Source organism: Methylocella silvestris (assembly GCF_002891535.1).
GTDB lineage: Bacteria > Pseudomonadota > Alphaproteobacteria > Rhizobiales > Beijerinckiaceae > Methylocapsa > Methylocapsa silvestris_A.
This window is the reverse complement of the sequence record NZ_PDZR01000030.1, coordinates 1-43,153: the sequence shown is the minus strand read 5'-3', so window position 1 is coordinate 43,153 and position 43,153 is coordinate 1. Positions and strand designations below refer to the sequence as shown.

At 62.7% G+C, this 43,153-nt stretch carries 40 protein-coding genes, 2 tRNA genes and 2 pseudogenes; 27 read left to right on the top strand and 17 right to left on the bottom strand.

Features of this window, described 5'->3' with window-relative positions; translation table 11 throughout:
• A pseudogene (locus tag CR492_RS18400) lies at positions 1–128 on the top strand (IS5 family transposase); the annotation flags it as partial.
• Here the strand turns inward: CR492_RS18400 and CR492_RS20590 are convergent.
• Entirely contained in the window at positions 115–585 is a 471-nt protein-coding gene (locus CR492_RS20590; RefSeq protein WP_146030324.1) for a hypothetical protein, read from the bottom strand. The pseudogene CR492_RS18400 and the gene CR492_RS20590 sit on opposite strands and share 14 nt — an antisense overlap.
• 229 nt (positions 586–814) lie before the next feature.
• On the opposite strand from CR492_RS20590, the gene CR492_RS18395 reads away from it, so the two are divergent.
• Positions 815–1,387: a recombinase family protein gene (locus CR492_RS18395; RefSeq protein ID WP_102845185.1), complete on the top strand. Its 573-nt coding sequence runs from the start codon at positions 815–817 to the stop codon at positions 1,385–1,387.
• Here CR492_RS18395 and CR492_RS18390 read toward each other — a convergent pair.
• Complete coding sequence (locus tag CR492_RS18390; RefSeq protein ID WP_180982614.1) at positions 1,384–1,896, bottom strand: hypothetical protein; 513 nt, start codon at positions 1,894–1,896, stop codon at positions 1,384–1,386. The genes CR492_RS18395 and CR492_RS18390 overlap by 4 nt on opposite strands.
• Before the next feature lie 1,358 nt (positions 1,897–3,254).
• On the opposite strand from CR492_RS18390, the gene CR492_RS18380 reads away from it, so the two are divergent.
• From CR492_RS18380 to CR492_RS18370, 3 genes are all read left to right on the top strand, one after another.
• Positions 3,255–3,788, top strand: coding sequence for a hypothetical protein (locus CR492_RS18380; protein ID WP_146030323.1), 534 nt, complete (start codon positions 3,255–3,257; stop codon positions 3,786–3,788).
• A gap of 239 nt (positions 3,789–4,027) precedes the next feature.
• Positions 4,028–4,969: a hypothetical protein gene (locus CR492_RS18375; RefSeq protein WP_102845181.1), complete on the top strand. Its 942-nt coding sequence runs from the start codon at positions 4,028–4,030 to the stop codon at positions 4,967–4,969.
• Between the two features lie 256 nt (positions 4,970–5,225).
• The gene (locus CR492_RS18370) at positions 5,226–6,389 is read left to right on the top strand and encodes a hypothetical protein (protein WP_146030322.1); all 1,164 of its coding nucleotides are present in this window, start codon (positions 5,226–5,228) and stop codon (positions 6,387–6,389) included.
• A gap of 412 nt (positions 6,390–6,801) precedes the next feature.
• Here CR492_RS18370 and CR492_RS18365 read toward each other — a convergent pair whose 3' ends face one another.
• Positions 6,802–8,190: an OmpA family protein gene (locus CR492_RS18365; protein ID WP_180982613.1), complete on the bottom strand. Its 1,389-nt coding sequence runs from the start codon at positions 8,188–8,190 to the stop codon at positions 6,802–6,804.
• Between the two features lie 422 nt (positions 8,191–8,612).
• On the opposite strand from CR492_RS18365, the gene CR492_RS18360 reads away from it, so the two are divergent.
• Positions 8,613–10,109: a YaaC family protein gene (locus CR492_RS18360; protein WP_102845178.1), complete on the top strand. Its 1,497-nt coding sequence runs from the start codon at positions 8,613–8,615 to the stop codon at positions 10,107–10,109.
• 4 nt (positions 10,110–10,113) lie between these two features.
• Here the strand turns inward: CR492_RS18360 and CR492_RS18355 are convergent, their stop codons facing one another.
• Both CR492_RS18355 and CR492_RS18350 read right to left on the bottom strand, forming a co-directional pair.
• A complete protein-coding gene (locus CR492_RS18355; RefSeq protein WP_146030321.1) occupies positions 10,114–11,697 on the bottom strand; it encodes a site-specific integrase in 1,584 nt (527 codons plus the stop codon).
• A gap of 269 nt (positions 11,698–11,966) precedes the next feature.
• Positions 11,967–12,056 (bottom strand) — tRNA-Ser (locus CR492_RS18350).
• 379 nt (positions 12,057–12,435) lie between these two features.
• Here CR492_RS18350 and CR492_RS18340 point away from each other — a divergent pair.
• The 4 genes from CR492_RS18340 to rimO all read left to right on the top strand — a co-directional run bounded on the left by CR492_RS18340 (position 12,436) and on the right by rimO (position 16,672).
• The gene (locus CR492_RS18340) at positions 12,436–13,155 is read left to right on the top strand and encodes an outer membrane protein (protein ID WP_102845175.1); all 720 of its coding nucleotides are present in this window, start codon (positions 12,436–12,438) and stop codon (positions 13,153–13,155) included.
• A gap of 221 nt (positions 13,156–13,376) precedes the next feature.
• Positions 13,377–14,138 carry an outer membrane protein gene (locus tag CR492_RS18335; protein ID WP_180982612.1) on the top strand — a complete coding sequence of 254 codons (762 nt, stop codon included), beginning with the start codon at positions 13,377–13,379 and terminating at the stop codon, positions 14,136–14,138.
• Between the two features lie 254 nt (positions 14,139–14,392).
• Positions 14,393–15,160, top strand: coding sequence for an outer membrane protein (locus CR492_RS18330; protein ID WP_102845174.1), 768 nt, complete (start codon positions 14,393–14,395; stop codon positions 15,158–15,160).
• Between the two features lie 156 nt (positions 15,161–15,316).
• Complete coding sequence (gene rimO / locus CR492_RS18325) at positions 15,317–16,672, top strand: 30S ribosomal protein S12 methylthiotransferase RimO (RefSeq protein ID WP_102845188.1); 1,356 nt, start codon at positions 15,317–15,319, stop codon at positions 16,670–16,672.
• Positions 16,673–16,817: 145 nt separating this feature from the next.
• On the opposite strand, the gene mltG is transcribed toward rimO, so the two are convergent.
• From mltG to fabD, 5 genes are all read right to left on the bottom strand, one after another.
• Entirely contained in the window at positions 16,818–18,557 is a 1,740-nt protein-coding gene (mltG, locus tag CR492_RS18320; RefSeq protein ID WP_102845173.1) for an endolytic transglycosylase MltG, read from the bottom strand.
• A 235-nt stretch (positions 18,558–18,792) separates the two neighbouring features.
• Entirely contained in the window at positions 18,793–20,052 is a 1,260-nt protein-coding gene (fabF, locus tag CR492_RS18315) for a beta-ketoacyl-ACP synthase II (RefSeq protein WP_102845172.1), read from the bottom strand.
• A gap of 356 nt (positions 20,053–20,408) precedes the next feature.
• Complete coding sequence (locus CR492_RS18310; RefSeq protein ID WP_012589934.1) at positions 20,409–20,648, bottom strand: acyl carrier protein; 240 nt, start codon at positions 20,646–20,648, stop codon at positions 20,409–20,411.
• Positions 20,649–20,932: 284 nt separating this feature from the next.
• Entirely contained in the window at positions 20,933–21,670 is a 738-nt protein-coding gene (gene fabG / locus CR492_RS18305) for a 3-oxoacyl-[acyl-carrier-protein] reductase (protein ID WP_102845171.1), read from the bottom strand.
• Positions 21,671–21,694: 24 nt separating this feature from the next.
• Positions 21,695–22,648: an ACP S-malonyltransferase gene (fabD, locus tag CR492_RS18300; RefSeq protein ID WP_102845170.1), complete on the bottom strand. Its 954-nt coding sequence runs from the start codon at positions 22,646–22,648 to the stop codon at positions 21,695–21,697.
• Between the two features lie 250 nt (positions 22,649–22,898).
• Between fabD and CR492_RS18295 the strand changes: the two genes are divergently transcribed.
• The 5 genes from CR492_RS18295 to rplI all read left to right on the top strand — a co-directional run bounded on the left by CR492_RS18295 (position 22,899) and on the right by rplI (position 26,097).
• Complete coding sequence (locus CR492_RS18295) at positions 22,899–23,315, top strand: YkgJ family cysteine cluster protein (protein WP_102845169.1); 417 nt, start codon at positions 22,899–22,901, stop codon at positions 23,313–23,315.
• A 300-nt stretch (positions 23,316–23,615) separates the two neighbouring features.
• Complete coding sequence (gene rpsF, locus CR492_RS18290) at positions 23,616–24,056, top strand: 30S ribosomal protein S6 (RefSeq protein WP_102845168.1); 441 nt, start codon at positions 23,616–23,618, stop codon at positions 24,054–24,056.
• Positions 24,056–24,298 carry a 30S ribosomal protein S18 gene (gene rpsR / locus CR492_RS18285; protein WP_012589939.1) on the top strand — a complete coding sequence of 81 codons (243 nt, stop codon included), beginning with the start codon at positions 24,056–24,058 and terminating at the stop codon, positions 24,296–24,298. The genes rpsF and rpsR overlap by 1 nt, the downstream gene beginning before the upstream one ends.
• 148 nt (positions 24,299–24,446) lie before the next feature.
• Positions 24,447–25,499, top strand: coding sequence for a hypothetical protein (locus CR492_RS18280; RefSeq protein WP_102845167.1), 1,053 nt, complete (start codon positions 24,447–24,449; stop codon positions 25,497–25,499).
• A gap of 28 nt (positions 25,500–25,527) precedes the next feature.
• Positions 25,528–26,097 (top strand): 50S ribosomal protein L9, encoded by a 570-nt coding sequence (gene rplI / locus CR492_RS18275; protein ID WP_102845166.1) that lies wholly within the window; start codon positions 25,528–25,530, stop codon positions 26,095–26,097.
• A gap of 331 nt (positions 26,098–26,428) precedes the next feature.
• Here rplI and CR492_RS18270 read toward each other — a convergent pair whose 3' ends face one another.
• The 3 genes from CR492_RS18270 to CR492_RS18260 all read right to left on the bottom strand — a co-directional run bounded on the left by CR492_RS18270 (position 26,429) and on the right by CR492_RS18260 (position 29,459).
• On the bottom strand, positions 26,429–26,893 hold the full coding sequence (locus CR492_RS18270; RefSeq protein WP_102845165.1) for a DUF6163 family protein: 465 nt from the start codon (positions 26,891–26,893) through the stop codon (positions 26,429–26,431).
• Positions 26,890–27,945 carry an enoyl-CoA hydratase/isomerase family protein gene (locus CR492_RS18265; RefSeq protein WP_102845164.1) on the bottom strand — a complete coding sequence of 352 codons (1,056 nt, stop codon included), beginning with the start codon at positions 27,943–27,945 and terminating at the stop codon, positions 26,890–26,892. The genes CR492_RS18270 and CR492_RS18265 overlap by 4 nt, the downstream gene beginning before the upstream one ends.
• A gap of 137 nt (positions 27,946–28,082) precedes the next feature.
• Positions 28,083–29,459 carry a carbohydrate porin gene (locus tag CR492_RS18260; RefSeq protein ID WP_180982611.1) on the bottom strand — a complete coding sequence of 459 codons (1,377 nt, stop codon included), beginning with the start codon at positions 29,457–29,459 and terminating at the stop codon, positions 28,083–28,085.
• 418 nt (positions 29,460–29,877) lie between these two features.
• On the opposite strand from CR492_RS18260, the gene CR492_RS21225 reads away from it, so the two are divergent.
• Together CR492_RS21225 and CR492_RS18255 are read left to right on the top strand one after the other, a co-directional pair.
• Entirely contained in the window at positions 29,878–30,057 is a 180-nt protein-coding gene (locus CR492_RS21225; RefSeq protein WP_245412163.1) for a hypothetical protein, read from the top strand.
• Positions 30,054–30,845 (top strand): hypothetical protein, encoded by a 792-nt coding sequence (locus tag CR492_RS18255; RefSeq protein WP_245412162.1) that lies wholly within the window; start codon positions 30,054–30,056, stop codon positions 30,843–30,845. Before CR492_RS21225 ends, CR492_RS18255 begins: the two co-directional genes overlap by 4 nt.
• Before the next feature lie 66 nt (positions 30,846–30,911).
• On the opposite strand, the gene CR492_RS18250 is transcribed toward CR492_RS18255, so the two are convergent.
• The 4 genes from CR492_RS18250 to gspD all read right to left on the bottom strand — a co-directional run bounded on the left by CR492_RS18250 (position 30,912) and on the right by gspD (position 34,675).
• Positions 30,912–30,985 (bottom strand) — tRNA-Gly (locus tag CR492_RS18250).
• A 92-nt stretch (positions 30,986–31,077) separates the two neighbouring features.
• Positions 31,078–31,569 carry a tetratricopeptide repeat protein gene (locus tag CR492_RS18245; RefSeq protein ID WP_180982610.1) on the bottom strand — a complete coding sequence of 164 codons (492 nt, stop codon included), beginning with the start codon at positions 31,567–31,569 and terminating at the stop codon, positions 31,078–31,080.
• Positions 31,570–31,658: 89 nt separating this feature from the next.
• The gene (locus CR492_RS18240; RefSeq protein WP_102845161.1) at positions 31,659–32,273 is read right to left on the bottom strand and encodes a prepilin peptidase; all 615 of its coding nucleotides are present in this window, start codon (positions 32,271–32,273) and stop codon (positions 31,659–31,661) included.
• On the bottom strand, positions 32,270–34,675 hold the full coding sequence (gspD, locus tag CR492_RS18235; RefSeq protein WP_102845160.1) for a type II secretion system secretin GspD: 2,406 nt from the start codon (positions 34,673–34,675) through the stop codon (positions 32,270–32,272). The genes CR492_RS18240 and gspD overlap by 4 nt, the downstream gene beginning before the upstream one ends.
• A 196-nt stretch (positions 34,676–34,871) precedes the next feature.
• On the opposite strand from gspD, the gene CR492_RS18230 reads away from it, so the two are divergent.
• From CR492_RS18230 to CR492_RS18185, 10 genes and pseudogenes are all read left to right on the top strand, one after another.
• On the top strand, positions 34,872–36,557 hold the full coding sequence (locus tag CR492_RS18230; protein WP_102845159.1) for a GspE/PulE family protein: 1,686 nt from the start codon (positions 34,872–34,874) through the stop codon (positions 36,555–36,557).
• A gap of 112 nt (positions 36,558–36,669) precedes the next feature.
• Positions 36,670–37,884 carry a type II secretion system F family protein gene (locus CR492_RS18225; protein ID WP_102845158.1) on the top strand — a complete coding sequence of 405 codons (1,215 nt, stop codon included), beginning with the start codon at positions 36,670–36,672 and terminating at the stop codon, positions 37,882–37,884.
• Positions 37,885–38,013: 129 nt separating this feature from the next.
• Positions 38,014–38,532, top strand: coding sequence for a type II secretion system major pseudopilin GspG (gene gspG / locus CR492_RS18220; RefSeq protein ID WP_245412161.1), 519 nt, complete (start codon positions 38,014–38,016; stop codon positions 38,530–38,532).
• Positions 38,529–38,990, top strand: coding sequence for a prepilin-type N-terminal cleavage/methylation domain-containing protein (locus CR492_RS18215; protein ID WP_102845157.1), 462 nt, complete (start codon positions 38,529–38,531; stop codon positions 38,988–38,990). Before gspG ends, CR492_RS18215 begins: the two co-directional genes overlap by 4 nt.
• On the top strand, positions 38,968–39,423 hold the full coding sequence (locus CR492_RS18210) for a type II secretion system protein (protein WP_245412160.1): 456 nt from the start codon (positions 38,968–38,970) through the stop codon (positions 39,421–39,423). The genes CR492_RS18215 and CR492_RS18210 overlap by 23 nt, the downstream gene beginning before the upstream one ends.
• Entirely contained in the window at positions 39,420–40,184 is a 765-nt protein-coding gene (locus CR492_RS18205; RefSeq protein ID WP_102845156.1) for a PulJ/GspJ family protein, read from the top strand. The genes CR492_RS18210 and CR492_RS18205 overlap by 4 nt, the downstream gene beginning before the upstream one ends.
• On the top strand, positions 40,181–41,077 hold the full coding sequence (locus CR492_RS18200; RefSeq protein WP_102845155.1) for a general secretion pathway protein GspK: 897 nt from the start codon (positions 40,181–40,183) through the stop codon (positions 41,075–41,077). The genes CR492_RS18205 and CR492_RS18200 overlap by 4 nt, the downstream gene beginning before the upstream one ends.
• Positions 41,078–41,128: 51 nt before the next feature.
• Positions 41,129–42,262: a PilN domain-containing protein gene (locus CR492_RS18195; protein ID WP_102845154.1), complete on the top strand. Its 1,134-nt coding sequence runs from the start codon at positions 41,129–41,131 to the stop codon at positions 42,260–42,262.
• Positions 42,259–42,807 (top strand): type II secretion system protein GspM, encoded by a 549-nt coding sequence (gspM, locus tag CR492_RS18190; protein ID WP_102845153.1) that lies wholly within the window; start codon positions 42,259–42,261, stop codon positions 42,805–42,807. Before CR492_RS18195 ends, gspM begins: the two co-directional genes overlap by 4 nt.
• Positions 42,804–43,153 (top strand): annotated as a pseudogene (locus tag CR492_RS18185) (hypothetical protein); the annotation flags it as partial. The gene gspM and the pseudogene CR492_RS18185, both read left to right, overlap by 4 nt.

Sequence of the window (43,153 nt, the reverse complement as noted above, 5' to 3'; positions counted from 1 at the left end):
GCTTCAACAAACTGAAAAACTGGCGCCGCTTGGCGACCCGCTACGACAAGACCGCCGAAAGCTACCGCGGCTTCGTCCTCATCGCCGCCGTCCGACTATGGATGAGGGTATTTGTCAACAGGACCTAAGAAGATCGGCGGCAGCGGCCGAAAACTTTTCGTCATGAAGGCGGCTCTCAAGATTACTCAATGTTGCCGAGGCTGCCCATGGAAATTCGCGCCGCGCGTCGGCCTCTGTTTCTTCCCGCATTCGCCTATGAGCGATTTCGGCGGCTTTTGCCTGTGCTTCTTCATTCAATGGTGATTCGTGGTAATTAAGCTGTCGAATACTCTCGGCTGCAAGTAACTGGCTGTAGCGACGCTGCATAACTTCTGAGGAAGCCATCGTATAAGGAAGCGATGCGACTGTTGCGGCCCGAAGGAGATTTCCGATAAGTGCCAGACCCGCCGGGCGGAACTGGCAATCGGGCTCCAGCAATGCTTCGACGCTTAGAAAAAAATCCCCAGGAATCTCAAAAAATAGCCGCGCGATGACATCGGCCCAGCGGGAACGCCGTTCTTCGACGCTTAGTCCATCGTCGCCCACTTGCCCTGCTCCTCCCCGCGACAAGCGCCCATGTTACCGGGCTCTTCCACCTAGGCAGTTTTGTCAATCCTCTTTACCAGCTTAGCCCGGCTCCTTCGTCACGTTAGGGTATACCCTGAGGTTACACGCCTCGGCCCTCGAAGGATGCGTAACATAAGGTTGACCTCTAGTTCTGTGACATGTAACACAGCTGCATACACCCTAATGTTACATCCCAGGACAAGCAGCCATGACGAAGTTCGGATATGCCCGCGTCTCCACGACCGACCAGGATACGAGCATCCAACTCCATGCCCTTGAGGCGGCTGGGTGCGAGGACGTGCGGCAGGAGAAAGTCAGCGGGACCAAGCTGGAGGGCCGCGCGGAGTTGAAGCGACTCATGGGCTTCCTGCGCAAGGGCGATGAGTTAGTGGTCACCCGCGTTGATCGCCTCGCGCGCTCCATTGGCGACTTGCAGGACATCGTGCGCGAGTTGAAAGCCAAGGGGGTGACGTTGAAGGCGACCGAACAGCCAATTGATACCGGAACGGCCGCTGGGAAAGCCTTCCTCGACATGCTCGGGGTGTTCGCGGAATTCGAGACGAACCTTCGCAAGGAGCGCCAGCTTGAGGGCATCTCCAAGGCCAAGGCGGAAGGGAAGTACAACGGGCGTCCTGCGAGCATCGACGCGGAGAAGGTGCGTGAACACCAAGCCAAAGGCCTTGGACCAAGCGAGATCGCGAAGGCCATGAACATAAGTCGGATGAGCGTGTATCGGGCGCTTGGGAAGCGCGGCTCAGGTCGCCCGTCGGTGTTCGGTTAGGGCTTGGGCGCGTCGGGTGTCTGCAAGGACACGTCGCCTCCGTAGGCCTCGTTCTCGAAGGCCTTGCCCACTTCGATCTCCGTACCGCTGTCGTCCTTCGGATCGACAAGCTTCTGCTTCCAGCGCGTCCAATGAACGAGTTCGTGCAGGACCGTCGATTCCCAAACGATAGCCACGTTGCCCTGTTCATATTTGTTGGCGACCTTGCCATGAATGAAGCACATCACATGCTCGGCGTCGTCGCCCGTGGTGCGGCCATTGGCGCGGCGAACCTTGGCGCTGTTGATCTGAACCATCGGCCCCTTGCCCCACGTGCACGCCGTGGTGGCCCATACCTCGTTGCCGCACCATTTAACGAAAGCGGCCCATACTTTGGGCTTATCCTTCTTAAGCTTCTGTGGGTTCATTGAATTCTTGAGATAATTGCCGCAGTTGGGAAACTTGCTAGCGTGATCCTTCGACGACGCTGTCGGACCCGCGTCGCCGCTGTCGAATTGTTCAAATTGCATTGCTCGCCTCCGAAAATAATTCGATCCCCTGGTGCCGGTTTGTGGGACCCTATCAGCGGACGTTCCGGTGAATGTGCCGCCGCGCACGCTACCGGTTGGTCGCGTCGATCGACAGTCCGTTGGCACGATTTGCAATGAGCAACTAATTGAAGTTGCTGCCATTTCCGACGTTTATTGGGACGCGGGTGGCACGCGCCGCCTCGTAACCAATTGAATTTACTGACTGCGACAGAATGTTTAGTAGTATTGCGCCTTGCACCGGCGCTTTTTATGGGATAGAAGCGGTGCAAATGGGGAAGTTGTGCCGGCAAGTTCGATTTTGAGCTTGACGGCTATTTGCGTTTGTGGCTTCTAGCCCATACCGGGGGCGTAGCGGTTCCCGGAGCCGGACATAACCGGGGGCCAAGCCGCGCAAGCGGCCCTAGAGGCGAACAAGCCGCGCAAGCGGCACGGGAGGCGCGCAAGCGGCCCCGTTGGCGCGATGGCGCAAAGCGGTCCTTGGGTTCTTTCCCAAGCTGACGAGACAAAGCAACGTCGAAACCGCAGGAGGCCCCAACGCAGACCTTCACCCTGATTACTCGCGAGGCGATGGCCGCTAAAGAAGCAGCGCGCAAAATCGCCGCGCCACGGCCGCAACATCCGCACGATCAGCACTATTCCTCCTATCCCCCAGGAACTTCCAAGCAAGAGCAACGGGCGATCCGTTCCAGCCGCAAAGAAACCTCCGAAGCTGGTGAGCGGCACCTCCATAAGCAGTCCAGGGCGTGGCGTTTCGAGCGCCGCCTTCCCGCCACTAAGCAAGTCTCCCGCTAACCCTCTTAGACATTCGCGACATCGGCAAAGCACTTGGCGCAAGCGCTGCCTCTGAGGCCGCTTTTGTTCGACTATCTGCGAGCGCGCAACAAACAAACAAACACGAAGGAGAGGTGGCCCGCTGGCCAAGATGGCCCTCAACGTGTGGTCCCGCGTGGGCATGGCGGGCATAACTCCCGAGGTCATAGGACCCTTTCTAACCACGGGGCAGCGCTTAGGGCTCCCCCCTAAGGATGAGGACGGGCAAGGCTTCGGGCAAGCCGCCAGATCGTCGGGGCTAACCCTCAACGCGATCACCAGCATCCCCGTGGTGGACATGGCGGGCGCGATCTTTGACGCCCTCCAGACGGGCATCGAGAGCATCAGGGACGGGTGGTCGGGGACCCGATCCGAGGCGAAGCGCGCCATAGGGCTCATCCCATTGCGGAACGCCATGGGTATCTTACAGGCCATCAACGCGATGGTGGATCACCTCCCCAACAAGAAGCAAAGCGGGCGCTGAGAGCCCACTTCCATCAACAGAAACAATGAAAGGAAATATGCACTTGGACACTTCGACGTTAACCGCAGCGAACGACTCCTACGAAGAAATTGCTTACATTGCTCATTCAACGACAAAAGCGCCCGCCGTAGCGGCACTAAGCGTGCTGTTCGTGGACCGCAGGAAGAACGCCATCGCGTTCCAGCCACCATGCGAATGCAATACGGATGCGGATGTTACAGGCCCAAGGGCGGCCATTTTGGCTACCATCATGGCTTTACGGCTGGCCTCCGATCGCGGCTTAACACGCTTGCGGATTGTCGTTGAGGAGAGTTGGTTCCTCAATAACGTCACTGACTTTGCGTCATTCATAGCAAGCGGCGGCCGTTCGGGTGCAAAGAGCGCATCAAGCAAACCCGCCTCCAATTTCGACCTTTGGCTGGATTTAGCTGCGGAGACTGTGCGCTTCGGCGGCTATGACAAAATCGTGTGGAGCAAAGCGTGCAACACAGCGGACAACCGGTTCCGCCAATGCGCCAAGGACGCGGCCACGGATGCTCGGCTTAATGCGTTGGGCGCTCCTCCCGTCGCCGCCTAAGGAACCCCGGCTGACCCTCTTGTAGGCTGCTAGACGGAGGCCTCAGGGACAGGGAGTCGGCGGGACATCAAACTCCCCCGCTTCTTGCCCTGGGGCTACCCATACCCCGCTTGTCGGCCCTCCCGCGCTCCTTCACGACCAATTTGTCCGCGATACCGCGTTTTTGTGAGGCAGGGACAGGGCAGCCCAAGCCGGTAATTATACCTAATATTTGTGTGGATTAACGAGAGGAGATCGCATTGAGGCGCACGCCTCCGACAGCGCCAAAAGCCCTCAAACGCCGCGCCGACGCCATCCGCAAGGCCGCCACCATCGACCCCGCCTATGCCAATGAGACGTGCTGGGTGCTCGGCTGCAAGCGTCCCCCGCTGGCCGCCACAACGGAAGGCATGGGGAAATACTGCCGCAGCCATCGCCATCACCTCCGCCGCCACGGCCATACTACAATCGGTAGTTATACCGCACGACACCTCACCCCTTACCGCCGCGCCGCCTTCGAATGGATCGTCAAGAACGCCTCCGAGCTTTTCGTCAAGACTGCCTTGGCGCGGATCGAAGGGCTTCTCGATAGTGCGGGGCCGGTTGTCGAAGCCCATGACATCCGAACGCTCTCCCCCGCCGTAAAGGCCCGCGCCGTGTTCGCTCGGATCAAGAGGCGGAAGATCGACCCGAAGGTGTTGCTTGGGGCATCCTTGGGAGTCGAAGCCGCCTTTGCCGATGAAGCCGACCCGCCCCATACAAGCGGCCCCGACAAGTTCCGGGAGTATCCGCGCGTGCAAATGGGCAAGGTGCTCAATACGCTCGGCGGCGGCATCACGAAGCGCTGGGAGCGGTCCTCGGCCCCCGACAAACCTTTCAGGATCGAAGCCTTTCAGCCGTCCCACGGGCTCGTCTTGCGGCGGCTCGGGGAAGCGCTTGAGGAAGCCTCCGAACTCGTCACGCAACATCACCTTTCCGGGGTGTTTGAGATGAAGCGCGCGCTGGAGGCCATGACGACCAAGACGGGGAAGCCGAAGACAAGCTGGAAGGAGCGCCCCTACCCACCCGAATTCGTCATCCAGGGCCGACATGCAACTGTGATCAAGGTTGACGACGGGCCGCCCAATCCGTTGCGCAAGCCGAAGTCTGTTGAGGTAAAAGAAACACCGGCGGGAGAGAAACTTGTCATCCACAGATATTGACGCAGCGGGACTGCCTCACGAAGCCCTGGCGAGTCCCTTGGCCGCCGTCTCGTCGGAGAGCATGGAGGATAGCCTAGCGGCCCACGAAGGCGCTCGGAAGAGTCCGCAGGGGCCTACAGAATCGCTCTGGTTCGATCCTTGGCTTGTTGCCGTTGGTCCTGCACTGCGGCAGCTTGTAGACGACATCGCGGCGATCATCGAAGCCAACGGGCGGCCCCGAGGAAACCGCCGCTCGGCCAAGGAAAGGGCGGGCTTCATGTCGGCCGTGGAGGCGCTCGTTTGCAACCTTGTGCGGGACGGCGCGGGGGAATGCGGCCTTCTTATCATCCTCGGGTGGAACAACTGGAGCGGGAGCCGCTACAGCCCGCCGCATTTTGGGCCGAAGACGCTGAAGGCGGTCCTTGACGTTGCCGAGGGAGAGTTCCTGAGGCTGGGTTTGGGGCGCTTGCCGACAAATGGCGAGTGGAGAGGGACGGCCTCCCGCATCACGCCAACGTCCAACTTCGCAAACGAAGCCCGCCTCAAAGGCATCTCAAACGCGGACCTCGGACGCGATGACAGAGAGGAGATGATTATCCTGTCCCGCAACGCCTCAGCCCTCGACTGGGTGAACGGCGCGGCGCAGAAGGCCGTATCTCGCGAACGCCTCGATTATATTGACACCCCCGAGACGAACAAATGGCGGGAGGAGTTGCGCGAGATGAATGCCGTCCTTGCTGGGGCGGACCTTGCCTTCGAGGATGACGGGCGCGGCCACGTGCGCGTGTCGGACAGACGCCTTCGCCGCTACTTCTCCTTGCCTTCAGGCTGCCCTCTCCCGCGCCGTGGCGTGCCTCATATGGGCGGACGGCTGTTTGGGGCGTTCTGGAGCAACCTCGACAAGGAACGCCGCGCGGCAAGCCTACGGATCGACGGCGAGTGCATCGCGGAGGTGGACGCCAACGCCCTTTTCACGCGGCTGGCTTATGCAAGCGCGGGGCGTCAACTCGACGACGCCGACCCCTACGACCAAACCGCCGAACTCCTCGCAGCGAAAGGCTTCAGCGTCCAACGCGGCGCGATCAAGAAAGCCGTCAACGCCCTGTTCTTTGGATTAAACGGGCGGCGTTGGCCGGGGGAGATCGAAACGGCGATGCCTCACGGCCTGACCGTGGCGACCCTCCGCGCGGCCGTGCTGGAAACCTTGCCGGACCTCGCTCCGTTCATCGCCCTTGGAACGAATGCTGGCTACGGCTTCATGTTCACCGAGAGCGAAATCATTCTGGACGCCATGAAGGAGCTGACCGGGCAAGGCGTCGTCGCGCTGCCCCTCCACGATGCGCTGCTTTGCGCCGAATCGAAGTCCGGGGCAGTTCAAGAAGCGTTCGCTGCGGCGGCTTTGAAGGTCACGGGCGTCAGGATCAAAATAGGCGTTAAGTGATTGGCGCTAAAGGGCGAAAGCGAGTTGGTTGCTGTTAAGGACATCCCTCTAGACCTCTCTTAACTGGTTTACATAGCCCGCCTTGAGGTGATGGAGTTGGAGGAAAAAGATAATAGAGAACAACCCCCGGCCTCCGTATCCTTTGAGGCTGCCTCTCATGGCCGCCCTGATAGTGAGAATGCGCTGGCGGGTTTATCCAACTGCCACTCCAGCCACAATACCATCCGACAAGGCGGCCTTGCGCTCACCCCGACATTGACACTTCGCGCTGCCCTCGTTTTGCCCAGGCCTCCGGCGTACATTACGCGTTCCGTCAGATTTCCTTTTGCTCACTTGGGCATCGGGTATGTTAGAGCGCGCGGGGCGAGCGACCAACGGGTGTCCTTGAAACCGCGACGGCGCGGCCCACTAATTACGTGACTTTCTGATCCGCTGGCACCACCCGATTGTCGGCCTGTTTCGCATTCGGGATGGTGAACGTGATGGTGCGTTGGGCGGTGCCGATTTGGAGAAACTCGGTCCCAAGCCCGACAATTTCGAAGCGCCCATTCTCGGCGTCTCTGGTGTTCGTCGCGATGTCCGCGCCGTCCGGGTTGAAGTTGTACATGTCCTCGGCGTGCAGGGTCATCGTAATGGCCACGGTGCGGAGCTTGCCGGGCGCGCTGTCTATGATCGCGTCGGCCGATATCCACAGCGCGTGGCCGCCGATTGCTTTCTGCCAGTTCTCATCGGCCGGATATGGATAGCGAAAGTCCGGCGTCGCTCGCCCCACCGTCACTGCGGAGCTTGTCACCTGCAACAACGTCCGCGCCGCTGATGTCAAGGGCTTCGGGAACTGGCTGTCGAAGATATCGAGAACGCCCGTGCGCGTATCGTCTATCGCCGATTTTAACACCGTTTTGCCGTTGGCGTCGTCCTTTACGAAGCCTTCGTAGCGAACGGTAAGCTGGGTGCCGTTGTTGTCCACCAGGAAATGCTTGTAGGCATCGGTGGCGTCCTTCAATTCGGGCTTGTTCTGGATTGTGAGCCCAAGGAGGAACTTCCACACGTCCTTTCGCGCGCGGTCCGTATCGGTCGGGGATTGTCGCTTCGATGGATCGATGTTGCCTTTGCCGTCATCCAGGAAGCCGTGGTCATGTTTGATGCTCGGCCTTCTTGGCTGTCCAGACGCGAACACGGCGGCTCCGGCAAGCGCCGGGGAGCCAAAGATCGGTATGGAAAATGCGAGCAAGAGAGGCGAGCGCTGCGGCCGTGGGGAGGCAGGTGCGGCTCCTTCCTCGTCTTCGACCTTTTGCGGGGGCACCGGAAAGAATCCATCGAGCGGTACGACCGGCGTAATCGACTCGGCGAGATACAACACCACTCTGCGGTTTTGCGCGCGCTGCGCCTCATTGATCGGATGCGTCACCACCCGCTGAGTCGCCCCGACCCCCGCCGTACGCACCGCAGCCTCTTTGACCTGGAGCGGCATCAACCCCGCACCGGTGCGGCTTTGCAAAGAACTGAGCAACGCTTCACGCACGCATTCCGCCCGCTCGATGCTGATTTCCTGCTCGAACGCCACGCCACGTGAAAGGTCCTGGTCCGCATGGCCGACGATCAAAACGCCGATGATCGGGTGGCGTCCCGCGCGATAGCTCGTCACGATCGCGTCAGCGACGGCGTCGATTTTGGCGCTTTCGCTCGCGGGCAAGTCCGACACGTGCGTCTTATACTGCGTAAACCCGCTGACTGTGACCGGAGCGATGGTGGTCTGGTCGGGAAGAGCCCGGAACATCGCGTCTAATTCGAATGCAGACAAATACCTCGGCCACCTCATCGGATGCTCCTAGCTCGGCCATCCGCTCCACCCTAGAAATGGGCAGACGATTTGTCCGTGTCGGGTGGCACTTTGTCCCCGCCTGGGGTTCGCGGCAAGCTTGGGCGGACTCCGCGCGTGATCCGAGGCTGTCCACCTACGACCGACCGATCTTACCCAGCCTGAAGCGGAACGGGAAGCACTCGCTCACCTCTTTGGCAGAGAGGGTCTCAGGGTCTCTCTCTGGCCTTCCATAGGGCAGCCTCGTTCGAGCGGCAGGAGTGACCCGTTCGACGAACCGTTCTACCATCGAGATCGATGACAATTTATTCACCGCGCTGTCGCTTACAAGATTAAGCCTGAAGAGGCCTGGAGGCATTCGCTGAGAAAGCCTTTGGAATCATGCATTTTGGAGTGAAAAAAAGATGGCGGACGCTGGTTTTGAGATGCGCATGAGGATTCTCCACGAGGCAGTCGATAGGCATCTCATACAGCCATTGCGAATCCATGGCTGGGAGACTTGCACCGCTCCCGCAAGTGAAGAAGGTGAATACATCGTTGTGACCGCTCAGAAGAATGGCTATTCGCGCTCGATTGCTGTCCTTTACACCTCGGCTATGGAGAACCGACACTACCGCGCACTCGATTTAAGCGTTGACCACATTTTCACGAATGGTGCCTTGAATAATGTCGGAAGTTATGCCTACGGAATCTCGACGCCCGTTGCTTCCATCGATCAGTTTCCAGGCACACTCATTGAGTGGAATAAGGCCCTTGCGCCCACGGCAGACTCGTCCATACCGCCATATCGGGCGCGGGCAATAAGGCAAATCACGGCAGAAAGCCCGCTAGACGCGATTTGGGCACGGCTAGAGCAGTTCGCTAGTGTTCGGTTAGCGGAAAAGCTGATAGAGCGCCGCATGGCGGAAGGAGGTGTGCCCCGCACTCCCACCCCGTTGTCGAAGAAGGCAGAAGGGCTCGCCTTCGCGATCCGAAATGGAGCGGATTATTTTCGGTCAGGAACTAACGAAAGCCTGAGCCGAAGAATTCTCAGCCTCTACTACGGTGCTCTCGCGCTTGCATCCGCCGATATGTTGGCTTCGCCGGACGGATCGGCCAACTTAGACGACGTCGAAGGTTTCACGAAGTTTGGTCATGGGCTTTACACAGTACCTCCTATTACGCATGACTTTGGTGGACTTAGCGTAGGCGTGCTCGCTTCGGGATTTTATCCCCGCTGGGCAGCATTCCTTGGTCATAATATCAGCGCCTATCCGACCAAGAAAGCTAAAAATCAGAGCGACCTACACGATCTGCCTACCCACACCCACGCGTCTCTGGGCGAACTGTTGTCCGCGATCCCGGAGTTGGGTGACCTGTACCTAGAAGTATTCGACAGCGCGCCTTCATGGGTTTCGCCCCACTACGACGTCGAGGCAAACAGCACGTCTGTATTATTTGGGCGCACAGAACGCGTTGGGAGTACCTACGTCGATCTAGTTGATGTGTCGGGGCGCGTCTCAGGATCGCGTCTCGAAGCCGCCGGTTGGCCGGTTGCAGAGCTTACCGAAATTGCCACCGAGAGTGGCGGCCGCTCCTTTCGCGTACGCGTCGATCACGATGGACATGAATACTGGGACGGAGCGCTGCCGCTTCATCGCAGTGCATTCCTGCCTTCCGGAACTCTAATCCTTCCCGTGCTTGCTGGCGCATCTGAATACCGAACGCTCGCACTGGTAGTCTTATATGCGCTCTCGATTGTGGTGCGGTATTTACCCAGTTTATGGCGTCGCGTTGAGGGCGGCGACTGGGACCACTACTTAGTACTCATACGGACAGCCATCGGCGTTTTCGAGCGTGTGTTGCCTGAAGAATTTCTTGAGGCGATCATTGGCGAGCGCGTACTCGCGCACCAGAGATAAGGTCTTAAGCCTCACCCCTTAGGTGCCCCAGATCGAGGCCCGGATAGGCGACCTTGGAAATCTCCTCAAGCAAGAACGAAGCGCGCACCTTGCCGCCGTAGCCGTCATCCGTCTTGCCTCCCTCCCAGCCGCCCAAGAGCAGGACAGAGTTGCGGCCAAGGCGGGCTTCCGTCATGGCGTCCCTGTAGCAGTGGCGGAAGCTATGGAAACTCGTGCGGCTCGTCTTCGCGTTGCGGCTTGCCAGAAACCGGGAAAACCACTTCGAGAAGGCGTCGGAGAAATAGCCCTCGCCGCTCGCGGACAACTCGGGGAACAGCCGCTCCGCCCGCGCCGCCCTCTTCTTCTCCGCGAATTTCAAGAAGCCGATCCGAATCAGTTCGGGGTGGATTGGCACGAATCGTTCTCCGGCCTCCGTCTTGACGCGCTTCACCGGCGCTGGCTTTCCCCTCCCGGCTTCGCGAGGCCCGTCTGCCACCTCCTCCGAAATGAAGAGGCACGGCACGCCGTCGAGCGCCCGCACGTCCGAGGTAAGAAGCTGGCAGCATTCATTGAGCCGCATCCCCGTCCAGAGCGAGAGAAGCGGCACCCAAAAGCGGGCGCGGCGGGGATGATTGGGGCCGGGCGCGGCGTAGTTCGCTTCATCGTCCCTGCATCCGGTATAGAGCGGCGCAGAGAAGATCGCCTGAAGCTGGTCCAGCGTGAACGGCAGCCGCTTGTCCTTCGCCTTGACCTTCCCGGTTGTCCCGAGGCCCTTGGCGGGGTTGCGCTCCATATACTCCTCCGCCACCGCCCAGTTGAACACCGCCGCAAGATTCTCCAAGTAGCCGTCCACGGTGCCGGGGGCGAGGGGCGCAACGCCCTTGCGCGACGCTTCCTCGGCCGCCTCTTTGGCTGTCATCCTTGGGAAGCGCTTCGTGTAATTCGGCGGCAGCTTCAAGAGCACGTCACGAACTTGGCGGCAGTCCTCTCGCGTAATCGCCTTGACAGGCTTGTCCGCGCCGAGAAGTTCCTTCAGGACGCGATAGATAACCGCATAGCCCGCCTTTGACCTTTCCCGGATGCCCAGCCGCTTCGGGTCCGCGTCGTAGCGGTCCATCAACTCCCCAACGGTCAAACCCTGGCTGGTCGTTTGGCTGGCGGCGGCGGGCTGCGGAGGGAGAGGAACGGTGGCGGTAGCAAGCGTCCCCGGCGTTGCGGCGGTTTTCCATTCCGGGAAGCGTTCGACCTCCGCCGTATGATCCCCCTTCGCGCGCCGCAATAAGAGCCGATAAAGAGACTTGTGCTGCCGCAGCAACTCGCCGTGAAGCCTCGCGCGGCTTGCCTCATCGCAAGGGACGGGTTCGTCCTTCAGCAACCTGTCCACGGCATCTGCCACGAGTCCGCTTCTCGTGAACAGTGCGTCGGGCGCGTCCTCCCCCTCAAGCGTGCTTAAGACCGCCAGGAGGCTTTCCTGATGCTGGTCTTGCCGCTCCTCCTCCCGCAGCCTTTGGTCGTGCCATCGACCCGCCAGCGCCCTTATTTGGTGCTCGGATAGGGTGATTGGAGCGGGAGACGGCGGAGCCAGTTGCGCGTCCCACTCCGCCCGCAACGCCAGCGTGACCTTGGCGAGGGCCGCTTGGACTTCCTTGGGGTTTCGCGTGCCGAGGGAGCGGTTGAATTGCTTCGTGCCGCTATAGCTGGGGAGGTCGCGAACTTCGGCGGGAACCGAGCCCTTGACCCAAAAGATTTTGGTCTTCGGATGACGATAAGGCGTGTGCATGTAGCGCGGCAACCCGGACCCCCTTGACGGACCACCGCCAAGGCGATTAACCTAAGAAAACCCGCAGCTTATTGATTTGCAATAGTTCAATCAAGGGCTGGCGGAAGGGGTGGGATTCGAACCCACGGTGGACTTGCGCCCACGGCGGTTTTCAAGACCGCTGCCTTAAACCACTCGGCCACCCTTCCTTATCGCGGCGAGCCCCAAGACAGCGCGCGCCGCCGCGCTTGGCTCTCCTCTACACAATCGCCGGATCGATTCCAACCGCCTGCATGCGGCGGCGGCGAACATCGCTTTCCTCACGCCGCAGATTCTTTATCGCCGGGCCGAATCTTTTCGCCTGCGTCGGCCCTGTGCCGCGCCGCTGCTCGGCCGGCTGCGCAAAAGCGGCCTTAACGCTCGGGTAAGCACAATTCGAGACAATTTAGTAAGGCATCCAGCCTATTTCGGTACGCAACCATAAATGGCGGCTTCGGCCGCCGGTGATACAGATTCGACGCATATGCAGCGCCTTGCCCGCCGCGTCCGGCCCGGCTTGCGCGCATCCTCAAGAGTGGAAGGCATGAGATGCTCCGCAGAGCGCTATTGACGACGACGACGCTCGCCGTTTTCGCAGGCTCGGCGCTTGCCGCTGACCTGCCCTACGGACAGGGGACTGGCGGCTACGCGCCCGCGCCGATCTTTACCTGGACCGGCCTCTATGTCGGCGGCCAGATCGGCTATGGCTGGGCGAATAGCGCCATATCCGGCTGGGGCCCCTTTTTCGCTTTTTCGGGCGTAAGCTATAGTCCGAGCGGCATCCTCGGCGGCGCCCACGTCGGCTATAATCTTCAATTCAACCAGATCGTGCTTGGCCTCGAAGGCGATGTCGAAGGGACCGGCGTCGACAAGACCTATGGCTTCGGGCCGACGCTCTATACGACGCAAATTCCGGTGCAGGGCTCGATCCGCGCCCGGCTTGGCTTTGCGGTCGATCGCGCCTTGTTTTACGCGACGGGAGGCGCGGCCTTCGCCGGCGTCACCAACCAATACCAGTCTTATCTTGGCTATAATTCGCTGAACCGCTCGCTCGCCGGTTGGACGATCGGCGGCGGCCTTGAATATGCGCTGACAAATAATTGGTCGGTGCGGGCGGAATATCGCTATTCCGACTTCGGCACGGCGACGGATTATACATTCACGGCCGGCCCTGGCGGCAATGTCACCCGCCATCTCACCGAAAACGCCGCGCGAGTCGGATTCAGCTATAAATTCGACGGACTCTTCGCGCCCTCTTACGCGCGATAAGGGTGAAAGCGCGCGTCGGCTAATCGATCGCGCGCACCAGCGCCCAGATAAAACCCGGGTTCTCCCCGCAAATCAGCGAAGCGGCGGCGAATTCGTTGCCTACCGGCCACACTGGTGGGAATAGCGCCCCAGAATCGCCCTTTTCCCCTCGGGCGGCATTTCTGGACCCCCTGAATCCGGGTAGCTTGGGATGGCTTCGAACCCTTGAAGGAGAAAGCATGATGCTACGTCGTTTACTCTTGGCCTCGGTTGGCGCCGTCGCGCTAGCTGGAACCGCATTTGCGGCGGATCTTCCGTCGCGCGCTCCCCCGCCGGTCTATGTGCCGCCGGCTCCCATCTTCACCTGGACCGGCGTCTATATCGGCGGCCAGATCGGTTACGCCTGGGGCACCCAGAACGCCAATTTCGGCGACTCGTTCATCGGCACGCTCGGATCGGTCAGCTATGACACGAGCGGCGTCCTGGGCGGCGCGCATGTTGGCTACAATCTCCAGCTCAGCCAGTTCGTCGTCGGCCTCGAAGGCTCCGTCGACGGCTCCAGCATGAGCAAAAGCGCGTTCCTGTCCGACGAATTCGGCAACAGCCTGACCCTCAGCGCTCAGAGCAATATTCAGGGCTCGATCCGCGGCCGCGTCGGCTACGCCTGGGACCGCGTCCTGCTGTACGCCACCGGCGGCGTCGCCTTCGCCGGCGTGAAGGCCAATTTCTACGGCCCCTTCAGCTATGACAGCGCCTCCTCGACCCGCGTCGGCTGGACGGTTGGCGGCGGTCTCGAATACGCCGTCACCAACAACTGGTCGATCCGCGCCGAATATCGTTATTCGGATTTCGGACACTCGACCTTCTATCCGAGCAACTACGGTTCGGTCGTGCTGACGAGCCCCTTCATCAATCGTCACTTCAAAGAGAACCAGGTGCAGGTCGGGTTCAGCTACAAGTTTGATACCTTCGCGCCGCCGGCTCCCGTCGTCGCCAAGTATTGAAATCAGTACGAGCAGCTTCGACTTTCAAGGCGTCAATACTGATGAGGGCCCGGCGCACAATGCCGGGTCTTCTGCTTTAACAGTTTGATAACCAATTGTATCAGAATCTCACAAAAGCTTGATTGCGATGTGGCAAACGCGCCACACAAGCTGGAATACGCCGCCTCAACTGTCAATTCCCCCGCTCCGCACATTGTGCCTGCCATAAAACGAGGGTAGGTAGCGGAAGCTTCGAACCCTTAGGAGTAAGCTAAATGTTACGTCGTGTACTCTTGGCCTCGGTTGGCGCCATCGCGCTCGCTGGAACGGCTCTCGCCGCGGATCTTCCCTCGCGCGCTCCCCCGCCGGTCTATGTGCCGCCGGCTCCGATCTTCACCTGGACTGGCGTCTATATCGGTGGCCAGATCGGTTACGCCTGGGGCCAGGGCAGCGCCAATTTCGGCGACGCCAACGGCAACTTCATTGGCTTCAGCGGCAACGGCAATGGCGTCATCGGCGGCGCGCATGTCGGCTATAATCTGCAGCTGAACCAGTTCGTCGTCGGTCTCGAAGGCTCCGTCGACGGCTCCAGCATCGGAAAGAGCTCGTCGGGAACCGTCTTCCTTAACGATGGCAGCGCTGCTGGCGTTAACTTCCACTCGAACGCCAACGTCCAGGGCTCGATCCGCGGCCGCGTCGGCTATGCTTGGGATCGCGTTCTCGTTTACGCCACCGGCGGCGTCGCCTTCGCCGGCGTCAACGCCAGCCTGTCGACCCCGGTCAGCTATGACAGCGCCTCCACCACCAAGGTGGGCTGGACTGTCGGCGGCGGCGTCGAATATGCCGTCACCAACAACTGGTCGATCCGCGCCGAGTATCGCTACTCGAACTTCGGCAACGCCACGCTTTATCCGGCCAGCCTCGCCGGCTTCGACAACGGCCCCTACGTGAACCGCAAGTTCAACGTGAACCAGGTTCAGGTCGGCTTCAGCTACAAGTTCGACACCTTCGCCCCCCCGGCCCCGGTCGTCGCCAAGTACTGAGTCAAGCACTGAGATTGGGGCGCCCAGCCCCGACTTTCACAGCTTCAAGATCAGAAAGCCCGGCCGCAAGGTCGGGCTTTCCTGCATTTCGAGCCTGACCCGCGCCGCGCGGCCCGCAGTTGCAAGCCATCAGCGGGCATGGCAAGCAATTTCATGATGATCAACCCGCCCGCCTCCGAACACACCCTTGCCGCACAAACCGCCGACGCGCCTCGAATCGCTTTCGTTTCGCTCGGCTGTCCAAAGGCGCTCGTCGACAGCGAACAGATCATCAGCCGCCTCCGGGCGGAGGGCTATGAGCTGACGAAGAGCTATGACGGGGCGGCGGCGGTCATCGTCAATACCTGCGGCTTCCTCGATAGCGCCAAGGCCGAATCGCTCGAAGCGATCGGCGCGGCTCAGGCGGCGAATGGCAAGATCATCGTCACCGGCTGCATGGGCGCCGAGCCCGAAGGAATCAGCGCGCGGTTTCCCAATCTGTTTCGCATCACCGGACCGCAGGATTTCGATTCCGTGATGCAGGCCGTTCACGCCGCGGCGCCGCGTCCGCATGACGCCAAATTCGACCTCATCCCGGCGCAGGGCGTCAAGCTGACGCCGCGCCATTACGCCTATCTGAAGATTTCCGAGGGCTGCAACAATCGCTGCAGCTTCTGCATCATTCCAAAACTACGCGGCGATCTCGCCTCGCGACCCGCCGCCGACATTCTTCGCGAGGCTGAAAAACTGGTCGCCGCGGGCGTGCGCGAATTGCTTGTCATTTCGCAGGACACGAGCGCCTACGGGCTCGATCTGCGTTATTCGGAAAGCATGTTCGGCGACCGCGCGGTCAAGGCCAAATTCATCGATCTCATCCGCGAATTGGGCGCGCTCGGCGTCTGGGTGCGCCTACACTATGTCTATCCCTACCCGCATGTCGACGAAGCGATCGAACTCATGGCGCAGGGCCTTGTGCTGCCCTATCTCGACGTTCCATTCCAGCACGCGAGCAAAGAAGTGCTGCGGGCGATGAAGCGGCCCGGCGATCAGGAGAAAACCCTCGAGCGGATCCGAAAATGGCGCGCGATCTGTCCGGATCTCGCCATTCGCTCGACCTTTATCGTCGGCTTTCCCGGCGAGACGGAGGAGGATTTTGCGATTCTCCTCGATTGGCTGGAGGCGGCGAAGCTCGACCGCGTCGGCGCCTTCAAATATGAGCCGGTCGAAGGGGCCGCCGCAAATTCGCTCGGCCGTCCATTCGTGCCCGCGGAAATCCAGGACATCCGTCACCGCCGCTTCATGGAGCGGGCGCAGATCCTCAGCGCCAAGAAGCTCAAGGACAAAATCGGCAGACGGCTGCAGGTCATTGTCGACGTCGGCGGCCGCGATGCGATCGGACGCAGCAAGGCCGACGCGCCGGAGATCGACGGCAAGGTCTTCATCAATTCCCGCCGTCCGCTCCGGACAGGCGAAATCATCACGGTAAAGATCGACCGCGCCGACGCCTATGATCTGTATGGAGTTGCGGTCTGACGCGATTGACGCTCAGCGACGCCAAGGCCTGCAAGCCTGCCAAGGCTAGAGCATCAGCCCGAAAAGCTGAAGCCCTTTTGGAGCAGGCGGCACGTTGAAACAATGGGTTAGAACAAAGTTCTTCCCATTCAGATCAGCTTTGGCTCTAATTCGGCAACGCCATCTGCTTGGCCGTCGGCACCGTCTTGGCGAAATTCAGATCATAGGTCTTGTCGCGCAGCGGATCGAGCGGCGTGCCTTCCGAAACGTCGATGATGCGCGGCCGCACTAATTTTCCGTCACGCTGCGGCGCGTCGCCTGCGGTGTTCTGCGCCACGCCGCCAAGCACGGAAGCTGTCTGCGCATCCGGCGCCAGCGCCGCCTGGCGCGAGCCAAGACCGGTAGCGGGCCACGCCGGCGCCTCCGCATCGGCGTCATTGATCGGGCCGTCGAGCTCGGCTGCGGCCTGCGCGCCTTTGACGCCAATGCCCAGTTCATCAAGACCAGGGCCGACCGTCACCGGCGCGAGGACCTTTTGATCGGCGAATTTGGAGCCGCGCGATTTGGCGTCTGCGCGCCCCGCTGAACCAGGCTTCAGGGCGGCGCTGGCCCAAGGCGCATCGGCGACGAGAGCCGGGCCAATGACCCCGAAGGCGCTCTCGAACTGCGACGCAGCGCCGCCGATCTGCGCCGTAGGGGTAGACGGCCCGAGATCGCCATAGATCGAGCTCGCGCCGCCGTCCATTTCGCCGCGCTGATCGCTCTTCGGAACGCCGGGCGGCGAGGCGACGGGCGGCGCCGATTTGTCGATATCCTGGCTTGCGCCCGCCTTGTCCCTGGCGTCCTTCTCGATCTGGCGCCAGCGCTGCACATTGCGGCCATGCTGATCGAGCGTTTCGGCGAAGACATGTCCGCCCGTGCCGTCCGCGACAAAATAGAGATCCTGCGTGCGCGACGGATTGGCGACGGCCTCGAGGGCCGCGCGGCCGGGATTTGCGATGGGGCCCGGCGGAAGTCCGTCGATCGTATAGGTATTATAGGGCGTCGGCCTTTCCAGTTCGCTGCGGGTGATGCCGCGTCCGAGCGTGGCTTTGCCGCCGACGAGGCCGTAGACGATCGTCGGATCGGACTGAAGCCGCATGCGCTTGACGAGCCGGTTCATGAATACGCTCGCGACGCGCGGGCGCTCGTCGGCCTTGCCGGTTTCCTTTTCGACGATCGAGGCCAGCGTCACCATTTCATAAGGCGAGTGCAGCGGCAGATTGCTGGTGCGGCGCGCCCAGATCTGGTCGACGATTTTTTTCTGATCGTCCTGCATCTTGCGGACGAGATCGGCGCGCGACCAGCCGCGGGTTACCTTGTAGGTGTCCGGCATCAGGCTGCCTTCCTTCGGCAAATCCTTGATATCGCCGGTGAGCACGTCGCTTTCGAGCAGCCGCTCGACGATCTGCTGACTGGTCAGCCCTTCCGGGATCGTGATCGCGTGCAGGACCTGCTTGCCGCTGACCAATGTGTCCATGACCTCGCGAAGACTCGCGCCCTGCTTGAACAAATATTCGCCGGCCTTGACCTTGGACCGGTTGCCCTCGACGAGAAGCGCGACGTTCAGCAGGAATGGGCTGTCGATGATCCCGCCGCGATCGAGCTCTCCGATGATCTCAGGCAGATCCGTGCCGGGCACGATGTAGAGGACCTTGTCGGCGGTAAGCGGTCCCGGAGCCCGGACGCGCTGTTCGCTCCAGACGAGGCCGATCATGGCCGCGACCGCGGCGATCAAAAGGAACGACAGGAAGCCGCTGACCGCCGACATGATCGGACGGCGCCGGCTTGGCGGAGGCCGCGGCGGAGGCGGCGGCGCGGCTTCCGGCTGAAGCGCCTCGTTCGGACTTTGCGGGGCAACGCGCATGCCGAACCGCCCTCCCGGCCGTGGCGCGGATGGCCGCGAAGGCGAATCGCCGTGATCGTCTGGGGGCGCGCCGCTCATCAACCCAACTCGCTCAGCCTGCTTCGGTCGTCGTCATTATAGTCGGAGTCGGCCGAAGACGGGACCGCTTTTTAGCGCGGTCGTGACGCCCGCCGCTTGGCCCCGGCTTCTCTAAGCAAGGAAATATGGCTAATTCTGGTTGCCTGTCGCCCGCGAACTATTCGGCGTGCTTGAAGATCAAACACGCATTGGTGCCGCCAAAGCCGAAGGAATTCGACAGCACGAACTCGACTTCGCGCTTGCGCGCCTTATGCGGCACGAGGTCGATCTTTGTGTCGACCGACGGATTGTCGAGATTGAGAGTCGGCGGCACGATCTGGTCGCGCAAGGCAAGGACCGAGAAAATCGCCTCGACCGCGCCGGCCGCGCCAAGAAGATGGCCGATCGCCGACTTCGTCGAGGACATCGAAAGGCCCTTCGGATCGCCGACAAGCCGCTGCACCGCCTGCAATTCGATCTCGTCGCCAAGCGGCGTCGAGGTGCCGTGCGCGTTGATATAGTCGATGTCGAGCGGCGAAACGCCGGCGCGCTTGATCGCCGCGCTCATCGCCCGAAAGGCGCCGTCGCCGGTCGGCTGCGGCGCGGTGATGTGATAGGCGTCGCCCGACATGCCGTAACCGATGATTTCAGCATAGATCCGCGCGCCCCTCGCCTTGGCGTGCTCGTAGGCCTCAAGCACGACACAGCCCGCGCCCTCGCCAACGACAAAGCCGTCGCGATCCTTGTCATAGGGCCGGGACGCCTGTTTGGGGCGATCGTTGAATCCGGTCGAAAGCGCGCGGCAGGCGGCAAAGCCCGCAACGCCAATGCGGCTGATCGGTGATTCGGCGCCGCCCGCGACCATGACTTCGGCGTCGCCGAACTGAATCAGCCGCGCCGCGTCGCCGATGGCGTGCGCGCCCGTTGAGCAGGCCGTGACCACTGCGTGATTTGGCCCGCGCAGCCCGTGCTGGATGGAGACATAGCCGCCAGCGAGGTTGATCAGCCGCCCGGGAATGAAGAAGGGCGATACGCGCCGCGCGCCCCGCTCATGCAGAATAACAGCCGTCTCGGCGATGCCGGTCAGCCCACCGATGCCCGAGCCGATGAGGACGCCTGTCTCGATCTGGTCCTGATAGCTGGTCGGCTTCCAGCCGGCGTCGTTTAGCGCCTGCGTCGCCGCCGAGATGGCGAAAACAATGAAGGGATCGACCTTGCGCTGCTCCTTCGGCTCCATCCATTCGTTGGGATCGAAACTGCCGTTCTGTCCGTCGCCGCGCGGGACAGGCATCGCGATCTTGCAAGGAAGATCGGACGTGTCGAACTCCTCGATCGCGCGCGCGCCGCTTTGGCCGTCGAGCAGCCGCGTCCACGTGGCTTCGCTGCCGCAAGCGAGCGGCGAAACCATGCCAACACCGGTAATGACGACTCTGCGCATAATTCGATCCGGCCCAAATGCCAGTTAAAGCAGATCCCGATCAGTTTGGCTCAGCCGATCGATAAATGCTCAAGCTCCTGATTGCGGCGCGATTTCTTGATCGACCGGGTACGTTTATCCGGTCGAAAAACGCGTTTGAGCATAGTCCCGTCGCAGAGAAACAATCCAATCGACCAGAATATGCTCCGGCTTGCGACTCTGGAGCGACTTCTTATCGACTTAGCCAGATTGATTCGGTGGAAAAGCGTTCCGGCGCCCGGCCGGATAACGGCGGTCGCTGTAAAACGATTACGACATTGATCGCGGACGGTGATCGAAGGAACGCTCCCGCGCGCAAGCGCAGCGCGGCGCAAAGATCAGGCGGCTGTCGCCTTCTCGAGGAAGTTGACCGCGTCGCCAACAGTCACGATCGTCTCCGCCGCGTCGTCCGGAATCTCGACGCTGAATTCTTCTTCGAAGGCCATCACGAGCTCGACCGTATCGAGCGAATCCGCGCCAAGGTCCTCAATGAAATTGGCATTGTCGACAACTTTATCGGCATCCACGCCGAGATGCTCGATTACGATTTTCTTCACCCGCTCAGCGACATCGCTCATGGTCGTTTTATCCTCGTCCTCATAAATTGCCGACATTGGCCGACGTCAATGCGCGGCGCCCGGCGTCTTTAGCCATGCGCGCTGTTTACAAACCTGCGTCCAAACCTTCGTATCGGCAGATCCGACGGCTGAAGTTCGACGCGCAGCTTTGGATTGGAGGCCGATCCGGCTCTTCAATCCCGCAAAGATCGCTTTCCCCTCACAGCACAACGCAGGCTTGGTAACACACTTCATTCACCTTGGCGAGAGCTTGCGCGCGCGCCCGGTAATTCCTGTTAAATCACTCAAATCATTGCCATTCCTCCGTTAACATGGAGGGTCTGGCCAGTCACATATGAGGCTTCCGAACTCGCCAGATAGACCACTGAGGCCGCAATTTCCGCGCCCGTTCCGAGCCGGCCCATCGGCACGGTCGTCAGCACGGCGGCACGTTGTTTTTCGTTGAGCGCATCCGTCATCGGGCTTTCAATGAAGCCCGGCGCAACGCAATTGACAGTCACGTTGCGGCTCGCGACCTCGCTGGCGAGACTTTTGAACATGCCGATCATGCCCGCCTTCGAAGCTGCGTAATTGCCCTGCCCGGCATTGCCGACCACGCCGACGACCGACGTGATTCCGATGATCCGGCCAAAGCGCTTGCGCATCATTGATTTGACGCAGGCGCGGGCGAGACGGAAGCTCGCGGTCAGATTGATCGCGATGACGTTGTCCCACTCCTCATCCTTCATGCGCATGAAGAGATTGTCGCGCGTGACGCCGGCGTTGCTGACGAGAATATCGAGCCCGCCCAGCGCGGCTTCCGACGCGGGCACAAGCGCTTCGACCGCCTGCGCGTCGGAGAGATCGCAGGGCAGCATTTCGACCCGCGACCCGAGTTCGGCGGCAAGCGCATCGAGAGCCTCCCGCCGCGTGCCGGAGATTGCGACGCGGGCGCCCTGGGCGTGCAGCGCGCGGGCGATTTCTTTGCCGATGCCGCCGCTCGCGCCCGTGACAAGAGCGGTCTTGCCGGAAAGATCGAACATTCTAAGAACTCCAATATGCGCCGCTCAGGCGAGCGCCCTGTAGGCCGCGACATCTTCCGGCGTTCCAACCGAAATGCCGATGGCGCCAGCGCAGACGCGTTTGATGAGGCCTGAAAGAACCTTGCCAGCGCCGCATTCGACGAACAGACCGACGCCCGCGCCCGCCATGAACAGAAGGCTTTCGCGCCAGCGAACCGCGCCCGTCACCTGCGCGACGAGAAGACGGCGAATTTCTTCCGGATCGCTGACGGGAGCAGCCAGCACATTGGCGACGAGCGGCGCAACGGGCGGCGCGATGGCGACATCGGCCAGCGCTGCGCTCATGACCTTGGCCGCAGGCTGCATCAGGGCGCAGTGGAACGGGGCCGAGACCGGCAACAAAATCGCCCGCCGGGCGCCCTTAGATTTCGCGATGTCGATGGCGCGATTGACGGCTTCCGTTGATCCCGAGACGACGGTCTGGCCGCCGCCATTGTCGTTTGCGACCTCGCAAACGACGTCTGCGCCTGATTCCGCGGCCGCCTGGCTGGCGATCTCCTGCGCCGCGTCGGCCTCGACCCCGAGCAGCGCCGCCATCGCCCCGACGCCGACGGGAGCCGCCGCCTGCATCGCTTCGCCGCGAAGGCGCAGCAGCCTTGCGGCGTCGGCGACGCTGATTGAACCTGCAGCGGCGAGCGCCGAATATTCGCCAAGCGAATGGCCAGCGACAAAAGCGGCGTCGCGCTTCAGATCAAGGCCCGCTTCCGCCTCGAGCACGCGGATGGCGGCAAGGCTTGCCGCCATCAGCGCCGGCTGCGCATTGGCGGTCAGGGTCAGTTCGTCGAGCGGACCTTCAAACATCAAGTCGGACAGGCGCTGTCCCAGCGCGTCATCGACCTCGTCGAGAAGCGCGCGCGCCTGCGGAAATCTCTCGGCGAGCGCTTTGGCCATACCGACAGATTGCGAACCTTGACCTGGAAACAGGAAAGCTTTCGTCAAATCCGCATCCCGCCGCTCAAAGCCTCATTCCGAAAAGATCCAATTCTTCTTGAGGCGGCAGCGAGTGACACCGCAGCAAACCTCTGTCAAGCGGCGCGCGTCATTTCCACTAGAGTAGCCTCCTGGAGATTTTATCCGGCGGCAATTCCAGCGGAGCCCTTTGGTCTGCAAATCTACTCGCATCTTGGCTGTTCTCGGAAAAGCTTTAAGAATAGTCGAATCGACGAGAAGCCAGAACAAGCGGGACGCAATGTCGTCAATTCCGGGAAAAGCCTGCGGCGCATGCGGCTTTTGCTGCAAGGTGCTTGAGATCGCCGAATTAGAGAAGCCGGCAGGACCCTGGTGCCCGCATTGTGTTGAGACCGCCGGCTGCAGCATCTATCAATCGCGCCCGGACGTCTGCCGCGACTATGAATGTCTCTGGAAAGGCGATCGCGGCCTCAGTTCGCGGCTGCGCCCGGACCGGGTCGGGGTCCTCTTGATGGAGGATCCGGATTCGGACGAATATCGCGCCGTCTGCGATCCAGCCAAACCGATGGCTTGGCGTCATCCGCTGATTTTCATGCATCTTCTCTCAGTGGCGAAAAGCGGCCGGCTGGTCGTCGCCAAAGCCGGGCTCAAGGCCTGGCGCATCTGGCCAAATGGGGAATGCGGGCCTTGCGTCTGACTTTTGCGAGCGGCCGCCCACGTTCTTGATCGGCGGCGACTTGCCTGCGGCGGAAATCCGTCTATAAAGCGCCCTTCGCGGCTTCGGCCGGGGGCTGAACGGAAAACCCGCATTCGCGGGCAGGATGCGCCATAGCAGGACGCCGAAAAGTCGCAGACTTTCCGGATCGACGTCAAGCGCTGATGGAAATACGCCTCCGCTTTCCAGTGTCTCCGCCTTCGTTTGTCTTGTCGAGCCTTTCCAGGGCTCGAAGGGCTCTGCGCCGGAGCGCCGCGAGAGACGTTTTAGAAAGGCACACGCATGGCTCTCTACGAGCATATTTATCTCGCGCGTCAGGATGTTTCCGCCCAGCAGGTGGAAGCGCTGACCGAGCAGTTCCGGGGGATCATCGAATCTCTCGGCGGCAAGATCGAGAAGGTCGAATATTGGGGCGTCAAGACCCTCGCCTATCGCATCAAGAAGAACCGCAAGGCGCATTTCACCCTTTTGAACATTGACGCGCCGGCCGCCGCCATCACCGAGATGGAGCGTCAGAGCAGCCTCAATGAAGACGTGCTTCGTCTGCTGACGATCCGCGTCGAGGCGCTCGAAGCTGGCCAGTCGGCGATGATGCGCAAGCGCGATGACGACGATCGCGGCGATCGCCCCGATCGCGGCGATCGCGGCCGCGGGCCGCGCCCCGACCGTCCCCCGCGCCGTCCGCGCGATGACGCGCCCGCCAGCGAAGAGGGAGGCTTCTGATGACGACGACCGCAGCGCCACGCCGTCCATTCTTCCGCCGCCGCAAGACGTGCCCCTTCTCGGGCCCGAACGCGCCGAAGATCGACTACAAGGATACGCGACTCCTTTCGCGCTACATTTCGGAACGCGGCAAGATCGTGCCCTCGCGCATCACCGCCGTGTCGGCCAAGAAGCAGCGCGAACTCGCGCAGGCGATCAAGCGCGCCCGCTTCCTCGGCCTGCTGCCCTATGTGATCCGGTAGGCTTTCCCGCCGCGCTTATTTAAGCGCCGAGGTCCTGTAGCGATAAATATCACCCAACCGGTCGTCGATCGGTTGGACCCTGTGTTGGGACGGGCGGGCGAAAGGCTCTGACCCGCCTCTAACCGCCGCAAGCGGGACAGCAAACCATATGGTCAATCGGGTTTCCTCTTCGAGCGCGGCCTTTGCCGCGGCGGCCGGCGCCGGCCTTGCCTCGGCGCTGTTGTTTTGCCTGGTTTCCCAGGCGACTTTCGCCGCCATCGCCCTCGCCTATTTATCGCCGCTGCCGATCATGATCGCCATGATCGGTTTCGGACGAACCGCGGGCCTTATCGCCGGGGCCGTCGCCACCCTCGCCGTCTGTGTGATCGCCTATCTGCAACAGGCCCACCAGGAAAGCGGCGCAAGCGCCGGAACGGCCGCGTTCGCCGGCGCGACCTTCGCCCTTGCCCTTGCCGCCCCGGCCCTGTGGTTGAGTTTTCTCGCTTTGACCAAGCCGAAAGAGGCTCGCGCGCTAGGCCAGCTGCGCGCTGGCGCCGCGTCGCAGGAGTTCCATCCGCTGGAGTGGCTGCTCGCCACGGCGATCGCCATTGCGGCGACGGTCGGCGTCGTCACCACGATCATCGCAACAGCCCGCCACGGCGGCTTTGCCGCGGCGCTGGCGCATGCGGACGCGACCCTGACGCCCGTGCTCGAAATGTTGGCGGCGGAGGCGCCCCTGCCCCAGGGAATCGATCTGCACAAGATGGCGCGGCTGATGGCGCTTGCCGCGCCGCCGGCGATCGCCGCCTCGACGCTTTTGATGCTGCTCGCCAATCTGTGGCTCGCCGCCCGCGCGGCGCAGATCTCCGCGCTGCTGCCGCGTCCGTGGCCGGACATTCCGCGCGAGCTGGGGCTCTCGCGCATCTACGTTCCGGCGCTTGTCGTCGCCATCGGGGTCAGCTTTGTCGGTGGTCTTGCCGGCGTCGTCAGCGCGATCGTCGCCGCGACGCTCGCCATGGGATTTGCGCTGGAGGGGCTCGCCGTCGTCCATGACGTGTCCCGCGGACTGAAATATCGGACGCTGCTTCTCGGATTCGTTTATTTCGGCCTCGTCCTGCTGGCGCCGCCGTGGCTGCTGATCGCCTTCGCCGCGATTGGCGTCGCCGAATCGATCTTTTCCTTGCGCGCGCGCAAGCGAAATTCTCTCACCCGCAAATCCTGATCAACACAACACGACAAGGACGATACCAATGGAAGTTATTTTGATGGAGCGCATCGCCAAGCTCGGCCAGATGGGCGACATGGTGCGCGTCAAGGACGGCTACGCCCGCAATTTCCTGCTGCCCGGCGGCAAGGCGCTGCGCGCGACGGCCGCCAACAAGGCGCGCTTCGAAACGCAGCGCGCCCAGCTCGAAACGCGCAATCTGGAGCTGAAGAGCGAAGCGTCGGCGGTCGCCGAAACGCTCAACGGTCAGGTCTTCGTCATCATCCGGCAGGCCGGCGAGACCGGCCATCTTTACGGCTCGGTGTCGCCGCGCGATATCGCCGAGATCGTCACCGCGGGCGGCTTTTCGGCCAATCGCAACCAGATCGTTCTCGCCGCGCCGATCAAGTCGATCGGATTGCATGAGGTGCCGGTTCATCTGCACCCGGAGGTCGTCGCCACGATCACGGTCAATGTCGCCCGCTCGCCCGCGGAAGCCGAACGTCAGGCCGCCGGTGAAGAGGTCAATGTCGTCGAAGAGGCCACCATGGACGATCTCGGCCTCGAAGTCGGCGCGGCGCTGGCCGACGCAGGCGGCAGCCTCGGCGACCGCTAGATCAAAACCGATCCAACTGGAACGGCTTTTCTCTTAGCCCATTGTTTCAACGCATCCGCTTGATCCAAAAAGCCTCAGCTTTTCCGGCGGATGCTCTGAAGCGCTTGCCGACCGGATGAAATCATTCGGTCGATAAGAACTCGGCCAGATTCAAGAGCTTGAGCATACTCTTGTCGATCAGAGCGATTCAATCTGATCGGAATATGAACGAGGTTTTCAAGGCCGGGTGGATGCCGCTGGCCTGAGCCCGGCTGTCGCGCAGAAGAGCCAAGGGACCGCCTTGCGCCGGGGCGCGCATTCGTGGCGCAAGGAACTCTTCAGAGCTCCAGGCCTATCGGCGGCGACTGGCGTCTTCGCGCGACAGCCCAGCCCGCCAGGTCAGGGCAAAATAAGCGATGATCAATATCATATTGACGCCGATCCAGGCGTTGGCGAAGAAGCCGGGAACCATCAGCGCCGCGAACATCTGAGCGATCGCGCTGAACAGCCACAGCACGCCGCCCCAGGGCGTCGCCAGCCAAAGCCCGACAGCCGCCACAAGATCGAGGATGGCGAAAAAGATCACCGCCGCCCCAAAGACACCGTCAACCTGATCGAACAAAGGCTCGCGCGGCGTCAAGATGGCGCCCCATTGGCTTAAGCCCTGCAACACCCAAAGCGCCGCCAGAACGCGCATGAAGACGACGAGGATCAGTCCCCAGATCGATTTTTCTTCGGACGCTCCGGCGTCGCCAATCCGGATTGCCGCCGATCCATCGCGCGCCGTCTCCCGTTCGGAGCCGCCAAAACTTTTCATGCGGCGGCCGCCGGCGCCGAAAATTCGAGCTCCTCGGCGAGCGGGGCAAAGTAGGACTGAATATCCCCGCTGGTGACCGCCGCAAAGTCGGCGGGCAGCCATTTCGGCCGCTGATCCTTATCGACGATCGTCGCGCGGACGCCCTCATAATAATCATGGCCGGCAAGAATGCGCGCAGCGATGCGAAATTCGACGCGCAGCGCCTCTTCAAGATCGAGATCCGCGCCGATCTGAACCTGACGCAGGGCGATCGCGAGGCTCGTCGGCGACTTCGAGGCGAGCGCGGCGAGGCATGACGCGGCAAAACCCGATTGTTCATTGCCAAGCCGCTGCACGATCGCCGCGACCGTCGGCGCCTTGAAGCAGCGGTCGATCCAGCTCCGCTCTTTGATGAAGGCAGAGTCCGGAGGGGTCTCTGCTTCCGCCGCGATCGCAGCCGCAGGCGCTTCTCCCTTGGCGAGCCGCTCTGTCAGCGCCTCGTGACGCGCTGAAGGAACGTAGGCCGAGGCGAGTTTCAGAGCGAGCACGTCGCCCGATCCGATCCGCGCGCCGGTCAGGGCGAGAAAAGCGCCAATGGCGCCCGGCAGGCGGGACAGAAAATAGGTCGCGCCGACATCGGGGAAGAAGCCGATGCCGACTTCGGGCATGGCGAATGTGACGCTGTCGCCAGCGACGCAATGGGCCGTGTGCACGGAAAGCCCGACCCCGCCGCCCATGACGATCCCGTCGATCAGCGCGACGACGGGCTTCGGGTAGCGCGCGATGGCATGGTCGAGACGGTATTCCTGACGGAAAAAAGCGAGCTGTTCGTCGCCATGCCCGCTCTTGCCGAGTTCATAAAGCGCGCGAATATCGGCGCCGGCGCAAAAGGCCCGCCCGCCGGCTCCCCTGATCGCGACACATCCGACCGCCGCATCCGTCCGCCAGCGATCGAGCGCGGCGGCAATCGCGCGGGCCATGCTGATATTCAACGAATTCAGCGCGGCCGGCCGATTGAGCGTGATAAGGCCGCAGGCCCCGCGGGTTTCGATGATGACGTCGGCTTGAACCATGGTCCGCTCCTCGCAACGAGGCTTATCCTCCAAGACAGCGCGTCGTCAACGATCGGCCGGGCCCGAACGAACGACGCCCCCGCGAGGCGGAGGCGTCGACCCTACTAAACCGCGCCCTTTGGGGCGAGGGTCCGGCGTCAGAAGCGGATGACAGAACGCACGCCAAACACCGCGGCGTCCGGGATCGGGGCGTTGTTGGGATCAAGCGGGTTCGCCGCGCCGGCGCCCGGATGGAAGATGTATTGGAAATCCGGCTGAATCGTGAAGCCAGGAATGATCTGCGCCGAATAGGTGAGTTCGAGCGCGACTTCATAGTTGCGGGACGGCATATAGGTTCCCGAGAAGAACGCGGTCTCCTGGTCGAGCGCCCGCGCCGACGGCGATATTTCCGAATAGGCGACGGCGAGGCCGAACGAATCATCCGGCCGGGCCGACCACAGACCCATGAAATTTACGCCGCCGTCGACGTAAAAATTCATGGTGTTCTGAAAATTGGGGGCCCCTGTCACGCGCGCAAAGACGCCGACGCCTTTTTTCGGATCATCGCCGGGAAGGCGCCACACCATCTGGTCGAGGATGCCGTAAAGGCCCCAGTCGCCCTGGACCTGTTTTGCGATTCCGTTGCTGTCTGGAGAGGCGAGCGACACATTATTGGTGTCATAGTGCTGGCTGTAGAAATTGCCGAAATGATACCAGCCGCCGAATTTCAGCGTGCCGGCGAGGCCCGTCGAATCCTTTTCCTGATTGTAGGCGTAGGCCGCCTCGCCAATCACGAATGGCGAATCCTGCAGCCGGAAATCCGTTCCGGAGGGATCGTTCTGATAGACCTCGCCGGTAAAGCCCGCGCCGGTCGGATCGCCGTTGAACACGGCGCCCATCAGGGTGAGCGAGTCGATGGGATTGTATTTTATGCGCACGGCGGGCGTCGCATACGGATAGGCCGGCCCGCCGCTGGGGAGGTTGACGGCCATCGGATTTGGCCAGCCGAAGGTGGAGTTGGTGTAGAGGCCGCCGAATTCGCTGATGAAGAATTCGCTGTCCGCCGCAAGCTGGCCGATGCGGATCGCCACCTTGTCGTCGAACAGCTTTTGCTCGGCCCAGAGCTCGAACAACGACAGGCCGGGATGCGCTGCGATATTACTGATCGCCGAATAGTTTAGAAGATTATAGGTCGTGACGCTCTGCCCCGCGATCGAATAGGCGTTGACATGGAAGGTCAACCCTTTCAACCCGGCCAGCTTGTCGAGATCGGCGTCGAGGCCGAGTTCAACGCGCTGCTCGTAGCGGGCGCCTTGTTTGATGCCGCCGGTCGGATTGCCGAACACTTCGCCGATGTAATTGACCTGTAGGTTGATCCCGTGGTCGCAGAGATATTTCTTGATGTCGCCTGCGACGGGAATGGCGATGCTCGTCGTGATCGACGGCGACGCGTCGCAGATGCCGGGCGGCGGCGCCTCGGGCGGCTTGGCCGCCACGTCCGCCGCATGGGCAAGGCCCGCAGATCCGATGGTCAAAGCGGCCGCGGACGCAGCAGCGCGCGCCCAGCTGCGCCGATGCAAAGCGCTAAGTAAAGAAACGCGCATATCGTCCCCCAAAACATGCAACCCGACGTTGCCTGTAGAAGGGATAAAGCGAGGCTTCCGCCTGTCGCAAGTGTTGTGTTTTAGTATTGTTCTAGTTCGACAATTGTCCCTCTACGAGCTTCGTCACGCGCCGAACAATTCTTCATCGCGATGTAAAGATGCAACATTTATTGAACGAGCCGCTGCGATGCGGACGGCGCGCCTTTCGGCTTCCGGCCGCGACAAAACAAATGAGGCGAGTCAAAATGCTGCTGACGGGGTAATTTTGCGTTTGCCCCCCGTCGCGACGCCGTCTTCCTCAAATCGGTTTTCATCTCGACCCCAAGCGTCCCGCTGCAAAGGATTGCGAATGGCCCGCAGAGTCGCCCTCTACTACGCCTGGAGTCGGCCGGGCGAGACCGGCGCCCCGCTTTCGATCATCGAGAATCGATTTCCGGCGCTGTTCGAAAGCCGGCGCATGCTCTGGAGGAACTATCGGACCCACGCCGCTTCGACCAAAGCATCACGGGCTTCCTCGACCATATCTTGAAGCCCAATTACACGGCCTTCGTCGAGCAGACGGGCGCAGCGACCGGCACAGCTGTTCTTGAAGTCGAGCGCGTCGACGATAGCGGCGAGCTGACGCCGCTGGACGGTGCAATTCTCGAACGCGTCGACACCTTGATCGTCGTCAGCTTCGATTCGCTCAGAACGGGGCAGCAGGCGAGCGGCGCCGAGGCGGACGCCGTCCGGCGCTTCCTCGACAACCCCGATCATCTTGTTTTCGTCTGCCCCCACCATAACATCGGCGAGGCTTCCAACCTCTCCGACTCTGAGCGGCTTCAGCTTCAGGAAACGGCTTTTTTGCACCATGGCGATCGCACGATTCCGCCGCAGCAGCGCTTTGGCGGCTTCGGCCGTTCGCTGCTTGCAGCGCTTGGGGTTCCGGTCGAAAATCGCTTCGGGCTACACCCTGCCGCCGCGCCGGATGGATCGCCGGCGCTGCTCGAGATCGGAACGGCGCTCGACCGGCTGAAACTGCTGGCCGGCGTCATGAATTTCAATCTCCACCCGCATCTGCCGCATTTTGCGCGTCTCGGCGACGACGCCGTCAAACTCGACGTGCTCGCGCGACAGGCGATCGATCTGACCGCGCCGCCTCACCCCTTTGTCGAGGACGGACACACCACTTTCGACGCCCCGCTCCAGTCGCGGCCGGAGACTTTTGCCGGCGCTCTCTTGATTGGCGATGCGACGCTCTGGAGCTCCACGGCTGGAGGTCTCGACAGTCTTCGCCGCTTTTGGACGAATGTGGTCGAGCGGCCCGCCCGATCCTGAACCTTGGTCGGTTTCGCGCAGCTGGCAAGCGACGCCGGTTTCAATTGTGAACAATCGGAGAAAAATTGGAGCGGGTGAAGGGAATCGAACCCTCGTATTCAGCTTGGAAGGCTGCTGCTCTACCATTGAGCTACACCCGCGCAGCGTCCCTTTATCGAGGGCGCCGACGAAATGCCCTATACGCGATTATCGAACGCCAAGTCAAAGCGGGCTTTGGTCAATACGGCCTTGTTCAAAGCCCCGTCTCGATCGGCAGGCAAGGCTGCGCCGGAGGCTGCGTGAAGGCGAGCAATTGCGCCGACTGACGCTGCAAAAGGGTCAGTTTCGACAGCACCGCGTCGCGCACGACCACCCAATGATCACGCTCAGGCCCTGCGCCGGCGACCGCAAGATTAAGCCATGTATAGGCAAGAACGTAATCCTGCGGAACGCCGTGGCCCTTGTCGTACATCAGCCCCAGTTCATATTGCGCATTGGCGAAGCCCTGATTGGCCGAGCACCGATACCAGGCCGCGGACACGATCCAGTTCTGCGGTACGCCCTGGCCGCGTTGATACATAAAACCGAGAAAGGCCTGGGCGCGTGGATCGCCGGAGGTCGCCAGGGGCAGGAAAATCTCCGCCGCTTTGACGTAATTATGGGCGCGCGCCGCCGCGACGCCGATTTGCAGGCGATCCTGCGCCAGAGCCGGATCCGCCGCCGCGAACAAGAGGCAGGCGGCCATTGCGCCGCGAAAACCGCGGGCGCGCCGCCGGCCCGGCCGCGGCTGCGTCTTAGAATTTGCAGGACTCGCTAAAAAGGCCATGGCGCGCCTCAAAATCCAAAATTGCCGGTCTGAATGAGCCATCCGAGCCAAATCGCCGGCGCGAGAAAAAGGCCGAACGGCAAACGCTCGGAAGCGTCGATGCGGCGGCGCCCGGCAGACTGGACGAGCAAATAAGCGGCGATCGCCGCGAGCGCAGCGATCTCGACGGCGACCGGCATCATCGGCCAGTCGAGCCAGGCGCCGCCGGCCGCGGCGAGCTTGACGTCACCAAACCCGATGCCCTCGCGGCCGCGCCAGCGATAATAGACTTCCCGCAGGGCGAAAAAGGCAAGGCCCAGCACGCAGGCGCGCAGGATGGCAAACGCCACGCCTGTCATTGCGCCCTCCGGCGCCCCGACCGCCGTAGAGACGAGCGCCAATGCGAAAACGGCGAGGCTCAGTTCGTTCGGGATGAGAAAGGACCGCGCGTCGATGACCGCGATGGCGAGCGTCAAAAGCGCCAGAGCCGCGCCGAACCATCCGGAGAAGCCCGGCGCGAAGGTAAGGCTCGTCACAACGGCGGCGGCGCCAAGGCCGACCAGCGCGGCGATCCCGATCATGCGGCCCTCGCGCGAGTCGGCGCCGCGGCGAAGGAGAACGCTGGTCGCGGCGCGCCAACTCATTGTTGCAGCGCCCGCAGCGGGACCGGCGTCACCGCTCCCGTGGGATAGATGTCGCCGACCTTGTTGCCGCGCAGCTTCGAGCGCAGCTCCTCGGCCACGAAGGAGGCGTCGACGCCATCGCGGATGATCTGCGGCCGGATGAAGATGATGAGTTCGGTTCGGCTGACCAGTCTGTTCGAATTATTGTTGAAAAGATTGCCGAGGACGGGAATCTGGTCGGCGACCGGAATTCCCGCCTTTGTGCCATTGACGCCGTCGCTGATAAGCCCCGCGAGCAGCACGGTCTGCCCGCTGGCGACGAGGATGGAGCTCTTGACCTTGCGCTGCGAGAAGGTCGGACCGAGAGCGGAAGTCCCCGCCTGATTGCTGATCTCCTGCTCGACATCGAGCGAGACATTGCCATTGAAATTGACGCGCGGCTGCACGCGCAGAATGATGCCGGTGTTCTTGTAGTCGATGGTGTTGACGACGGCGTTATTGGCCGAAAGCACTGTCGCCGAGCCGGTCTGGATCGGAATTTCGTCACCGACCTGCAAGGTCGCGACCTGGTTGTCGACGACGACGAGCGAGGGATTGGAGAGCACTTTGACGTCGGTATATTGATGCAGCGCGTTGATGATCACGCGCGGACTGGCCGCATTGCCGAGCGTGAGGTTGAAGCCCGGCGTGGTGCCGCCGCTTCCCGAGGTCTGCGACAGCGGTATGCTCGACGCCGTATTGGTGACAAAGCCATTATTGGTGCCGAGGCCGAGATTGCTGCTGCCGAGGAAAAACTGCACGCCGTAGTTCAGCGTGTCGTTCAAGGTGACTTCGGCGATGGTGAGGTCGATTGCGACCTGAAGTTTTGGCCGGTCGAGCTGCTCCAGCGCCTTTTCGATGACCTTGTAGCTTTGCTGATTGGCGTAGATGACGACGGAATTATTGGCTGTATCGGCCATGATTCTGACGCCCGGCAGCAGCACAGGACCTTTGCCGCCGCCGCCAAGTCCTCCCGAGCTGGAGCCTGCGCCGCCCGCCGCCGAACTGTCAGCGCCGCCCGCGCCGCCTGCGGCGCCAGCGCTGCCGAGCGTGCCGAAGGGACTTTGCGAACCCGCGCCCGACGAACCTGCGCCAGCGCCAAGGGATGACGAGGAGCTGGAGCCAGAGCCAGCGCCAAGCGATGAACCGGCTGATCCGCCTCCGCCCGCCGATGCGGCGAGGGACGCGGTTCCACCCGTCAGGCGATCGGTGGTCGACACAGAGGAGCCGGACCCTGGCGCAAGCGAATTCGCCGCGCTGTCGCTGCTGCTGGCGCCGCCGGTAAAGAGGTCGCTGAGCAATCTTGCGATCAGCTTCGCGTCGCCATAACGGACGCGGTAGACCTTGACGCCAGTGCTTGCCGTCGCCGATCCGTCGAGACGGGCGATCCAGGTCGCCGCCGCGCGCAGAAGCTCCGGCTTGCGCGCCACGACCAGCACGGCGTTGGAGCGGTTCATCGCCTGCACCTTCACCATGTTCTGGCTGAGGCCGGCCTCACCCGAGTCGAGAATTTTCTCGAGTTCGACGACGATTGGCTCGGGCGTCGTGTTCCGCACCGGAATAATGCCGACCGATTGGCCGCGCATCCAGTCCTGATCGAAGCTGAGGACCGTGTCGACGGCGGTGCGGCGTTCGACCCCGGTGCCGACGATGATGACCATATTCGTCCCGGAATCGACGCGAATCGCGCCTGGCCTCGTGGCGAAGCCTTCGAGCAGTTTGTTGATGGTCTGGACCGAAACATGCTGGACCGGAACCACGGTCATGCCGTAGCCCGGCTCGAGCCGGGAGCCGCCGCGATCGACGCTTCCATTGCCAACCGCGTCGTCAACCGGAATGATGCGATAGCCGCCAGCGTCGTGCACGAGGACGGCGTTGCTGGTGCGTAGAGCGCTCTCGAGGACGGACAGCAGCCGCGATTTCGGCACGGGGCGCCCCGACGACAGCGTGATGGTGCCCTGCACGCGTGGGTCGACGGCGTAGCCGAGGCCGAGCACGTCGCCGAGGATCACCTTGGCGACCGCGGTGATCGGCGCGTTTTCGAAGTTGAGATCGACGCCCCCGCCGCCGCCCGCGCCAGAACCTGCGCCGGCGCTGTCGCCTCCGCCGGAGGCGGCCGCTGACCCGTCGGCAGTGCTGCCGTAGTAGAGCTGCGGACGGTCATTACCGCCGACGCCGGTGTTAACGGTATCGCTCGATTTCGGAAAGCGCGGCTGCAGATCGAGGCCGCGAACGCGATCGACCGCATCCGGCGCTTCATTGCCGCCGCCCATCAGCGGCGATTGCGCGCAGGCTGCAACGAGAACGCTGATACAGACGAACAGACCAGCCGAAATCACGCGGCTCGAAAGATAAACTTTGGCGCGGCCCTGGAGTCTCAACAATAACCCTACTCGAACAAGACGCGGCTGAGGACCGAACCGACGCGTTAGCGATGAATGTCACAGTTTGATACTATGATGAAGCCTTGCCCGCCAGCAGGGCGAGAGGCCGCAGCCAGACGCCCGTTATAAGCGGCTTCTTGCGACCATATTCAGGCATTACGACGAATTTACGCAACCCTTCGCCAGGCGCGGTCTCATGAGCTCCGGTTCTTTGGACGAATTCACAAAACTCCTTGTTCACAAGAAAATGATGTCGTCCGAGGCGACGCTCGCGACCCTCGTCTCAACCGAGCCGACCGGCGAGCCCGCATTGCGGAAAATCTGGGAGGCGACAGACCTTTCGGCGAATGGATTTGCCGACGAAGTTGCGAATTTTTATGGCATGCGGCGCCTGAGCCTGCCTGAACTTGTCGCGGCGAAAGCGCTGACCGACCGGTTTTCTGCGCGCTTCCTGCGCGAAACGTCGATCTTTCCTTTCCGGGCCGAGGATGGCGGCCTGAAGCTCGCCGCCGCCGATCCGAGCGACCGCGCCGCCGCGCGGGCGGCGGAGATCGTGCTCGGCGGACCGGTCGAGGTCGAGGTCGCCTCCTTTGAGGATATTGCGATCATTCTCGGCGAACGGATCGGCGCCGATGAGGCCGCCTCCCCCGACGAAGCCCGCTCGAGCGCGAGCGCCGACGACGATATCGAAAGCCTGCGCGACCTCGCCAGCGGCGCGCCCGTCGTGCGCGCCGTCAACGATCTGCTCGAACGCGCCGTCGAGCTCCGCGCCAGCGATATCCACATCGAGCCGTTTCGCAACGGGCTGACCGTGCGCATGCGCGTCGACGGACTGTTACGGACGGTGCCGGCCCCGGCCGACGCCCTGCCGCAAGCCCTGCTGTCGCGCATAAAAATCCTCGCCGGACTGAATATCGCCGAACGGCGCCTACCGCAGGACGGCGCTGCGCGCCAGCGCATCGCAAGGTCCGACATCGACATTCGCGTCGCGACCATGCCGACGCAATATGGCGAATCCGCCGTGCTGCGCCTTCTGCCGCAGGATCGCGGCCTGCTCGACGTCGCAAGGCTTGGCCTCTCGGCGGCGGATGACAAGATTTTGATGCGCCTGCTGGAGTTGCCGCATGGGCTGATTGTCGTCACCGGCCCGACCGGCAGCGGCAAGACGACCTCGCTCGCGACCATGCTGTCGCTTTTGAATCAGCCCTCGCGGAAAATCCTGACCATCGAGGATCCGGTCGAATATGAATTGCCGGGGGTGAATCAGAGCCAGGTCAAGGCCGGCATCGGACTGACCTTCGCCACGGCGATGCGCGCCTTCGTGCGCCAGGATCCCGACGTCATCATGGTCGGCGAGGTGCGCGATTCCGAGACGGCGAACATTGCCGTTCACGCCGCGCTGACGGGCCATCTCGTGCTGACGACGCTGCACACCGAATCCGCGGCCGCCGCGATCCCGCGCCTGCTCGATCTTGGCGTCGAGGGGTTCTTGCTGAAATCGACGCTGCGCGCTGTGATCGCGCAGCGTCTGGTGCGCGTGCTCTGCGAACGCTGCAAGAAGAAGCGCATTTTGACGCAGGAGGCGCTCGAGGCCGATCCGCGGCTCAGCGCGCTCGGTCTTCGCTGCGACGACGCCATCTATGAGCCGGTTGGTTGCGAGCGCTGCGGCGGCTTTGGCTATCGGGGCCGCAACGGAATCTTCGAGATCCTCGAACTCAAAGGCGAGGCCTATGAGCTCGTTGGCCCGCACGCCGACGCGCACAGCATCGATCGCGCCGCCCGCCGCGCCGGCATGACGACGATGGTCGAGGACGCCGTCGCCAAATGCCGATCAGGCGTCACCTCGACCGCCGAGGTTTTGCGCGTCACCACAATCCGCTGAGGCCGGGGCCTCGCCGCGCGCGCGGCGAGGCAGCGGAGATTTGTATTGACATATTCCCCGAACCGCGCCGACCCTCGCGCACCCTGTCCGCGTCCTTGTCGGATCTCGTTATATGCTCAGTTTTCGCTATTCCGCGCTGACCCAGACGGGCGAAATCGTCAGCGGCGTCATCGCGGCCGAAAGCGCGGCCGAGGTCGCCGTGCGCATTGAATATCTTGGCCTCATTCCGGTCGACACCAAGCTTGATGACGCCGGCGCGCGCGCGGCGCGCTTCGGCCTGACTTTCACGGCGGCGCCGCGCTTTGAGGAAGTCACCTTCTTCACCGGCGATCTCGCCTTGCTGCTGCGCACCGGCGCGCGCATCAACGAAGCCCTGGATCTCGTCGCAACCGACGCCGACGTCGGCCGCCTGCGGCCGACGATCGCGAAGCTGACGGCGGCGATTCTCGGCGGCGAGAGCTTCGCCGACGCGCTCTCGCATCACCCCGCCCTGTTCCCGCCGATGTATGTCGCGCTTGTGCGCGTCGGCGAGACTTCCGGCAATCTCGTTCCGGTGCTCGAAGCGATCACGGCGGAGCGCACGCGCTCCGAGGCATTGCGTCGCAAGGTCGGCGACGCCTTGCGCTATCCGGCGTTTGTGCTCTCCGCGGCCGGCGCGGTGCTGATTTTCTTTCTGACATTCGTGCTGCCGCAATTTGGCGCCGTGCTGCGCGACTTCAACGCCAAACTCGATCCGATCGTGACCGGCTTTCTCGCCCTCTCGGATTTCTTCTCGGCCAACAAGGCGGCGCTCGGCCTCGGCTTCGCTGCGTTTGGCGCCGCCGCATTTTTCCTGCTGCGCCGGCCGCAAACGCGCAACGCCCTGATGCGCGTTCTGGCGCGGCTGCCGCTCGTCAGCCGAATCATGAGCTACCATCAAACAGCCGTGTTCTGCCGCAATCTCGGCGTGCTGCTCGCCGCCGGGGTCACGTTGACCGCCACCTTGCGCATTCTCGCCGACATGATGGCGACGGCCGGCGGCTCGCCGGCCTGGCAGCAAACAGTCGATCGTGTGCGCCATGGCGGAAAGCTGTCGGACGCTCTCAGCGACACGCGCGCTCTGCCGCCGATGGCGGTGCGCACCTTGCGCCTTGGCGAGGATTCCGGGCAATTGCCCCTCCTCGCCGAGCGCATCGCCGGCTATTATGAGGTCAAGCTGCAACGCAGCCTCGACAAGCTCGTCGGCGTCATCGGGCCTTTGGCGATCGTCACAATCAGCATCATCGTCGGTGGTCTGATCGTCTCGATCATGACGGCGCTCATGTCGGTCAGCCAGGTGGTGGGCTAAGGTCGTGGGCTCAGGCAATCGGCCGACTCGGCGCGGCTGGAAAAAGCGGCAAGCCGCGGGACAGGCTCATGGTTTGGTCGCAATAATCGATCAGAAGAATCGCGGGACACATTGAACAACGGTCGCGGAATGAACAACGGCAAAACATCCATCGTCGCCCTTTTCCGGCTCGGCGCGCAGCCCGGCATCCCATCGCCTTCCCGCCGCGCCGGCGAGGCCGGATTCACCCTCGTCGAAATTCTGGTCGTCATCACCATTATCGGCCTGATCATGGGCCTCGTCGGTCCGCGCGTGCTGAATTATCTCTCGGAATCCAAGGTCAAGGCGGCGACCATTCAGATCGAAAGCCTCTCGAGTTCGCTCGACCTCTATTTCCTCGATATGGGGCGCTATCCGACGACGGCGCAGGGGCTGACCGCGCTGGTCCAGCGGCCTGGTGGCGCAACCGCATGGAACGGCCCATATATAAAGGGCAATAATGTTCCAATCGATCCTTGGGCGCATGCCTATATTTACCGTTCGCCGGCTGAGCGCGGCCCATTCGAAATCACGTCCCTCGGCTCCGACGGACAGGAAGGCGGCTCGGGTCTTGCCGCCGACATCAAGAGCACGGAAATCGGAGGCCTGAAGAAAGCGGAGAGCCGATGAACTCACGGCGCGGTCAAGGCGGCTTCACTTTGCTCGAAACGGTATGCGTGCTCGCCATTATCGCGATTCTGGCGGCGGTTGTGATGCCGGCCTTTCCCCGCGCCACTTCGCCCGCGCAGCTTCAGGCGCTGGCGATGGCGACGGCGAGCCTGCTCAAGGCGGACCGCAACGCCGCCATGCGCCGCGGCGCGCCGGTCTCAACCGAAATCGATACGGTCGGGCGCGTCATCCGCTCCGGCGCTGGGCAAAATCACGTCATCGTGCCAGGCGACGTCAGTTTCAGCGCGATGCTGGTGGAGAGCTGCGATCAGCACCCCGCCGGGACAACGATTTCCTTCTTCCCGTCCGGGCTTTCCTGCGGCGGCGCGCTCTCGCTGTCGCGGCTTGGCGAAACCCTCGAAGTGCGCGTCGCCTGGCTCACCGGAGGCGTCGAAATTGTGCCCCAGAAGACGTTTTGAGCCGCGACCCTTTGCAGGCCAAGCGCTGCCGTCGGCTATCGTCCGAGGTTCGAGCCGCGCCGGCTTCACTCTCATAGAAGCGCTGGTCGCGCTCGCGGTCATCGCTGTCTGCCTTGCGGCGATCGGCTCGCTCGTGGCGTCGAATACCCGCTCGGTGCGGCAGATCGAGCAGAGGCTGGCGCTTGTCTCCGCGCTGCGCAAGATCGAGGCGGCGCTGCCCAATCGCGCCCGTCTCACGGAAGAGCTCTCGGGCGAGATGGGCTCGGCGGATTTTTCAATCGGCTCGACGCCCTTCCCCGACCCTTCGCCCCCGCCTTCCACCAAGGCCGCGCCGGCCTGGACGCCGCAAAGGATCGTCATCACGGTGCGCGGCGAAACGGGTTCGATGATCGAGGTCGAGACGCTGCGGCTCATTCCGAGCGAGACCCAATGAGCGTTACCGGCGCGCCGGCAGATCCCCGTCAAAGCGAGGCGGGCTTCACGCTGTTCGAGGCGCTCGTGGCGGTCGCCATGATGGGCCTCATTCTTTCGATTCTCGGCGCCATCACCGCGCAATGGCTGCCGCGCTGGCGCGCCGGTTATCACCGGATCGAGCAGGCCGAACTCGTCAGCCTCGCCCTGGACCGGGTCACCTCGGATCTCGCCGCCGCCGAGTATATGACGCCGATCGGCGATCCTGGTATCCTGTTCTACGGCTCGGCCGACGCGGTCACCTTCGTGCGCGCGCCGATCGGCCCTCGACCCTCAACGGGGCCGGTCCCCACGGGACTCGAGATCATCAAAATCGCCGGCGGCGAAGACGGCGGCCTCAGCCGCTCGCGCGCCGTCTTCACGCCACAGGCGAGCCTTGGCGCGAAATCCGAAGATTTTGAATTCTCGGACAAGACCCTGCTGTTGCGTCCGCCACTCAAAGTTTCGTTCGGCTTTGCCGGGGCGGACCGCATCTGGACTGAAGCCTGGACCGATTCGAACCGCCTGCCGGCCGCCGTTCGCATTACGGTGCGCGATGGCCCCTCGGACGAAATTCTCGCCGCCTCGACGGCGGCCCTGATCCACATCAACGCGCCCGCCTCCTGCGCCGCGACGGGAGCCGGCACGCAATGTCTGTCCGAACCCGGCAAGGCGCGCGAGCCCGCCGCGCCCAATTCGTCATCGCCCGCCGGCTCTCCGCCCGCGCATGGCGCTGTGTTATGAGGCGCTCCGCAGGGGCGCCGGCCTGCGGCGAAACCGGCTTTGTCCTCGTCGCCGTCTTGTGGATCCTCGCTGCGCTGGCGATGCTCGCCTCGATCTACTCCTTCTACGCCAGCGCCAGCGCGGTCGCCGCCCGCGCCACCTCCGACAGGCTGCAAGCGGAGGCGCTGGTCTCTTCCGCGCTCGAACTGACGGCGCTACGGCTGCTCGGGCGCAGCGACGACGATCCGCGCAGCTTGGGCGAATTTCAGTTTCGGATGGGCGGCGCCGAAATCCTTGTGACCTTCCGCAGCGAGGGCGGGCGAATCGACCTCAACGCCGCCCCGAAAGACCTGCTTGCCGGATTGTTCAAGACCCTCGGCGCGAAATCCGACGACGCCGATTCTTTTGCCGACCGAATCATCGGCTGGCGCAAGAAGGGCGAGGCCGGCAAGCAGAACAAGGAGGCCGACCTCTACAAGGACGCGGGCCTCAGTTATGCGCCGCGGCAGACGCCGTTCCAGAATATCGCCGAGCTGCGTTTCGTGCTGGGTCTACCGCCGGACCTCGTCGAAAGCTGCATGGCTTTCGTGACCGTGTTCAACGGCCTGCCGCAGATCGACGTCTTCGCCGCCGCGCCTGAGATCGTCGAAAGCCTGCCGCATCTCAATGCCGATGTGGCCGCGACAATTGTCCAAAAGCGCGGCGCGCTTGACGCCAAAGCGATCCTTTCGCTGCTCGGGCGGGCCAAGGACAGCGTGTCACTCGAGCCGCGCAAGGCAAGCCGCGTCAATGTCGGATTGCGCTTTTCATCGGGACGCCGCGTGAATTCCGAGGCCGTGATTTTGTTTGCCGACAAGGACGCGCAGCCCTACCGCGTCCTTTCCTGGCGTGACGATTTCGACGGAAGTTTCTAAACCCATGATATCGATCCAACGCAAATCACCCTGATCGAGCCGGAAAATGGCATGAGCTTCATCGATACGCTGTCCGCCAGAGCCTCGCATTGGCTGGACGAAGTGGCGACCGCCACGCTGGCCTGGCGCGAGACTTTCCGCCCGCCGCGTTTCGCTCGCCTCGCCGAGTGCGATGACGGCGCCTTCACGATCGAGGATTCCGCGCCGCCCGGCGCCAAGGGAGGCGCCGGCGCGCGCAAGGCCGAAGGCAAAGCCCGGGCCGGCGCCGGACGGATCCAGATGAAAGACGGCGTCGTGATTGCCAGCGACAGCGTGGCGCTCGGACAAATCTTGTCCGGCGCGCGCGTCGAGATCGAGCTGCGGCCGGATCGTTTTCTGTTCCGGCCGCTTTACCTGCCCCGCCGCGCCGCCGACTTTCTGGAGGGCATCGTCCGGGCGCAGATCGATCGGTTGACGCCGTGGGGACCCGCCGAGGCGGCGTTCGGCTGCCTGCCGTCGACCGAGACCGCTGGCGACCGCATGCTTGTCACCGTCGCCGCCACGTCGCGGCGCCTGTTGACGCCCTATGTCGATGCGATCGCCCCCTTCGGCGTCGAGAGAGTCATCATTTCAACCCGGGCGCCCGCCGCGGGCAATCCGCAGAGCGGAACCGAGCCCGTCAAGATATTCGAGCAAAAAATCGGCGCGGCGCTCGACGCCAGACGGCTGCGGCGCTGGCTCGCGGGTCTCCTCATCGGCCTTGGCCTACTTTGCGCCATCGCTCTTGCCGTTTCAGCCCTCGCTACAAGCGAACTTCAGTCCCGACTCGAGGATATCAATCACAAGATCACAGAGCGCCGCGCGGCGCTGGGGTCGGGCGCCGATCCGACCGGCGCAGCCGCCCTCGCGTTGCGGCAAAGAAAGAGCGACGCGCCCTCGATGATCGTCGTTTACGACGAATTGTCGCGTATTCTACCCGATGATTCCTACCTGACCGAATTGCGCGTCGAGAGCGACAAGGTCCAGATCGTCGGCGTCGCGCGCGACGCCACCGGGCTCATCCGCCTCATCGAGCAATCGCCGCAATTCACGCATGCCGTGTTTTTCGCGCCGACGACGCGGCTGCCCTCGGACGCCGGGCAGCATTTCTTCATCGAGGCGCATATCTCGCCGGGCGTCCATAGGCCGGAGGCGCAAAGCCAATGAACTTCGCCGATTTTAGCAAACGCATCAGCCAATCGGGCGCCCTAGCCGCTTTAGTCTATGTCGCGGTTGTGATAGGGTTGATTGTGACGATTTGGTTGACCTCGGCGGGCTTGGGCGACGCCTACGCCGATTATATCTCCGCCGGCTCGAGACTTGCCGCGCTTGAGGGACGCGCCGGCGCAGGCAAGCAAGCCGGCGACGAAATAGACGGTTCGCCTTTCCTTGAAGGCCCGACCATCACCGTCGCGGGCGCGGAGCTGCAGCGCCGCGTCGTCGCCGCGGTCGCGGCGGTCGGAGGGAGCGTATTGTCCTCGCAGATCGATCTCCAGGGATCGCAGGCGAGCGAAGGGTTTGTGGTCCTGTCGACCAGCTGCGAAGTCGCACAGACGGCGTTGCAGCCGTTGCTCTACGATATTGAGGAACGGGCGCCCTTCCTGTTCGTTGAGCAACTGATTATCCAGTCGTCCCAAGGGGGCGGCGCCGTGGAAGGAAAAAAGATGCGGGTGCAAATCGACGTCGCCGGTCAATGGCGGGTCCCGAAATGACGTCGCGCCGCTTGACGATGTCCGCCCTCATGCTCGCCGCCGCCTTGCCTGCCTTCGCCTTGGCCGAACCCTCGCGCGCGAATAAGCACGTCCTCGCTCCCCGCAATGATCTGTCCTCGAAGGAGGCGGCTCCCGTCGCGCCCGCCCCCTCCCCGATCTCGACTGCCGAGGCTCCGGCAGACCTGGAGACGGATCAATCGGCCCCGCCTGAGGAGGCCCCGGCTGCGCCGGCGACGCACCCGCGCGGCGCCAAGTTCAATCCGCTCTCCTCGATCACATTCGAGTCCTTGCGGGCCACCCGTGAGCGGCCGCTATTTTCCGTCTCGCGCCGGCCGCCGCCCCCGCC

What these genes read in the sequence shown, in the direction of transcription:
- CR492_RS21225 (WP_245412163.1), top strand. Translation starts at nt 29,878, where the DNA reads ATGGCCCGCAGAGTCGCCCTCTACTACGCCTGGAGTCGGCCGGGCGAG.
- CR492_RS18340 (WP_102845175.1), top strand. Translation starts at nt 12,436, where the DNA reads ATGCTCCGCAGAGCGCTATTGACGACGACGACGCTCGCCGTTTTCGCA.
- fabG (WP_102845171.1), bottom strand. Translation starts at nt 21,670, where the DNA reads ATGTTCGATCTTTCCGGCAAGACCGCTCTTGTCACGGGCGCGAGCGGC.
- rpsF (WP_102845168.1), top strand. Translation starts at nt 23,616, where the DNA reads ATGGCTCTCTACGAGCATATTTATCTCGCGCGTCAGGATGTTTCCGCC.
- CR492_RS18215 (WP_102845157.1), top strand. Translation starts at nt 38,529, where the DNA reads ATGAACTCACGGCGCGGTCAAGGCGGCTTCACTTTGCTCGAAACGGTA.
- CR492_RS18370 (WP_146030322.1), top strand. Translation starts at nt 5,226, where the DNA reads ATGTCGGCCGTGGAGGCGCTCGTTTGCAACCTTGTGCGGGACGGCGCG.
- CR492_RS18280 (WP_102845167.1), top strand. Translation starts at nt 24,447, where the DNA reads ATGGTCAATCGGGTTTCCTCTTCGAGCGCGGCCTTTGCCGCGGCGGCC.
- CR492_RS18270 (WP_102845165.1), bottom strand. Translation starts at nt 26,893, where the DNA reads ATGAAAAGTTTTGGCGGCTCCGAACGGGAGACGGCGCGCGATGGATCG.
- CR492_RS18265 (WP_102845164.1), bottom strand. Translation starts at nt 27,945, where the DNA reads ATGGTTCAAGCCGACGTCATCATCGAAACCCGCGGGGCCTGCGGCCTT.
- CR492_RS18245 (WP_180982610.1), bottom strand. Translation starts at nt 31,569, where the DNA reads ATGGCCGCCTGCCTCTTGTTCGCGGCGGCGGATCCGGCTCTGGCGCAG.
- gspG (WP_245412161.1), top strand. Translation starts at nt 38,014, where the DNA reads ATGAACAACGGCAAAACATCCATCGTCGCCCTTTTCCGGCTCGGCGCG.
- CR492_RS18330 (WP_102845174.1), top strand. Translation starts at nt 14,393, where the DNA reads ATGTTACGTCGTGTACTCTTGGCCTCGGTTGGCGCCATCGCGCTCGCT.
- CR492_RS18225 (WP_102845158.1), top strand. Translation starts at nt 36,670, where the DNA reads ATGCTCAGTTTTCGCTATTCCGCGCTGACCCAGACGGGCGAAATCGTC.
- CR492_RS18195 (WP_102845154.1), top strand. Translation starts at nt 41,129, where the DNA reads ATGAGCTTCATCGATACGCTGTCCGCCAGAGCCTCGCATTGGCTGGAC.
- mltG (WP_102845173.1), bottom strand. Translation starts at nt 18,557, where the DNA reads ATGCGCGTTGCCCCGCAAAGTCCGAACGAGGCGCTTCAGCCGGAAGCC.
- CR492_RS18395 (WP_102845185.1), top strand. Translation starts at nt 815, where the DNA reads ATGACGAAGTTCGGATATGCCCGCGTCTCCACGACCGACCAGGATACG.
- fabF (WP_102845172.1), bottom strand. Translation starts at nt 20,052, where the DNA reads ATGCGCAGAGTCGTCATTACCGGTGTTGGCATGGTTTCGCCGCTCGCT.
- CR492_RS18390 (WP_180982614.1), bottom strand. Translation starts at nt 1,896, where the DNA reads ATGCAATTTGAACAATTCGACAGCGGCGACGCGGGTCCGACAGCGTCG.
- rplI (WP_102845166.1), top strand. Translation starts at nt 25,528, where the DNA reads ATGGAAGTTATTTTGATGGAGCGCATCGCCAAGCTCGGCCAGATGGGC.
- CR492_RS18295 (WP_102845169.1), top strand. Translation starts at nt 22,899, where the DNA reads ATGTCGTCAATTCCGGGAAAAGCCTGCGGCGCATGCGGCTTTTGCTGC.
- rpsR (WP_012589939.1), top strand. Translation starts at nt 24,056, where the DNA reads ATGACGACGACCGCAGCGCCACGCCGTCCATTCTTCCGCCGCCGCAAG.
- CR492_RS18360 (WP_102845178.1), top strand. Translation starts at nt 8,613, where the DNA reads ATGGCGGACGCTGGTTTTGAGATGCGCATGAGGATTCTCCACGAGGCA.
- CR492_RS18240 (WP_102845161.1), bottom strand. Translation starts at nt 32,273, where the DNA reads ATGAGTTGGCGCGCCGCGACCAGCGTTCTCCTTCGCCGCGGCGCCGAC.
- rimO (WP_102845188.1), top strand. Translation starts at nt 15,317, where the DNA reads ATGATCAACCCGCCCGCCTCCGAACACACCCTTGCCGCACAAACCGCC.
- CR492_RS18205 (WP_102845156.1), top strand. Translation starts at nt 39,420, where the DNA reads ATGAGCGTTACCGGCGCGCCGGCAGATCCCCGTCAAAGCGAGGCGGGC.
- gspM (WP_102845153.1), top strand. Translation starts at nt 42,259, where the DNA reads ATGAACTTCGCCGATTTTAGCAAACGCATCAGCCAATCGGGCGCCCTA.
- CR492_RS18230 (WP_102845159.1), top strand. Translation starts at nt 34,872, where the DNA reads ATGAGCTCCGGTTCTTTGGACGAATTCACAAAACTCCTTGTTCACAAG.
- CR492_RS18335 (WP_180982612.1), top strand. Translation starts at nt 13,377, where the DNA reads ATGCTACGTCGTTTACTCTTGGCCTCGGTTGGCGCCGTCGCGCTAGCT.
- CR492_RS18310 (WP_012589934.1), bottom strand. Translation starts at nt 20,648, where the DNA reads ATGAGCGATGTCGCTGAGCGGGTGAAGAAAATCGTAATCGAGCATCTC.
- CR492_RS18200 (WP_102845155.1), top strand. Translation starts at nt 40,181, where the DNA reads ATGAGGCGCTCCGCAGGGGCGCCGGCCTGCGGCGAAACCGGCTTTGTC.